70 protein-coding genes and 1 tRNA gene (2 of these 71 running past the window's edge) are annotated in these 56824 nt (G+C 40.8%); 41 read left to right on the forward strand and 30 right to left on the reverse strand.

The window, feature by feature from the left end; all coding sequences use genetic code 11:
• Both NAQ_RS02325 and NAQ_RS02330 read left to right on the forward strand, forming a co-directional pair.
• Nucleotides 1–2034 carry the 3' portion of an FTR1 family iron permease gene (locus tag NAQ_RS02325; RefSeq protein WP_245871676.1) on the forward strand. The gene continues 186 nt to the left of window position 1, outside the view, so only the last 2034 of its 2220 coding nucleotides appear in the window; its start codon lies beyond the left edge, outside the window; its stop codon occupies nt 2032–2034.
• Nucleotides 2021–4135 carry a hydantoinase/oxoprolinase family protein gene (locus tag NAQ_RS02330; RefSeq protein WP_245871678.1) on the forward strand — a complete coding sequence of 705 codons (2115 nt, stop codon included), beginning with the start codon at nt 2021–2023 and terminating at the stop codon, nt 4133–4135. Before NAQ_RS02325 ends, NAQ_RS02330 begins: the two co-directional genes overlap by 14 nt.
• On the opposite strand, the gene NAQ_RS02335 is transcribed toward NAQ_RS02330, so the two are convergent.
• Nucleotides 4132–4329 (reverse strand): hypothetical protein, encoded by a 198-nt coding sequence (locus tag NAQ_RS02335; RefSeq protein WP_100182066.1) that lies wholly within the window; start codon nt 4327–4329, stop codon nt 4132–4134. The genes NAQ_RS02330 and NAQ_RS02335 overlap by 4 nt on opposite strands.
• A 70-nt stretch (nt 4330–4399) precedes the next feature.
• Nucleotides 4400–5530, reverse strand: a complete 1131-nt coding sequence (locus tag NAQ_RS02340; protein WP_100182067.1) for a hypothetical protein — start codon at nt 5528–5530, stop codon at nt 4400–4402.
• 100 nt (nt 5531–5630) lie between these two features.
• Here NAQ_RS02340 and NAQ_RS02345 point away from each other — a divergent pair, with 100 nt between their 5' ends.
• Nucleotides 5631–6101, forward strand: a complete 471-nt coding sequence (locus NAQ_RS02345; RefSeq protein WP_100182068.1) for a hypothetical protein — start codon at nt 5631–5633, stop codon at nt 6099–6101.
• Here NAQ_RS02345 and NAQ_RS02350 read toward each other — a convergent pair.
• Genes NAQ_RS02350 through NAQ_RS02360 form a run of 3 tightly spaced genes read right to left on the reverse strand, consistent with a single transcriptional unit; the run spans nt 6094 to nt 8235 of the window.
• On the reverse strand, nt 6094–7119 hold the full coding sequence (locus tag NAQ_RS02350; RefSeq protein ID WP_100182069.1) for a formate--phosphoribosylaminoimidazolecarboxamide ligase: 1026 nt from the start codon (nt 7117–7119) through the stop codon (nt 6094–6096). The two genes, NAQ_RS02345 and NAQ_RS02350, sit on opposite strands and share 8 nt — an antisense overlap.
• Before the next feature lie 23 nt (nt 7120–7142).
• Entirely contained in the window at nt 7143–7361 is a 219-nt protein-coding gene (locus tag NAQ_RS02355; protein WP_100182070.1) for a hypothetical protein, read from the reverse strand.
• A 7-nt stretch (nt 7362–7368) separates the two neighbouring features.
• Entirely contained in the window at nt 7369–8235 is an 867-nt protein-coding gene (locus NAQ_RS02360) for an ArsR/SmtB family transcription factor (protein WP_100182071.1), read from the reverse strand.
• 92 nt (nt 8236–8327) lie between these two features.
• Here NAQ_RS02360 and NAQ_RS02365 point away from each other — a divergent pair, with 92 nt between their 5' ends.
• Nucleotides 8328–9104, forward strand: coding sequence for an SIMPL domain-containing protein (locus NAQ_RS02365; protein ID WP_100182072.1), 777 nt, complete (start codon nt 8328–8330; stop codon nt 9102–9104).
• Here NAQ_RS02365 and NAQ_RS02370 read toward each other — a convergent pair.
• Complete coding sequence (locus NAQ_RS02370; protein ID WP_100182073.1) at nt 9087–10025, reverse strand: sensor histidine kinase; 939 nt, start codon at nt 10023–10025, stop codon at nt 9087–9089. The genes NAQ_RS02365 and NAQ_RS02370 overlap by 18 nt on opposite strands.
• 90 nt (nt 10026–10115) lie before the next feature.
• Nucleotides 10116–10496 (reverse strand): toprim domain-containing protein, encoded by a 381-nt coding sequence (locus NAQ_RS02375; protein WP_100182074.1) that lies wholly within the window; start codon nt 10494–10496, stop codon nt 10116–10118.
• 294 nt (nt 10497–10790) lie between these two features.
• Here NAQ_RS02375 and NAQ_RS02380 point away from each other — a divergent pair, with 294 nt between their 5' ends.
• The gene (locus NAQ_RS02380; RefSeq protein WP_100182075.1) at nt 10791–11510 is read left to right on the forward strand and encodes a hypothetical protein; all 720 of its coding nucleotides are present in this window, start codon (nt 10791–10793) and stop codon (nt 11508–11510) included.
• Here the strand turns inward: NAQ_RS02380 and NAQ_RS02385 are convergent.
• Nucleotides 11507–11734, reverse strand: coding sequence for a hypothetical protein (locus NAQ_RS02385; RefSeq protein WP_162858583.1), 228 nt, complete (start codon nt 11732–11734; stop codon nt 11507–11509). The two genes, NAQ_RS02380 and NAQ_RS02385, sit on opposite strands and share 4 nt — an antisense overlap.
• A gap of 134 nt (nt 11735–11868) precedes the next feature.
• On the opposite strand from NAQ_RS02385, the gene NAQ_RS02390 reads away from it, so the two are divergent.
• The 8 genes from NAQ_RS02390 (at nt 11869) to NAQ_RS02425 (ending at nt 20078) form a co-directional block, all read left to right on the forward strand.
• Nucleotides 11869–12060 carry a hypothetical protein gene (locus NAQ_RS02390; RefSeq protein ID WP_100182077.1) on the forward strand — a complete coding sequence of 64 codons (192 nt, stop codon included), beginning with the start codon at nt 11869–11871 and terminating at the stop codon, nt 12058–12060.
• A complete protein-coding gene (locus NAQ_RS02395) occupies nt 12047–13399 on the forward strand; it encodes an NAD(P)/FAD-dependent oxidoreductase (RefSeq protein ID WP_100182078.1) in 1353 nt (450 codons plus the stop codon). The genes NAQ_RS02390 and NAQ_RS02395 overlap by 14 nt, the downstream gene beginning before the upstream one ends.
• A 63-nt stretch (nt 13400–13462) precedes the next feature.
• Nucleotides 13463–14773 carry an aspartate--tRNA(Asn) ligase gene (gene aspS / locus NAQ_RS02400; protein WP_100182079.1) on the forward strand — a complete coding sequence of 437 codons (1311 nt, stop codon included), beginning with the start codon at nt 13463–13465 and terminating at the stop codon, nt 14771–14773.
• A gap of 8 nt (nt 14774–14781) precedes the next feature.
• Nucleotides 14782–15048, forward strand: a complete 267-nt coding sequence (locus tag NAQ_RS02405; RefSeq protein ID WP_100182080.1) for an Asp-tRNA(Asn)/Glu-tRNA(Gln) amidotransferase subunit GatC — start codon at nt 14782–14784, stop codon at nt 15046–15048.
• Nucleotides 15049–16497: an Asp-tRNA(Asn)/Glu-tRNA(Gln) amidotransferase subunit GatA gene (gene gatA / locus NAQ_RS02410; RefSeq protein WP_100182081.1), complete on the forward strand. Its 1449-nt coding sequence runs from the start codon at nt 15049–15051 to the stop codon at nt 16495–16497.
• The gene (gatB, locus tag NAQ_RS02415) at nt 16494–17894 is read left to right on the forward strand and encodes an Asp-tRNA(Asn)/Glu-tRNA(Gln) amidotransferase subunit GatB (protein WP_100182082.1); all 1401 of its coding nucleotides are present in this window, start codon (nt 16494–16496) and stop codon (nt 17892–17894) included. The genes gatA and gatB overlap by 4 nt, the downstream gene beginning before the upstream one ends.
• Nucleotides 17884–18153 (forward strand): hypothetical protein, encoded by a 270-nt coding sequence (locus NAQ_RS02420; protein ID WP_100182083.1) that lies wholly within the window; start codon nt 17884–17886, stop codon nt 18151–18153. The genes gatB and NAQ_RS02420 overlap by 11 nt, the downstream gene beginning before the upstream one ends.
• 2 nt (nt 18154–18155) lie before the next feature.
• Nucleotides 18156–20078, forward strand: a complete 1923-nt coding sequence (locus NAQ_RS02425; protein ID WP_245871680.1) for an AMP-binding protein — start codon at nt 18156–18158, stop codon at nt 20076–20078.
• A 223-nt stretch (nt 20079–20301) separates the two neighbouring features.
• Here the strand turns inward: NAQ_RS02425 and NAQ_RS02430 are convergent, their stop codons facing one another.
• Both NAQ_RS02430 and NAQ_RS02435 read right to left on the reverse strand, forming a co-directional pair.
• Entirely contained in the window at nt 20302–21528 is a 1227-nt protein-coding gene (locus NAQ_RS02430; protein WP_100182084.1) for an ornithine cyclodeaminase, nickel-pincer nucleotide-dependent, read from the reverse strand.
• An 82-nt stretch (nt 21529–21610) separates the two neighbouring features.
• Nucleotides 21611–21958, reverse strand: a complete 348-nt coding sequence (locus NAQ_RS02435) for a hypothetical protein (protein WP_100183404.1) — start codon at nt 21956–21958, stop codon at nt 21611–21613.
• Nucleotides 21959–22010: 52 nt separating this feature from the next.
• On the opposite strand from NAQ_RS02435, the gene NAQ_RS02440 reads away from it, so the two are divergent.
• Nucleotides 22011–22313: a hypothetical protein gene (locus tag NAQ_RS02440; RefSeq protein WP_100182085.1), complete on the forward strand. Its 303-nt coding sequence runs from the start codon at nt 22011–22013 to the stop codon at nt 22311–22313.
• On the opposite strand, the gene NAQ_RS02445 is transcribed toward NAQ_RS02440, so the two are convergent.
• Complete coding sequence (locus NAQ_RS02445; protein ID WP_100182086.1) at nt 22310–22540, reverse strand: hydrolase; 231 nt, start codon at nt 22538–22540, stop codon at nt 22310–22312. The two genes, NAQ_RS02440 and NAQ_RS02445, sit on opposite strands and share 4 nt — an antisense overlap.
• 126 nt (nt 22541–22666) lie before the next feature.
• Between NAQ_RS02445 and NAQ_RS02450 the strand changes: the two genes are divergently transcribed.
• The gene (locus NAQ_RS02450; protein WP_162858584.1) at nt 22667–24565 is read left to right on the forward strand and encodes a sensor histidine kinase; all 1899 of its coding nucleotides are present in this window, start codon (nt 22667–22669) and stop codon (nt 24563–24565) included.
• Here the strand turns inward: NAQ_RS02450 and NAQ_RS02455 are convergent.
• Nucleotides 24562–25101, reverse strand: coding sequence for an HD domain-containing protein (locus NAQ_RS02455; protein ID WP_245871682.1), 540 nt, complete (start codon nt 25099–25101; stop codon nt 24562–24564). The genes NAQ_RS02450 and NAQ_RS02455 overlap by 4 nt on opposite strands.
• Nucleotides 25076–25198, reverse strand: coding sequence for a hypothetical protein (locus NAQ_RS10385; RefSeq protein ID WP_256387161.1), 123 nt, complete (start codon nt 25196–25198; stop codon nt 25076–25078). The genes NAQ_RS02455 and NAQ_RS10385 overlap by 26 nt, the downstream gene beginning before the upstream one ends.
• A gap of 80 nt (nt 25199–25278) precedes the next feature.
• On the opposite strand from NAQ_RS10385, the gene NAQ_RS02460 reads away from it, so the two are divergent.
• From NAQ_RS02460 to NAQ_RS02470, 3 genes are all read left to right on the forward strand, one after another.
• Nucleotides 25279–25815, forward strand: a complete 537-nt coding sequence (locus NAQ_RS02460) for a cob(I)yrinic acid a,c-diamide adenosyltransferase (protein WP_100182089.1) — start codon at nt 25279–25281, stop codon at nt 25813–25815.
• A gap of 41 nt (nt 25816–25856) precedes the next feature.
• Nucleotides 25857–25930 (forward strand) — tRNA-Phe (locus NAQ_RS02465).
• Between the two features lie 43 nt (nt 25931–25973).
• A complete protein-coding gene (locus NAQ_RS02470) occupies nt 25974–27302 on the forward strand; it encodes a tyrosine-type recombinase/integrase (RefSeq protein ID WP_100182090.1) in 1329 nt (442 codons plus the stop codon).
• Here NAQ_RS02470 and NAQ_RS02475 read toward each other — a convergent pair.
• A complete protein-coding gene (locus NAQ_RS02475; RefSeq protein WP_100182091.1) occupies nt 27288–28445 on the reverse strand; it encodes a hypothetical protein in 1158 nt (385 codons plus the stop codon). The two genes, NAQ_RS02470 and NAQ_RS02475, sit on opposite strands and share 15 nt — an antisense overlap.
• Nucleotides 28446–28708: 263 nt before the next feature.
• Between NAQ_RS02475 and NAQ_RS02485 the strand changes: the two genes are divergently transcribed.
• From NAQ_RS02485 to NAQ_RS02500, 4 genes are all read left to right on the forward strand, one after another.
• The gene (locus tag NAQ_RS02485; protein WP_100182093.1) at nt 28709–29704 is read left to right on the forward strand and encodes a hypothetical protein; all 996 of its coding nucleotides are present in this window, start codon (nt 28709–28711) and stop codon (nt 29702–29704) included.
• Nucleotides 29705–29882: 178 nt separating this feature from the next.
• A complete protein-coding gene (locus tag NAQ_RS02490; RefSeq protein WP_100182094.1) occupies nt 29883–30242 on the forward strand; it encodes a YnfA family protein in 360 nt (119 codons plus the stop codon).
• Nucleotides 30236–30559, forward strand: a complete 324-nt coding sequence (locus tag NAQ_RS02495) for a YnfA family protein (protein WP_420887496.1) — start codon at nt 30236–30238, stop codon at nt 30557–30559. The genes NAQ_RS02490 and NAQ_RS02495 overlap by 7 nt, the downstream gene beginning before the upstream one ends.
• 64 nt (nt 30560–30623) lie before the next feature.
• Nucleotides 30624–31508, forward strand: a complete 885-nt coding sequence (locus NAQ_RS02500) for a PEFG-CTERM sorting domain-containing protein (RefSeq protein WP_100183405.1) — start codon at nt 30624–30626, stop codon at nt 31506–31508.
• Nucleotides 31509–31569: 61 nt separating this feature from the next.
• Here the strand turns inward: NAQ_RS02500 and NAQ_RS02505 are convergent, their stop codons facing one another.
• The 4 genes from NAQ_RS02505 to NAQ_RS02520 are packed head-to-tail and all read right to left on the reverse strand — an operon-like array spanning nt 31570 to nt 35063.
• Nucleotides 31570–32442 carry a cation diffusion facilitator family transporter gene (locus NAQ_RS02505; protein WP_100182096.1) on the reverse strand — a complete coding sequence of 291 codons (873 nt, stop codon included), beginning with the start codon at nt 32440–32442 and terminating at the stop codon, nt 31570–31572.
• Nucleotides 32435–34156, reverse strand: coding sequence for a peptidase (locus NAQ_RS02510; RefSeq protein ID WP_100182097.1), 1722 nt, complete (start codon nt 34154–34156; stop codon nt 32435–32437). The genes NAQ_RS02505 and NAQ_RS02510 overlap by 8 nt, the downstream gene beginning before the upstream one ends.
• A gap of 4 nt (nt 34157–34160) precedes the next feature.
• Entirely contained in the window at nt 34161–34676 is a 516-nt protein-coding gene (locus NAQ_RS02515; protein ID WP_100182098.1) for a winged helix-turn-helix transcriptional regulator, read from the reverse strand.
• A gap of 3 nt (nt 34677–34679) precedes the next feature.
• Nucleotides 34680–35063: a hypothetical protein gene (locus tag NAQ_RS02520; protein ID WP_100182099.1), complete on the reverse strand. Its 384-nt coding sequence runs from the start codon at nt 35061–35063 to the stop codon at nt 34680–34682.
• Nucleotides 35064–35196: 133 nt separating this feature from the next.
• Between NAQ_RS02520 and NAQ_RS02525 the strand changes: the two genes are divergently transcribed.
• The gene (locus NAQ_RS02525) at nt 35197–36102 is read left to right on the forward strand and encodes a cupredoxin domain-containing protein (RefSeq protein WP_100182100.1); all 906 of its coding nucleotides are present in this window, start codon (nt 35197–35199) and stop codon (nt 36100–36102) included.
• Here the strand turns inward: NAQ_RS02525 and NAQ_RS02530 are convergent.
• Together NAQ_RS02530 and NAQ_RS02535 are read right to left on the reverse strand one after the other, a co-directional pair.
• Nucleotides 36099–36311: a hypothetical protein gene (locus tag NAQ_RS02530; RefSeq protein WP_100182101.1), complete on the reverse strand. Its 213-nt coding sequence runs from the start codon at nt 36309–36311 to the stop codon at nt 36099–36101. The two genes, NAQ_RS02525 and NAQ_RS02530, sit on opposite strands and share 4 nt — an antisense overlap.
• A 6-nt stretch (nt 36312–36317) precedes the next feature.
• A complete protein-coding gene (locus NAQ_RS02535) occupies nt 36318–36599 on the reverse strand; it encodes a hypothetical protein (RefSeq protein ID WP_100182102.1) in 282 nt (93 codons plus the stop codon).
• Nucleotides 36600–36707: 108 nt separating this feature from the next.
• Here NAQ_RS02535 and NAQ_RS02540 point away from each other — a divergent pair, with 108 nt between their 5' ends.
• On the forward strand, nt 36708–37397 hold the full coding sequence (locus NAQ_RS02540) for a glycoside hydrolase family protein (protein ID WP_100182103.1): 690 nt from the start codon (nt 36708–36710) through the stop codon (nt 37395–37397).
• 4 nt (nt 37398–37401) lie between these two features.
• Complete coding sequence (locus tag NAQ_RS02545) at nt 37402–37959, forward strand: stage II sporulation protein M (protein ID WP_100182104.1); 558 nt, start codon at nt 37402–37404, stop codon at nt 37957–37959.
• A gap of 18 nt (nt 37960–37977) precedes the next feature.
• Here NAQ_RS02545 and NAQ_RS02550 read toward each other — a convergent pair whose 3' ends face one another.
• Nucleotides 37978–38535, reverse strand: a complete 558-nt coding sequence (locus tag NAQ_RS02550; RefSeq protein WP_100182105.1) for a hypothetical protein — start codon at nt 38533–38535, stop codon at nt 37978–37980.
• Nucleotides 38536–38686: 151 nt separating this feature from the next.
• On the opposite strand from NAQ_RS02550, the gene NAQ_RS02555 reads away from it, so the two are divergent.
• Nucleotides 38687–39454, forward strand: a complete 768-nt coding sequence (locus NAQ_RS02555) for a CFI-box-CTERM domain-containing protein (protein WP_320410628.1) — start codon at nt 38687–38689, stop codon at nt 39452–39454.
• 21 nt (nt 39455–39475) lie between these two features.
• On the opposite strand, the gene NAQ_RS02560 is transcribed toward NAQ_RS02555, so the two are convergent.
• From NAQ_RS02560 to NAQ_RS02575, 4 genes are all read right to left on the reverse strand, one after another.
• Nucleotides 39476–40411, reverse strand: a complete 936-nt coding sequence (locus tag NAQ_RS02560; RefSeq protein WP_100182107.1) for a F510_1955 family glycosylhydrolase — start codon at nt 40409–40411, stop codon at nt 39476–39478.
• Between the two features lie 109 nt (nt 40412–40520).
• On the reverse strand, nt 40521–42503 hold the full coding sequence (locus NAQ_RS02565) for a heavy metal translocating P-type ATPase (protein ID WP_100182108.1): 1983 nt from the start codon (nt 42501–42503) through the stop codon (nt 40521–40523).
• Nucleotides 42500–42829 carry an ArsR/SmtB family transcription factor gene (locus tag NAQ_RS02570; protein ID WP_100182109.1) on the reverse strand — a complete coding sequence of 110 codons (330 nt, stop codon included), beginning with the start codon at nt 42827–42829 and terminating at the stop codon, nt 42500–42502. Before NAQ_RS02570 ends, NAQ_RS02565 begins: the two co-directional genes overlap by 4 nt.
• Before the next feature lie 60 nt (nt 42830–42889).
• Nucleotides 42890–43720, reverse strand: coding sequence for a hypothetical protein (locus NAQ_RS02575; protein WP_100182110.1), 831 nt, complete (start codon nt 43718–43720; stop codon nt 42890–42892).
• 373 nt (nt 43721–44093) lie between these two features.
• Between NAQ_RS02575 and NAQ_RS02580 the strand changes: the two genes are divergently transcribed.
• From NAQ_RS02580 to NAQ_RS02590, 4 genes are all read left to right on the forward strand, one after another.
• Nucleotides 44094–45113, forward strand: coding sequence for an SDH family Clp fold serine proteinase (locus NAQ_RS02580; protein ID WP_100182111.1), 1020 nt, complete (start codon nt 44094–44096; stop codon nt 45111–45113).
• Between the two features lie 213 nt (nt 45114–45326).
• Nucleotides 45327–45461 (forward strand): hypothetical protein, encoded by a 135-nt coding sequence (locus NAQ_RS10390; RefSeq protein ID WP_256387162.1) that lies wholly within the window; start codon nt 45327–45329, stop codon nt 45459–45461.
• Between the two features lie 25 nt (nt 45462–45486).
• The gene (locus NAQ_RS02585) at nt 45487–45972 is read left to right on the forward strand and encodes an MEDS domain-containing protein (protein ID WP_100182112.1); all 486 of its coding nucleotides are present in this window, start codon (nt 45487–45489) and stop codon (nt 45970–45972) included.
• 72 nt (nt 45973–46044) lie between these two features.
• Nucleotides 46045–46512, forward strand: coding sequence for a VOC family protein (locus NAQ_RS02590; protein ID WP_100182113.1), 468 nt, complete (start codon nt 46045–46047; stop codon nt 46510–46512).
• A 2-nt stretch (nt 46513–46514) separates the two neighbouring features.
• Here NAQ_RS02590 and NAQ_RS02595 read toward each other — a convergent pair whose 3' ends face one another.
• Nucleotides 46515–47051 carry a hypothetical protein gene (locus NAQ_RS02595; RefSeq protein ID WP_162858587.1) on the reverse strand — a complete coding sequence of 179 codons (537 nt, stop codon included), beginning with the start codon at nt 47049–47051 and terminating at the stop codon, nt 46515–46517.
• Between the two features lie 74 nt (nt 47052–47125).
• On the opposite strand from NAQ_RS02595, the gene NAQ_RS02600 reads away from it, so the two are divergent.
• From NAQ_RS02600 to NAQ_RS02615, 4 genes are read left to right on the forward strand one after another with little or no spacing between them, the layout of a single operon-like run.
• On the forward strand, nt 47126–47356 hold the full coding sequence (locus NAQ_RS02600; protein WP_100182115.1) for a hypothetical protein: 231 nt from the start codon (nt 47126–47128) through the stop codon (nt 47354–47356).
• A gap of 33 nt (nt 47357–47389) precedes the next feature.
• On the forward strand, nt 47390–47629 hold the full coding sequence (locus tag NAQ_RS02605; RefSeq protein ID WP_100182116.1) for a hypothetical protein: 240 nt from the start codon (nt 47390–47392) through the stop codon (nt 47627–47629).
• The gene (locus tag NAQ_RS02610) at nt 47623–47841 is read left to right on the forward strand and encodes an Lrp/AsnC ligand binding domain-containing protein (RefSeq protein WP_100182117.1); all 219 of its coding nucleotides are present in this window, start codon (nt 47623–47625) and stop codon (nt 47839–47841) included. The genes NAQ_RS02605 and NAQ_RS02610 overlap by 7 nt, the downstream gene beginning before the upstream one ends.
• 31 nt (nt 47842–47872) lie before the next feature.
• A complete protein-coding gene (locus NAQ_RS02615; protein ID WP_100182118.1) occupies nt 47873–48286 on the forward strand; it encodes a VOC family protein in 414 nt (137 codons plus the stop codon).
• Here the strand turns inward: NAQ_RS02615 and NAQ_RS02620 are convergent.
• Entirely contained in the window at nt 48283–48669 is a 387-nt protein-coding gene (locus NAQ_RS02620) for a hypothetical protein (RefSeq protein ID WP_100182119.1), read from the reverse strand. The genes NAQ_RS02615 and NAQ_RS02620 overlap by 4 nt on opposite strands.
• A gap of 41 nt (nt 48670–48710) precedes the next feature.
• Nucleotides 48711–49076 carry a hypothetical protein gene (locus NAQ_RS02625; RefSeq protein ID WP_162858588.1) on the reverse strand — a complete coding sequence of 122 codons (366 nt, stop codon included), beginning with the start codon at nt 49074–49076 and terminating at the stop codon, nt 48711–48713.
• A 140-nt stretch (nt 49077–49216) separates the two neighbouring features.
• Here NAQ_RS02625 and NAQ_RS10000 point away from each other — a divergent pair, with 140 nt between their 5' ends.
• Nucleotides 49217–49357, forward strand: a complete 141-nt coding sequence (locus NAQ_RS10000; protein ID WP_162858589.1) for a hypothetical protein — start codon at nt 49217–49219, stop codon at nt 49355–49357.
• Here NAQ_RS10000 and NAQ_RS02630 read toward each other — a convergent pair.
• Nucleotides 49354–50163: an adenylate/guanylate cyclase domain-containing protein gene (locus NAQ_RS02630; RefSeq protein ID WP_245871686.1), complete on the reverse strand. Its 810-nt coding sequence runs from the start codon at nt 50161–50163 to the stop codon at nt 49354–49356. The genes NAQ_RS10000 and NAQ_RS02630 overlap by 4 nt on opposite strands.
• Before the next feature lie 230 nt (nt 50164–50393).
• Between NAQ_RS02630 and NAQ_RS02635 the strand changes: the two genes are divergently transcribed.
• Together NAQ_RS02635 and ilvA are read left to right on the forward strand one after the other, a co-directional pair.
• On the forward strand, nt 50394–51233 hold the full coding sequence (locus NAQ_RS02635; protein WP_162858590.1) for a hypothetical protein: 840 nt from the start codon (nt 50394–50396) through the stop codon (nt 51231–51233).
• Nucleotides 51234–51463: 230 nt separating this feature from the next.
• Nucleotides 51464–52672 carry a threonine ammonia-lyase gene (gene ilvA, locus NAQ_RS02640; protein WP_100182122.1) on the forward strand — a complete coding sequence of 403 codons (1209 nt, stop codon included), beginning with the start codon at nt 51464–51466 and terminating at the stop codon, nt 52670–52672.
• Here ilvA and purE read toward each other — a convergent pair.
• A complete protein-coding gene (purE, locus tag NAQ_RS02645; protein ID WP_100182123.1) occupies nt 52665–53237 on the reverse strand; it encodes a 5-(carboxyamino)imidazole ribonucleotide mutase in 573 nt (190 codons plus the stop codon). The two genes, ilvA and purE, sit on opposite strands and share 8 nt — an antisense overlap.
• Before the next feature lie 78 nt (nt 53238–53315).
• On the opposite strand from purE, the gene NAQ_RS02650 reads away from it, so the two are divergent.
• From NAQ_RS02650 to NAQ_RS02665, 4 genes are all read left to right on the forward strand, one after another.
• Nucleotides 53316–54461, forward strand: coding sequence for a 5-(carboxyamino)imidazole ribonucleotide synthase (locus NAQ_RS02650; RefSeq protein WP_177585581.1), 1146 nt, complete (start codon nt 53316–53318; stop codon nt 54459–54461).
• Nucleotides 54462–54571: 110 nt separating this feature from the next.
• Nucleotides 54572–55360: a TrmB family transcriptional regulator gene (locus NAQ_RS02655; RefSeq protein WP_245871687.1), complete on the forward strand. Its 789-nt coding sequence runs from the start codon at nt 54572–54574 to the stop codon at nt 55358–55360.
• Between the two features lie 80 nt (nt 55361–55440).
• Entirely contained in the window at nt 55441–56139 is a 699-nt protein-coding gene (locus NAQ_RS02660) for an A24 family peptidase C-terminal domain-containing protein (RefSeq protein ID WP_245871689.1), read from the forward strand.
• 72 nt (nt 56140–56211) lie between these two features.
• Nucleotides 56212–56824: the 5' portion of a sensor histidine kinase gene (locus NAQ_RS02665; RefSeq protein ID WP_100182126.1), read on the forward strand. It continues 437 nt past the right edge of the window; only the first 613 of its 1050 coding nucleotides appear in the window; its start codon is at nt 56212–56214; the stop codon falls past the right edge of the window.

A 56824-nucleotide genomic window follows, 5' to 3' on the forward strand; every position in this document is an offset into this window, starting at 1 on the left:
TTTACTGCTGATTTTTATGCGCACCAAATCAACATTTTGCGTTCTGCAAACGTGGAATCTGCAGACGACCTGCATCTTTTGCTAATTGATATTCACTCCAAGACCGTCAGTGGAAGTTTTGATGCGGCAGATGACTTTAACATGCTTCCCAATTATTTGGATAATTTTGCAAAATCCGGTCAGGCATCACTTGTTGCCTCAAATATTTTATCTGTTGCAGACCAGACGTATCAGACCGCATCAGCTCAGAATATTCCACAATACTATACAGTATCCGACAGCCTAGTAAAGCGCGCAGAGGAGATTTTTGAGTCAGATGGTACCATGGATGCAAGACAAAAGGGCGAGATACAGTCATTTTTTGTCGATTTAAAATCCCAAATTGCCAACAAAAAGGAGTTTGTCACAGTCGGCAAGCTGATCACCACAATACAACGCGACCTGACTGGAGCAGACACCATAATTACAGACTCGGCAAATTTGTATGATGTTATACGACAACTATACCAGCAGACGAACTCTGCACTACAGGCAGGCGACTACAATAAAGCAGAAGAGCTGGCGATTGCGGCATATTTGGATAATTTCGAGTATCTAGAAGCAGACATTGAGATCGTAGACGTTGATTTGCTCCATACAATGGAAATAAACATGAGAGAGGAACTGCGTGCAATGATACAAGAAAGAAAAACACCAGAGGAAATTGCCGCATTCATAAAAAACCCAATACTTGTAGACTTGGACAGGGCAGAAGGCCTAGTTGCAAACCTAAAGCGTGATACAACCCAATCTGAAAATCCCCCGCCCGTCCAGCCAAAACTGCTCAACCCAATGGGCTCTGCAACAGAAGATCAAAAGTCCGGCGTGCGGGGAGAAATTGACTTTATTCGAGCCACGCTAGAGACAATGCTGGTACAATACCAAAATGGCGACTATTCCGCGGCATTTACTTCGGCTAGGACTGCATATTTGGATAGCTATGAGCATGTAGAGATCCCACTTCGAAGCATAGACCCAGACTTTACACTAGAAGTAGAATTACAATTTGCGCAGCTGCGACAATTAATCAACGAAAAGGCCGAGTTCTCCAAAGTGCAGGAGGCAGCAATCCAGGTCCGACGAAGCCTTGATGAATCAGAAAGACTAGTCACGGGAACCGGACAGCTTGCACCGGCAATTGCATTTACATCATCATTTGCGGTTATCTTCAGGGAGGGACTTGAATCTGTCTTGATCTTGGGTGCAATTCTGACGTATCTAGAGGCATCAAGAAACACGAAATACAAAAAATACGTATACCATGGGATAATACTTGCAATAGCTGCAACGGCGATTACTTGGGTTATTGCGTCATATATTATCAAAATCTCTGGTGCAAACCGGGAGCTAATCGAGGCAGTGGCTGCTCTGTCTGCTACCGCAGTCTTGTTTTATGTCAGCTTTTGGATCCTAAACAAAATAGAGCACAAAAAATGGATGGAGTTTGTCAAGGCAAAGGTCTGGCAGGCATCCACCACCGGCGGCGTCATGGTCTTTGTGTTGTTGTCGTTCTTTACTGTGTATAGAGAGGGATTTGAAACCGTATTGTTCTATGAAGCAATGTTTGGATTTGCAAAATACATGGAGCTCTATGTTGGTTTAGGATTTGTCTTGGGAATCGGAGTATTGCTTGCGGTGTATTACACCACAAGGAAGCTTGGAAAAAGACTGCCGCTCAAGATGCTCTTTGGCCTTACAATGGGTGTTGGCGCATACCTATCCATAGCATTTTTGGGAAATGCAATACGGGAACTACAAACACTGGACATCTTGCCGTTTACATCCATGATAGGCACAATCCCAAGACTGGACATCAACCTTGCAAAGATGACCGGAATCTACCCTACACTAGAGACAGTAATAGGCCAAATCATACTGCTTGCCGTGTATCTGATAGCCTCCACATATGTCCTAGTGATTAGGCCAAAGCGAGAGGAAAAAATAGCATCTCTGCGCAAGTCCAGAAAAGAGATTGACGAGTTTGAGGCGCATTAGAGTAGGAATCGATGTTGGTGGCACCTTTACCAAGGCCGTTGCAATCGACATCAAAACCGGGCAAATCATAGGCAAGTCGACTGTTCCCACTACTCACAAGGCGCAAAAAGGAGTGTCGGAAGGAATTGTATCCGCACTATCCAAGATGTTATTGGAGTCAAAAATCGACATTTCAGAAATTGAGCTAATCGCGCACTCTACAACACAAGCAATCAACGCATTACTAGAATCAGATACAGCAAAGGTTGGAATAATAGCAATGGGTGTCACTCCAGAAAAAAGCAACATTATCAAGAGGACCAGTCTGTCTGATGCAAAATTCAATTCAGATCAAGCGCTAAAGACAGAGCACGCTTTTTTGGACACGGCGCATTTGATTTCAGAATCCGAAGTATCCAATACAATATCGCACCTAAAGGAAAAGGGGGCTCAGGTCATAGTGGCCACAGAGGCATTTGGTGTTGACGACCCGTCAAATGAAATGTTTGTAATGAAAAACGCCATTTTGCACAATATTCCAGCTACTGCATCGCATGAAATCTCTGGAATTTACGGCCTAGAAATCAGAACGCTGACTGCAGCAATCAATGCAAGTGTTCTGCCAAAGACATTTGAGGTGGCAAACTTTGTCGAAGATGCAATCAAGGGGGCCGGAGTGTCGGCACCAGTCATGATAATGAAAGGAGACGGTGGCGTTACCAGCATGGACACATTTAGGACAAAGCCGATTCTGACAATATTGTCTGGTCCTGCTGCCAGTGTTGCAGGTGCCTTACTATATCTCAAAGTGTCAAATGGAATATTTGTCGAAGTTGGCGGCACCAGCACCAACATTTGTATCATAAAAAATGGCAGGCCTGAAATCCGCTATGTTACAATAAAGGACCATCCCACATGCATCAGATCGATGGATGTGAGAATTCTTGGAGTGGCAGGCGGCTCTATGATAAAGCTCAAAGACAGGCGAGTCTGGAAGGTGGGGCCTCGAAGTGCACACATTGCAGGCATGCGCTATTCCTGCTTTGCCGCACCCGAAGTCCTCAAAAAAGGCAAAATAATAGAAGTAAAGCCAAAGCAAAGCGATATCGAACCTTACATTGCAATACAATGCGAGGGTGAGACATTTGCAATCACCAACACCTGTGCCGCAAACGCGCTAGGCCTAATAGACAAGGACGACTATTCCTATGCAGACCAGACATCTGCCAAAATTGCAATGGAGTTGCTTGGCAGGGAAATTGGAGTCACGGGACCAGAAGTGGCAATGTCCGTAATCCAGACAGCATCATTTGAGATAACAAAGACAGTATCCAAGATTCTAAAAGAGTTCAAAATGGACAAGACAAAAACCCAGATAATTGGAGGTGGTGGGGGGGCATCTGTACTGGTACCGTTTGTTGCAAAGCAGCTAGGAATCCAGTACAAAAAGGCAGAGCATGCCGAGGTCATATCTTCAATTGGCGTTGCGTCATCTATGATCCAAGAGGAAATTGAACACACCATAACAAACCCAACACCAGAGCAGATATCAGATTTGCACAAAAAAATCCATCAATTGATGATAGACAGGGGTGCAGTGCCTGAATCCATTACAATAAACTCGGAATATATTTCTGAGAAATCACTGCTTCGGGTATCTGCCACTGGAAACGTGGAAATGGACAGTGCGGATAATGCCAAAAACGTATTTACGCTAGAAGAGGCAAAAAACAGAGCAAGCGAAATCCTGAATGTCGGAACTGACCTAGTGGACCTGTCATTTGAGACTGATCATTATTTTGTGTTTACTGGACACATATCAGAAAAAAAACTGTTCAGCAAGAAAAACAGGCATCCTGTTTTGGTGTTGGATCGGTTTGGGCGCCAAAAGCTGGCATTAAACAATGCAAAACTGTTCTTGGGAGGCAAAATATCCATACTAGAAGAGCTGGATGACTTTTTGGAATCGCGAAACAGCGAGATTGCGCCTCAGGTCTATCTGCTGAATAATCTAAAGCTAATTGACTTTTCCAGCCTCACCTCAGTGTCTCACATCCTAAATGCCGTGCATGAGGAGCTGGACTCGTCTGATAAGGCAGCCGTAATAGTGGAATTGGCCTAGTCTTGCTGCTTTATCTTTGATTTAAACTCGAGAATTTCCAGTTCTTTTCCGTCCTGTATTATTTTAGTTATCTTTGGTTTGAAGTTTGGCTCATCAAGCGGCGAGAGCTTTCCTTCTGCACTAGCCTGATTCAGCTCAAAGATAACAAATGCAGAGGCCGCTACAAGCAATACAAGCGCAAGTGCTGTCATCATGGGCGCTCTGCTGTACGGTATGATTAAAGAAAGCTGGAACTATAGCGTGATTTTTGGTTCCAAAAAGGAACTAGTTTGGAGCCTTTAAAACAAACTGGTTGTTCATCTCGTCCCATTCCCCATCAATTACAGCAGAGATCACAGCCCCTTCAGAGATTATTATCTCCATTATGTGTGGCGTTAGGACCTGTGTTACTACTTGGTCCGTTCTGTCTCCATATCCTCCATGTGATGATGTAAATGTCGCATCAATCACATGTTGCTCTGGAAACGATTCAAGTATAGTAATTGAGCCAAATTCAAGTGTTTCTTCCATTCCATCAAATGCAAATGTTGGTGATGACACAACAAACTCTCTTGCAATTTCCGTAATTGTCTCTTCATCATATATTGGAATGTCTACTGGCATTGGGATGTTTTCTTCGCCTATAACCCAGATGGTGTTTTGTAATTCCCTTAGAATTTCTGGTGCGCCGTCAGATGCATCAGTCCAGGTGAATTGTTTTTGAAATATTCCTTGGTCGAGAGTTAAACTATATGCAAAATAATCCGCAGAGCCTTCATTTGCAGGATAATCCCCGGAATCCATGTTGAGAAGCTTGCTTTTCTGAAAAATTTGATCAATTTCTTGGATGGTGTCTTCATCCAGTGGCACGTTTGTCTCTGATTCTCCTTCTGTGATAATTATCATGCCTGCTTCTGAATCAAATGTCATTGTCTTTTGGGCAAATCCAGCAAATCCTCCCTCCCTTGATACTGAAATGGAATATGGTTCAAGGGATTTGATGTTCATTCTGTCAATGTTCATCGTTACAGTCATGCCAGTCATCGGCCCTGATTTTGCAGTGCCGATTTGCTTTTTGTTTGTAAAGTCTATGATAAATGATATCAGGTCACCTACCTGGTGAATTTGTGGATTTTTCACCTCAGTGACCCCACCATCAAAGCACAAAGTAGATTCCGTCTGGATACACATCTCGCTTGGAGCAATATCCATTCGAACTATTTCCAGGCCTGATGCGCCCGCCGATACTACGGTTGCCTTGTCACCATTAATGATAAAGTGAAATGCAGAGCCTGCAAATTCCGGCGGGGATTCAATTACGTTTTTGCCATGATACACTAGGTCTTCTGCAAATGCCGAACCAGTCTGAACTAGTATTGTTAGTGCGACTAATCCTAGTGTAATGGCTAATTTCATGATTATTTCAGAAAAGATTTTGATATAACCTTTGATTAAATCTGGTTTTAATCATATGGAATTAGAAAAGACCTATAATGGAAAATTACACCAAAAAATCATGAAATCATTGCTAATTTTGGCAATAGTTGCGGCAATCTCGACAATTCCCATGTCCTTTGCGGATGAGGGAGTCCAGACAATAGATGCTGAAGGAGAGTCATTTGATGTCTCTTATAGCGTTGATGGAGAATTGCTTGCAATAGCTATTGACCAGGAATCAACATCACTACTTGTTGGATTGGATGGCGTACGTGAATCTGAATTTACAATATCATTCCCATCGGAATTACTTGCAGCAGAAAATGCAAGTTTTGTGGTTCTGGTGGATGGATTGGAAACAGATTACACCATATCATACAATGATAACAATCCTACCATATCAGTGCAAATCCCAGAGGCAACCGAAGAAATTGAAATAATCGGAACAAGCGTTGTGCCGGAATTCCCGCTAGGTGTACTGGCAACAATGGGAGTGCTGTCTGCAGTTGTACTGGTCTTTTCAAAGTCAAGACTTGCTATCTTCAAGTAGTGATTTTATCTAATTTTTTTATTTTTGCAGCCTGCTTTATCTCTCGAGCAATTCGCCTTCCCATGCTCATTGGGATGTCATATAGCAAGGTAGAGTATGGCGAGCCGTCCATGTAGATGTTGGTTCCAGCAACTATTCTTGCAGAAAATTCAAAGCTCCAGAATTTTCCGTCTTGATCATATACTCCCTCTATACAGAATGGGCCGTTCATGCCTGGCTTTACCAGCCTTCTTGATGCGGACACAAATCTCTCACCCATCTGGTATACTTCATCTAGTAGCGATTCTCGCAACACCATCGGGCTATTGCCTATGACATTAAACGAGGAAATGTAATCCATTCCAAGTTGTTGTTGTGATGGGATTCTTGCTAGACCCTCAATGTCTGATTCATGTCTTTTGTCAACACCAAAGAATTCCAGCTCGTTTTTGAGTGGAGAATAGAAAAACTGCAGATACGCCAACACTCCCATGACATATTCTTGTATGTATAGGTCAGAGTCGCCCTTGATTAGGCCTTGTTTTACCAAGATGTTGCGCTTTTTGATGTAATCCTTCTCAGAGCTTGCTAAAAAGTAGCCCTTGCCGCCAGCTGCGCCGTGCCTTTTTGCTATTACTAGGCGCTTGATTTTCTTTGGGCTCGATACTGCCTGCGGGACATTAAGCTTGGATTCTATCATGAGTTGCTCCTTTAGCTTTCTGTCAGATTCCCATCTCAGAATCCACTTGTTGCCAAACACCGGAGTCGTGATGGACTCGATTTGTTTTGTCGACATTTGCGCAATCAGAGTACCGTGTGGAATCAATACTGCGTTGTTCTTGTTCAGTATGGTAGTGCATTTTTTGTCCAGTATTTCTTCAAAGGAATCAACCAAAATCATTTCATCAATAAAATCAAATCTTTTGTATAGTCGCTCTCTCTTTTTTTCCGACACTAGAATGGTCTTGAGGCCCTCATCCTTTGCTCCTTTGAGAACCTGTAGTGCACAGTGTGAGCCCAGGGTTGCTACAGAGACCATAATATTTTGGATAAATTCAGCCTTTATGAAAGTTCAGCTTGGGTCTTGGAGACAAAGGCAAAGACTTCGTCTATCAAATCCATGGTGAGGTCTTTTTTGAGATCCTCGGGGGTTGCCTTGAGAATAAAGTCAATCATGGTGGTATTTTTTGGCATTGTATCTGGGTTTTTTGTATACATGGAATAAACCGAAATTGCATTAGATATTACAACTAGGAGTTTTTCTCTGTCAGATAAGACCATGATGATATTATTGGGCCTGGTAATTTCTAGTCTTTTTCCGCCTAGAGGAGAGGATTCTCTCTATTATGAGGCCGATTATTCCCACAGACAGGGCAATTATTATTGATAGATACAGGTCAGATATCGGCTCGCCAAGAATTGGAGTGTCTGGAGTCATGTAAGAAAATGTATCTCCATCCATCGGCATTGCCGGCGGTTCCGGGGAGGGAGATGTCTCCTGTGCAAAGTTCGCATACTCATCAGCTGTGTCTTGCGCCGGTACAGATTCAACACTCTCAAGTGATTCTGCACCAGTAGGTTCTGCCTGTTCTTGTACGGGGGCTGATTTCATTGCCATTTCCGGACTGGATGCAGTGAATGCCGATTCTGGCTGAGCATCCATTGCCAAATTACCCGAATTTGCACGCGCATTACTAATTGCGATTCGATTGTTTTGCTGGATGAACTGCGATGAAAACCATGCTGCAAGAGATACACCTCCGATTGTTGCGAATCGGTATATTCGATTAAACGAGTTGAACAACGACTTGGATGTCTTTGCCTTTTCTGTCATGCCAGACGGCAGTATTACTATGGCGAACTTATCGACGGTATAGTATTTCATGTCGTGCGATTTTGTGTTTTTTCCAGTCTGTGATATTTTGACTACGTTTGCATCCTGCATTTTTTTTAGATGGTACATCACAAGTGGAAGTGAAATCTCTGTTTTTTGCGCAATTTGGTTTGCAGTCATTTCCTCGTTGAACAATAATTTTAGAATGGCACGCGACGAGTCGGAGCTGAGCAATTCCCCTACCGCTTTGATACGATCATCATCAGTAGATAGAATCTCTATTTTGTCGTTAATTCCCATTGGATCTTCCGAGTCGCCCATGATTCAATGACGCTTGCTCAAATAGATATTAAAATTTTCGATTCAATTCTATTTTAATCAAAGGTAATAAGCAAACCATCCTACTATACTCCATGAACAAAGCAATCACAGTCGCAGCCGCGATAGGAGTTGTTCTTGCATTAGGATTCTCGCTAGGAGCAATCCCAACAGGTCTTGATGCACAGGCACAAACAGAGCCAACTCCGTTTCCTTCACGGGAAAAAACAATCTCAGTGACGGGACAAGCAAACACCTTTGTTGAACCAGACAGACTCAACATCCGCTTTGGAGTAGAGGTACAAAAGCCAACTGCCAAAGAAGCACTGGATGAAAACAGTGAGCAGATGAACAAGGTAATTGAGGCAATCAAAGCAGCTGGAATAAACGATGACGAAATAACCACATCCCAGTTCTCAATTTACCCAGTCTACGAGTCATATCAGGAAAAAGAGACAGGCATCTACAAGCAAAGACTCACAGGCTACAGCGTATCTAACATCATCCAGGTCAAGACCCCAAAACTGGACTTGGTCTCTGAAATAATTGATGCTGCAGTAGATTCTGGAGTAAACCGAGTAGATAGTGTCTGGTTCTCTTTGTCTGAGAAGAAGCAACAGCAAGTCAGCGATGATCTGCTAGCAGAGGCAATCACAAACGCAAGATCCAAGGCAGAAAAGGCACTTGTTCCACTGGACTACCAAATAGTCGGAGTCAAGTATGTCAGCCTAGATGGGGGATACTATCCACCACCGATGCCATACTATGGAGCAATGGACTTTGCAATGGAAAAATCTGCAACTCCAATCTTCTCGTCTGACCAACAGGTAACAGCATCCGCAACCGTCGTCTTCCTAATTGGAAGCAACTAATTTTTCTATTTTTTTAGATACAAACTGTTTTGGCAAAATTATTGTGAACGTGGTTCCTTGGTTTTCTCTGCTTGTGGCGGAAATTAGGCCCCCGTGTTGTTCTATGATTTTTTTGCAGCTGGCAAGGCCTAGACCTGTCCCTGTCTGTTTTGTGGTAAATAGCGGCTCAAAGATTTTTGGCAAAATGTTTTCTGGAATGCCGCATCCAGTATCCGATACTTGAATCACCACGTCATTTGGTGTATCAGACAATACTATTTTGATCGTGCCTGTACCAGACATTGCCTGAATTGAATTCATAATCAGATTTGCCAAAACTATCTCTATTTTTGTCTGATCACAAATACAATAAACAAATGTTGTTGGCAGAATTACCTCAACGTCATCCGGCCTGACAATTTTTTCTAATGCTGAATTTATTATATCGTTGAGCAGATATTTTTGGAATTTCATTTGAGTCGGCCTAACAAAATCCAGAACATCTTCTATTTGGTGCGATATTCTATCTATTGCGCGCCTGAGTCTTCCATAATAGATAATTTTTTCTTCAATGTGTAAAACCTGTTTTGATTCCATGATTTCTACGGTGTTTTTGATTACTGATAGTGGGTTTCTCAGATCATGTGCAAGTCTTGCAGCTAATTCTCCTATTGCTCGCAGTCGCTCTGATTTTTCACCAATTTTAGTGTCGATTCTCTCAATTGGTGCGATGTATCCACAGACTAGGCCTGCATTGGTGTAATGATTTTTGATTGCCTCTTGACTTGGTGCCTCCAAAATGCAACACATCTCCTCGGTTTTATGAACATAGAACATCTCTATTGTGCTGACACCGAATTCGTCGATTTCATTATTTACAGTGTCAATTATTCTATCTAGGCCTATCTCTACGACTCTATGTCGTGCAATAAATTCTGGCACGCCTAGACTTGAATATTATATGATATGAAAACTATGATATCTGATTCAAACATACAAGTAGGAATCCGGGATGATATTCATACAGGAATACTAATCATTGAAGAGTTTTTCATATTGCGACAGCTCCTCGATTGCGCTAATCTTCCCTCTTGTAATGTGCATTAGGCGTTTTTTGTAGGATAGATCAATTCGGGTTCGTCGTTCTAGTTGCTCTATTATTTTTTTTGTCATATATCTTCCCTTTCTATCAGAATCAAACAGCAAAATCAAGTTTTTGTGTGATGAAACAGAATCTGCAAATTTTGTCAGACCGCCAAATCTATGAAATTCCAATATTTTTTGCTGGTAACCTAGGTTTTTTAGTGCTGCCGAGTCGCGTTTTCCCTCCACCACTATGACACTTTCAGAAGCCAAATTCAGGGACACAATAAAGTCACGCAGTTCAGAAATCTCATCATATGAAATCTCCACAATTCTGCAAATATCTCATCGGCTAATTTGCCTTTGAGCAAATGATCATGACAAAAAGATGGATAAATTCTCTGCATGCACGCGTAAAATCTGGATCTTTTGTACGCAAGTGTTTTAATAATTTCTGAGTATTCTCCATTAAGAATCCCCCAAAGGTGAACAATCAGGTTCACTGTGCCAGCAAAGGACTTGTGGAGTGTTTTTTTTTTTGCTCCACAGGTCACTTTTTGCTGAAATTGTTTGTTCGTTTTGATTTTGCACACAGATTAATCATTATTTTGTATTGGAAAAATTATGGCAAAGACCCAGCAGTATTTGGATTATTTTGTGGATTTGGCGCATCTGGCGTCTAAAATCCAGTCATATCTAATAGAGAGGCATTTTGAGGTGGGGTTTTCTTCTGAGAAAGGCTATTTCATCCAGGCATCAAAGCGAGGGGCACTACGAACTACAACAGGAACTAGGAGAAGTATTGACATTACCATAAAAGGAGTCCCAGATGATTTTGAGATAAAAATCTCCAGCGGTGAGTGGGGAAATAATCTGCTAGTGTCTGCACCATTATTTGTCGTTCCTGTGGTCGGAATTGCTGCAACTGCCGCACGAGTATATACTGCTAAAAAGCTAGAATCAGACTTGTGGAAATACATCAAATCCGAGGTGGAATCATTACGAAACACAATGCAGTCCCAAAAGAAAAGTGTGCAGACCCAGTACGACTGTGATTATATTGAAGGCTATCCAGGATGGCAGAGCGTCGTTGGCGGCAAGCTAATCATTGAACAAAGCAATGGCAGGGAAAGACTGGTCTTTGAGGCACCAGACGGCGAGCAAATAACAATCCCATCTACAAAAATCCTCAAGGCATCCGTCGTATTAGGCAGAAAAGGACTGGGGCAAAACGACCAACTGCTAGAAATCACATGTACCGACAGGGATGGAAGCCAGATTCACCCTATCTTTAATCTGCAAAACGGTTCAATACTGAAAATTCTAGTCCAGATGAATCGCTAGAATGGATCTCGCTTTATGTAATCGTCTTGAGCGGATTTTATTTTCTGTTCGTATGCAATGTCGTATGTGATGTCGACTAGCTCGGCCTTGCTTGTAATAGGAGTTATGGTTTCGTCTTGCTCTAGTGTTATGTCTGCTTGCAGATTCAGCAATGTGTCTATGCTGTCGGCTAGAATCATGCGCACTTCTTTGATATAGTCAACAATGTCCTCATTTGCGCTCATAGTAATACTGTCCAAGATTTGTCTAATTAATTTTTCAAGTGTTCGCTCCAAACACTCAGGCTCAAATTCATGGATTTTGTTTGGTTTTTGCAAACAGACTAGGGCTTTAGCCCATCCTGATAATAACAGCAAGCATGCACTATACCAGAGCAAGCCCTAGTGGAATCTGCTCATTTTATGTAATAACAGTAAAAAACACGACTAGAATTTTTGGGATTTTACTTACTAGAAAAAACAAGGTCCTGTTCTCGCACCAGGTGTTTGACGACACATATCGTACAACCTACATCATACAAAAAAGAGATAGAAAAATTGCAATCTGCTAAAAAAATTCTGATTTTGGGTGGCGGATTTGCAGGAATCTCAGTGTTACAGGAATTAGAGTCTAGCTTCAAGCACAATGACAATGTCCAAATCACTCTGGTAAATGAAGACAATTTCTTTTTGTTCACGCCAATGCTGCCGGAGTTGGCATCTGGCATGATTAGGCCTAGCGCAATCTCAATTCCATTGCGAATGGTCTGCAAGAAAACCGAATTCATCCAGGCCAAAGTATCATCAATTGATCTGAAGAGTAAGCTTGTGGCCATCACTAGGCCGTTTGATGGGATGGTCAAGGTGCTATCTTATGATTATTTGGTGATTGCTATGGGGGGCACAACCAACTTCTTTGGCAACAAAAAAATCGAAAAGCATGCATTCACAATCAAAACAATACAGGATGCAATAGGAATCAAAACTCATTTGATCCACATGCTGGAAATTGCAGACACTGAAAAAAATCCAGCACTACAGGAAAAATTGCTGACAGTGGTGGTGGTGGGTGCAGGCTTTGCAGGAGTTGAAACGATTGGGGAGCTAAACGACTTTGTGCGCGATTCCGTCAAATCATACTATCACAATATCAATCCAGAAAACATCAGGATGATTTTGGTTTCTGCCAAGGATACCATACTGCCGGAGCTTGGAGAGGAATTGGGCAAAAAGGCATACGAGTCACTGCAAAAGGCAGGAATTAGAATCATACCAAATACAAAAGCGGTGGATGCAGGCGAGGATTTTGTATTTTTGGGAAATGGTGAGACCATACCATGCGATACTATGATCTGGACTGCCGGCGTCACAATAGACTCCGTCATAACAGATTTGGACTGCGAGCACAAGTCAGGCAGAATTGCAGTGGACCAGTACCTCAAGCTTGCTAACGACGATACCGTGTTTGCCCTAGGAGACTGTGCAGCAATTACTGATACAAAGACCGGAGGGTTGTATCCACCCACTGCCCAGCATGCACTAAGGCAAAGCAAAATAGTGTCACACAATCTAAAATCAACGATTCTTGGCAAGGTAGACCTCAAGCCGTTTAACTTTGAAAGCAAGGGCATGATGGCAATAATAGGAAAACGGGATGGAATTGCAAAGATCTCAGGTTATTCCCTGACCGGACTGCCTGCATGGTTGATTTGGAAAACATACTATCTAATGATGCTCCCGACATTTGAGAAAAAGCTCAAAGTTGCAATGGATTGGACTGTAAATTCGCTGTTTACGCGAGACATAACACTGGTCCGCAAAATAAAGAGAAAGAGCGTAAACCACCTAGACGGAATAGAAAGCCTTGATCAAGTATTGTTTAGATCAGAGGCGCAGGCCAAGACAAATTGAGCATATTGGACGCAAAAGCGAATTTTTCATTAAAATAAATACCGAATCCCAAGCAAACATACCATGATAGGAACAGACCTAGAGAAATGGCGCAGAACTCATTATTCTAACCAATTATCTGCCAAGCTTGAAAACACTGATGTTACAGTAATGGGCTGGGTCTTATCAGTTCGAGGTCACGGCAATATTTCATTTATGGCACTAAAAGACAAAGAGGGCGAAATCCAGATAGTTGCAAAGGCCGGAAGCTGTCCTGATGATGTGCGAGAAAAAATCTCACATCTTAAGGCTCACTCGTCAGTTGGAGTACTAGGTACGATAAAGCCGTCTGAAAAGGCGCCAAACGGAGTAGAGATAATACCCAAAGAACTCAAGGTATTTTCCGAAGTGGAAAAGATTCCACCATTTGAGCCATACGCAAAAACTGTCAAAAACATCGACACCAGGCTGGAAATTCGACCAATTGATCTGAAAAGAAAGCCACTGCAACATGTATTCAAGGCGCGAAGCCTGGTTCTCAAATCAATTAGGGATTATTTTTATGAGAAAGGATTTTTGGAAATCAACACGCCAAAAATGATTGCAACTGCAACAGAGGGCGGAGCTGCACTGTTTCCGATATTTTACTATAACAAAGAGGCGTTTTTGGCCCAGTCCCCCCAGTTGTACAAAGAGCAGCTAACTATGAGCTTTGAAAAAGTGTTTGAGATTGCACCGATATTTAGGGCGGAGCCGTCCAGAACTAATCGACATCTCTCAGAGGCAATCTCAATAGACCTAGAAGAGGCATATGTAGACTATAACGACATAATGCAGAGAATAGAGGATTTGATTAAAGCCTCAATTAGAACAGTATCTGAATATGCCAAGAACAACCCTGAATCCGAATTTGTCGTGCCGGAATTGCCAGACAAAATCCCGCAATACACATACGCAGAACTAGTCGATAAAATGCAAAAAGTAGGCGCAAAGACAGAATGGGGCGATGACTTGTACCCATCAAATCTTAAAAAAATCGGCCTGGGTGGATTTTACTTTATCAAGGATTGGCCTACTGGACCCAAGCCATTCTATGTCAAGATAAACAAATTAGACCCGAAAATATCTGAATCCTTTGACCTGATGTTTGGCGATTTGGAATTATCCTCTGGCAGCACTAGGGTTGAGAAAAAGGCAGAGCTTGAAGAGCGAATGAAGAACAAAGGACTCAAAGTGGATGCCTTTGAGTATCACCTTCGGGCGTTTGATTATGGAGTTCCGCCACACGCAGGCTGTGGAATAGGCCTAGAAAGACTAATCATGGCTCTGACTGGAACTGAAAACATAAGAGACACCACACTATACCCAAGAGACGTAGACAGGCTAACGCCTTAGGTGAAACCTTGGTAACAAAAGAAGACATTGAGCACATTGCAAAGCTAATGAGAATAGATATTGAGAGTTCTGACGAGTATTTTGAGCGGGTAAAAAAAATCCTTGGCTATTTTGACATTTTAGACAAGGCAGACATTGAGGGTGAAGAAGTACCGGTACAACAAGTAACAATCGATGATCTTAGAGAAGACAAGTATGTCGCGTTTGATGATCCTCTAATACAACAACTCAAAAACTACAAGGGCAGATACGTCCGCGCACCCAAGATGAATTAGATGGACCTTGGAATCTCTGCCATAGAATACATCAATGGCATCAAAAACGGCACAATCACTGTAGAGGAATTTGTAGCAAAAACTCTGGAGCATATCAAAAAAGTAGAGCCAAAACTGCACGCCTTTATCTCATTAAATGATGATGCTCTAGAGCAGGCACAAGCAATAGACAAAAAGGTAAAGGCAGGCCAAAACGTCGGTGCATTTTATGGAATTCCAATATCAATCAAGGACAATATCTGCATCAAGGGCGGCAAGACAACATGTGCATCAAAGATGCTTGCAAATTACACGTCCCCATATGATGCAACCGTAGTATCCAAGCTAAAATCCCAAGATGCAGTAATAATTGGCAAGACAAACCTAGATGAATTTGCAATGGGCGTTGCAACGGAATTTTCCGCATTTGGTCCAAGCAAAAACCCATGGAACATAGATTATGTTCCAGGAGGATCGTCTGGCGGAAGCGCAGTATCTGTTGCAGGCCTAGAATCGATACTATCGCTGGGATCTGATACCGGAGGCTCTGTTAGAAATCCCGCCAGCTTTTGTAGTATCGTTGGACTAAAGCCGACATATGGTTTGGTATCTAGGTATGGCCTAGTGTCATATGCAAACAGCATTGAACAAATCGGTCCGATGGGGAGGCGAGTGGAAGATGTTGCGTTATTGCTAAACCACATTGCAGGAAAAGATCCGCATGATCCTACAACAATAGACAACAAAAACCAGGACTATCTTTCTGGAATTGATGCTGGAATCTCTGGCAAAAAAATCGGAATCATAAAAGAGATGAGTTCCGGTGCCGGATTAGATGATACAGTAGCATCCGTATTCAAAAATGCAGTGTCTGCATTTGAGAAATTGGGCACCAAAATAGAAGAAGTGTCACTAGACATGGTGGAATATACCGTTGCGACGTACTATGTGCTTACTACTGCAGAGGCTGGAAGCAACCTGTCCAGGTATGACAACTTGCGATATGGGTACGATTTGGATTCCGAGGGATATGAATTCAAATCGTACATTTCAAAGGCAAGACGCAATTTTGGACCAGAGGTAACGCGAAGAATGATTCTTGGTGGATTTGTGCCGTCTGCGGGATTTGCAGGAAAATACCTACTCAAGGCGCTAAAAGTAAAAAGCAAGCTCAAAAAACAAATCCAATCGGCATTTTCAAAATGCGACTTTTTAATATCCCCCACAGTACCCGTACTGCCTTTCAAGTTTGGAGAAAAAATAGACGATCCGCTTGCAATGTATATGGCTGACATCAACACAGTTACTGCCAATTTGACTGGAGTGCCAGCCATTTCAGTACCATATGAAGTCAAAAATGGATTGCCAGTAGGAATACAAATTCATGCCAATATCCTACAGGAAAAACAATTGTTACAGGCCGCATATGCTCTACAAAGCACAACCAAGCTACCGGAGATTCCGCTATGATAGGCCTAGAAATTCACTGTCAGCTGACCAAGCTAGAAAGCAAGCTGTTCTGTACTTGCAAGGCAAACTATCGCGGATTTGAGCCAAACACAAACATCTGTCCCGTATGCATGGGAATGCCAGGTACTTTGCCAAGGCTGAACAAAAAGGCAGTAGAAAAGGCAACAATGATTGCAATGGCACTCAACTGCAAGACGCCGCAAAGCCTTGGCTTTTTTAGAAAAAATTACTTTTATCCAGACCTGCCAAAAAACTTCCAAATAACCCAGCTAAACTTGTATGGACCTACCAGCATTGGCGAGCAAGGCAAAGTTTCCATAGAAGGAAAAGAGATTCGAATCAGGCGGATCCAAATAGAAGAAGACCCAGGCAGGCTAATCTATGAGGGAGCATCGGAGAGAACAGCAATCACCCTGGTGGACTATAACCGTGCAGGCACACCTCTAGTGGAAATAGTGACAGAGCCTGATTTTGACAACCCGCGACAGGTGCGAATCTTTCTTAATGTGTTGTCGGACTTGCTTGAAAACCTTGGCGTATCAGACCCAACACTGGAAGGCGCCATGCGTGCAGACGCAAACGTCTCCATCGAGGGCGGAAACAGAGTAGAGGTCAAAAACATTGGCTCTTTTCATGATTTAGAAAAGGCAATCCACTTTGAGCTCACACGCCAGACAAGCCTCAAAGAAAGAGGAATTGAAATTGCACAGGAGACTCGTCACTGGGACGATAAGCGAAAGATAACAATATCATCCAGATCCAAAGAAGAGGATGAGGACTACCGGTATATCCTCGAAGGTGATATACCGTGGGTGATAATGGATGAGGCATCACTGCAATCATGGAAGAAAAACATGCCAGAGAGTATCAGCTCCAAAAAGGAAAGATACGTCACAAAATACGGCATCCCAGCACAGGTAGCAGAGGTGTTATCATCTGACAAGTATTATTCGGATTTGTTTGAGCAGGCCCATGATGAATCAAATGCCAAAGAAGTTGCAAATATGATCACAACTGATCTGATGGGCCTAGTTGACACCAGAGAAAAACGAGAGCAATCTAAACTAGTACCAAAACACCTCTCTGATCTAGTATCAATGATAAGTTCCGGCAAAGTAACTCGAAGCTCGGCAAAAAATGCACTTCAGGAAATTGTCAAGACCGGAAAATCCGTATCAGATATCATATCCAGTACTGGTTTGGCAAAAATCTCTGACGAATCAGAGTTGGGTAAAATAATCGATGAGATAATATCGCAAGAAGGCACAGCTGTTCAGCAGGCACGGGAGAATCCTCAAACCATAAACTATCTTGTTGGAAAGGTAATGCAGAAAACCAAAGGAAAAGCAGACCCAACAATAACGCTAAATCTATTCAAGAAAAAAATTGGAATCTGAGATTAACGCCGACGAGGCAGAGATTATACGAATAATATCCAGTCTTCCGGAATTTTCATGGCTGATCACTGCAGAATTGGCCAAAATTAGGCACGAAATCAGGGGTAAAATAGCAAAAACCCTGCACGAATACTATCTAGAAAACACAAGAAATGAAAAAGGAGTCTGGACTGCCAAATTTGCATCTGTTGGCATAAGCGAGGACGATGGAAAGACGATGATCTCATGTGCAAGGCGCCTTGGAATGGAGATGTTCTGACCATGTCTTTTGTGTTTATTCCAACAAAAGAACAAACGGAAAACTCTAACATTTTTCGATTCATGCAAAAACACAACATTTCGTCTTTGCAGGAATTGCACAAAAAATCCGTATCCGATGTAAATTGGTACTGGAATGCAGTAAACGATGACATCGGCATAGTCTGGGACAAAAAATATACAGTTGTTTCTGATTTTTCTGCAGGAAAACCATGGGCAAAGTGGTTTACTAATGGCAAGCTAAACATCATAAATTCCACACTGTCAAAATTTGCCAAAAAAATACCAGACAAGATTGCATATTATTTTGTATCAGAAAATAATATTGAACAAAAAATCACCTACCTACAATTAGAAAATCATGTAAACAAACTTGCAAATGCGTTGATATCATTAGGTGTACAAAAAGGAGATGTTGTCGCAATCTATATGCCGATGATCCTAGAATCAATCATCACAATATTGGCATGTGCAAAAATAGGTGCAATCCAGACAACAATATTTTCCGGATATAGTTCAGACGCACTAAACGTCAGATTGCAAGATTCAAATGCAAAAATCTTGTTTGTATCTGACGGATTTAATCGTAGGGGAAAATCAGTGTCACAAATAGATGCAGCACAAAATGCACTAGAGCAAACCAGTATTGAAAAAATAGTCATAGTACCATATCGCGATACAGACAAGTACGAGTTTTCTGACAAAATTCTAGACTATGTAAAACTAGTATCCAATCAATCAGAGACATGCCAGACAAGAACACTAGATTCAGAAGATCCATTGTTCATACTATACACCTCTGGCACGACTGGCAAGCCAAAAGGAGTCATTCACACGCATGGCGGATTTACAGTTTTTGCGGGCCATCAAGCATCATACTTGATTGATTTGACGCCGGATGATGTTTTGTTTTGGCCTGCTGATATTGGTTGGATTACTGGCCAAGTGTGGAATGTATACGGATTGCTCGAAATTGGTGCAACAGCAGTAATCTATGATGGTGCAATTGATTATCCAAATCAAGGCAGAGTCTGGGAATTGCTCTCAAAATATGGAGTGACAATTTTTGGAATTTCTCCTACTGCTACTAGGATGTTTAGAAAATCCGGAATTAATCCAAGGGAAAAATACAATCTGAATAAAATTAGAATTATTCCAACCACAGGCGAGCCAATTGATGAGGAGTCATGGTGGTGGTTATATGAAAAAATTGGTAACAAAAAAATCCCAATCATGAATTTGGCTGGAGGAACTGAGATAGGCGGTGCAATGCTATCAGTATTTCCAGGAATGAAATTAAAACCAACCACAGTCGGTATGCCATGCCCCGGTTTTGATCTTGATGTCATAGACGAAAACCAAAACTCACTGACAGACCAAAAAGGCTTTCTTGTAATAAGGACGCCATGGCCTAGCATGACACGCGGCTTACTTGGTGATAACACCAGATACATTCAGACCTATTGGAGTCAATACAAAGACCTCTGGTTTCATGGAGATTACGTTATTTGTGACTCTAATGGATTGTGGTACATGCATGGCCGAGTAGATGATGTGATCAATGTATCAGGACACAGATTAAGTACAGTGGAAATTGAGCGAGTTGTTTCCACACATCCACAAATCGCAGACTCTGCCGCAATATCAATCCCAGACGACATCACAGGTGAGGCAATCGTAGTATTTGTCGTACTCAAGGATAAGTCATCCCAAGACATTCAAAAACAAATTCAGGACCATGTCTCTGATAAAATAGGCAAGCTTGCACGTCCAAAACTGATATACGCAATATCAGAAATGCCTAAAACACGCACCGGTAAAGTAATGAGAAGACTGCTAAAAGCAAAATTACTTGTGGAGTCACTAGGGGATTTGTCGGGATTGGAAAATCCTCACGTCCTAGATGAGATTATCGGACCCAAATAACATCCAAAATGCTTTTTGATTGGAAAATTCTAATTCGCAAACGCCATCGTATGCAAATTACAGAATCACTTGATTGTGTCGAATCTATCCCGGTATTATCTGGATTAAACAAAATCCACAACATTGTTCGACATTATTGTGTGATTCCCTTTGACATAAACAAGACATTCGTAGCTTAAACTAGTCTGGATGAAAAAACAAAAGAAGAGTTGGAAAAATAGGATTATTTTCGTATTTTTTTTATCTCTTGAGCAACCAGAGGCAAAAATGCACCAACATCAGTGACTATTCCCAGCGCCTGCCATGTACCTCTGTCCATCAGCTTTGTAACGGTTGGCTGGTTGATGTCCACCACAATTACCTTGACGTGTGCTGGAAGCATGTTGCCAGTAGCAATAGAATGAAGCATCGTAGAGACCATGATTACCATTTTTGCGTCCTTGAGCACCTTTTTGTATTCACGCTGGGCAATTGCTGTATCCGTAATTACGTCCGGCAATGGCCCGTCATCCCTAATAGATCCTGCCAAAACGAATGGAATTTTATTTTTGATGCACTCGTACATTATTCCGCGCCTGAGTATTCCTTTCTTTACCATCTCGGAAATAGAGCCTGCCCGAAACACCGCGTTTATTGTGTCCATATGGTTTCTATGTCCCTTTATTGCAAGTGAGCCATCATGTACATTCATGCCAAGCGATGTTCCAAGTGTTGCATATTCTATGTCGTGTACCGCCAAAGCATTTCCAGCAAGCACGCCATCAAGGTATCCAAGTTTGATCAGCTCTGCAATTGAATCAGCCGCGCCGGTATGAACAATGGCAGGACCGCCAACTAGAATAATTTTGCCACCAGATTTTTTTGTCTTGAAAATGTCTTCTGCTACCTTTTTTGCTATATGCTGAGTTGGACGCTCTGATGAACTACTACTTCCCATAAACGCAAATACGTTAGAGCCCTCTCGCGGTCGCTCCGGCGGAGTGATCTTGACTCCTGTTTCCCCAACTACAATTAGGTCGCCTTTTCGAACATCGCGGATTGGCGTGCAGCTTGCCCTGTTTCCTTTTACTACAATGCACTTGTCCATCATCATGTTATCTACTGTGATCCACTTGCCTGAAAGCAAAATCTCCGTAGTGTTATTGGTAGTGGAGTAGAAATCCTCTGGCATCACCATGTCCTTTGGCGCTGCCTTGAGCACTACATTTTTGCCAACGGTTGGAGTTGCGCCTTCGCGATAGACCTGTTCCAGTATCTTGTCCAGGTGTTCTTGATTTTTGCCCTGGATTTGCAGCTTGGCATAGCTTGGCTCTTTTTTCTTTTTGCCAACGGTCATCTGCAGGACCTCAAACTCGCCTCCCAGGTCCATTATCACATCAAAAATCTTGGTCAGTATCATGGAATCAATTAGGTGTCCGCGTACCTCTACTTCAGATGAAAATTTTGCCATGTCCTTGCTGTCTCCTTAGTATTTAGTACCAACTCCGTACGAATTTAAAATATATTCCATGCACAAAATTTGACAAACCCCGCTATACAGGCAGGATTACCTTGCCCACGAATTTGGGAATGCCGTCCTTTTCAAACTGGGCCACTAGTTGCTCGCATTGCTCCTTTTGGACTCCCTGCACTATGGCCTTGGAAAATCCACCCTTGTCGCAAATTGCAACAATATACCCAGATGTGTCAGTTAGGACAAATCCGCTGGACTCATCCACTACAGCATAGAGGTTTTCCTCACCTACAGGTTCCCAGACATCGGATTTTGAGTTTTGTAGTGCAAGTGCTGGCATTGCCCTGTTGTTTGTCAGCTTGTTGAGATATTCTCGCGACGCCGCGACTCGCTTCTGTCCCAATTTTAGTGCAACAAAATACTGCAACAATACCAATCAATGCGATAATTATTAAAATGTAAAGAATTCACCACAATTCATGCCGCTGACAAACCAGGTAATCATTTTGCTAAACGAGATTACCGCAAATGTGCAAAACAAAAAGACGCTAAGCCCACAGGATGAAATCTTCATCAAGGACACATTTAACAAGATTCTAAATTCAGGCCAACGATACGACGTAGACGAGATAGAGTCATGGTTTGACAATGAGGGAAGCTGGACTCACAAACCCACGATAGTTCGCATAACAAACATGTCGCATTACGTCCAGTCACGATTTGAGCAGGCGCCAAAAAAGCTCAAAATGATATCAGGCCACGACAGCTGCGGGTACGACTAGGACTCGATTTTCTCCAACAGTTTTGATATTGTCCTGCTGTTTTCCTCTCTTTCCGATAAAATCTCATCCAGTCTTTTTTTTCCAGATTCTCCCGGGTTGCCAGAGATTATCTGGAAATATTCATCATCCAGTGTGTGGTTTGCCTGGAATCTCTTGATTATCTCAAATAATATGCCGATTAGTTCGTTTTGCGCCCGGATGAGCTCGTCTTTTTCTTGTGATGACATATAGGCGGATCCGCATATTCCACTATAAAACCATCCAATGTTTGTTCGATTATCTCAGACTAGAGATTAACTTGCAAAATTTGACAGTTCCAGACATTGCACAGGTTAGGAATTGCATTCGCTAGTGTGACGTGGCTAGTAATTGCTGTATTTTTGTTTGGGGCATACAGCAACGAAGAGACTGCGCTTTGGACAATAGGTGCGCAAAACATTGTTTTGCCCGGCATCCTAGTTGGCGCCATAATTGCAAAGACTAGAACCGAGGATCCCAAATCAAGAAAACTCTTGCTGTGGTTGGGAATATTTGCGGTGTTTTCTGTTGTTGCAGAATCGTATGCGTTTTTGGACGAAGCATATTTTGGAATAGGTGCATTTCCAAGCATTGCAGATGTGTTTTGGCTTGCAGGCTATGGAGGATTATTTGTATTCTTTTGGAAAAACTTTAGACAGTTTCAGAAAATCATCAACAAAAGCATTTCATTATTGTCAATCGGAATTGCGGCAATATTTCTGATTCCAGCTGTGCTTGTAGCATTTCAGCTTGGTGCAGAAGAAAACATGCTAGGCCTTGCGACCACGTTGAGTTATCCAGTGTCTGATGCCATAATCATGATACCATTATCACTAGGACTGATGATATTCATCAAAGGAATCAGAAACAACTCCTGGGTATTTTTGTTCATGGCAACATCTGCGTTTATGGTTGGTGACTTTGTCTATCCATATTATGAGTTGGATGGGACATACCATACTGGCCATCCAATAGACATAACGTGGGTTTTAGGATACTTGTTTTTTGCATTTGCCGCAATAACATTTGATGGTAAAAAACTACAGCACATATCAAAACTAAAACAAGATGTCGAGTTTTTCAAATTCGAGAACATCCACAGAATAATTGTGCCACTAATGCTTGGTGCCATATTTGCGGTAACGTTGACTACAATTTACCAAACCCAGACATTATCAGAGACTGGCAGCGATGACCATTCCATAACATATTGGTTGATTGGCATAATGGCTGCATTCACAGGCGCTATTTTGACAATAAATCACAATCTATCAAAAATAGTCAAGACCAGAACGGTGGAGCTTAGGAGTCAAACAGAAAAACTAGAGAATGAGATAAGACGCAAAAACAACCTAATCCAATTACAAAAACAACTAGAAACCGAAATTGCGCACAAAAGCCGAGAGCTAGCTCAAAAATCAGCAATATTAGAAAAGCAAAACGATGCATTGATGGCCCAGAGCGTGGAACTTGAAGCGCAGCGGGAGGAATTGCGAATGCAGAATCAGCAACTGCTCGAAGTAGACAAGCAAAAGGCAGAGTTTGCATCGATGGTCACTCACGAGCTCAAGACACCGCTTACGCCAATTATGAGTTGGTGTGAAGTTCTATTAGATCACAGTGTTCTAGGCCAGCTAAACGAAGGTCAAAAAAACGCAGTCCTCAAAATCAGACACAATGCGACAAAAGAGCTTAATCTGATATCCGATATTTTAGATGCAGAAAAACTAGGCCTAAACCAAATGAAGTTCAACTTTAGAAATGTAGATGTGACATCTTTTGTAAAGGAATTATCAGAAAACTATTCCCCAGTTCTGGCAGAAAAACAAATTCTCTATATGATATCTTGCCCCAAGAATCTAACCATACATGTGGATGAGGCAAGGCTTGCCCAGGTTCTCAAGAACTTTATCAACAATTCAATGGACTTTGTTCCAAAGCAAAACGGCACAATAACACTTAGAATAGAACAGGAAGAAAATCACGCCAAGTTTTCAGTAACTGACAACGGTGTCGGAATACCAAAGGAAAAGCAACAAAACTTGTTCAAAAAATTCTACCAAATAGACACATCACCCACAAGAAAGCACGGTGGAAGCGGCCTCGGTCTTGCAATCTGCAAGGGAATAATCGAGTCCTTTGGTGGATCAATAGGCGTGGAAAGCGAGCCTGGAATAGGCTCTACATTTTATTTTAGAATACCATTAAAATCAGATGCTGTCGCAGTTGCCTAGGGTTTTTTTTCTAATAGTTTTTTGACATCAGAATCCACAATGTACATTTTTGCAGAATCAAAAAACTGCTCCAGTTTCTTCTTTGGGTGTGATTTAGAGTAGACTTTAGCTTGTAGTGCCATTTCAAGCTTGTCCACATCATGGAGCAGTCTTGCTTCGCGCGTGGTGTTTTTTTGGTATTGCATCCAAATAGACCAGTACTGTTTTTGCGTTTTTGCATCCAAATGAGATATGATTTTTTTCATCGCAGAGTTTTCTAGTCGGATTTTTTTGGATTTTGGGCCGTCTTCCGGCGTCAAATCACCAGTTATGGACTCTGCTAGGTCGTGCAGTATTGCCATTTTGAGGATTTTGCCGGTATCGAGTTTTTTGGCATCAGAGATAATCATTGCAATTGCCGCAACAGAATAAGTATGATCGGCTACCGATTCGGGCCGAGCAATTCCTACCTTTTTTTGCCAGCCAGTCCTGGGAATTGTCTTTAGTCTTAAAATAAATTCAAAGAGGGATTCAGAATTTTCGAGTGTCGCCTTCAAGCAGGCCTGATCCATGATGAACCCTGTCTATATGCTTTGAGAGCTCATCCTTTGTACCAAATTCGGATTGGCAGTACGGACATGAAACTTTGCTCATATTTTCCTACATTCGATGCTTCTTTTAAATTATTAGCGATAATCAAAAGATAATAATTCCACGTGTGATTACCACACAAGTTGAAAATCTACACCAAGACAGGCGATGATGGAACAACTGGCCTGCAGGGAGGCATCAGGATTTCAAAATCGGATCTTCGAATCCAGGCATATGGCGCAGTAGACGAAATCAACTCGGTTTTAGGCATAATTCTCACACAAGACCTTGACTCTGATGTAAAATCATTGCTGGTGCAAATCCAAAACGATCTTTTTGTGGCAGGCTCGGATCTGTCCAACCCGGATCTATCAGACCAAAAAACTCGAATCACGGAATCCATGATACTAAACCTTGAATCACATATAGACAGATTTGAATCAGAATTAGCGCCGCTTGCGAATTTTATTCTGCCCGGTGGAAATACGGTTGCGGCATTTTTGCATCTGGCTCGAACCACGACAAGGCGGGCAGAGACAATTCTGGTGGAATTATCAAAAAAAGAAGCAATAAACATTTCATGCCAAAAATACCTAAACCGATTATCAGATCTTTTCTTTGTCATGGCTCGCTTGGCAAACAAGCGCACTAACACGCCAGACGTTATTTGGAAGCCGTAATCAAAAGACACTTTAATTCCTGAATTTGGAGCAAGTTTGACGCCAAGGTAGCTCAGCCTGGGAGAGCACTCCGCTGAAGACGGAGCCGTCGTGGATTCAAGTCCCACCCTTGGCACATTTCATTTTATTTAATACCCCGCCCAACGTAGTTATTTGCTATGGTAAAGGCAAGGGCCGAAAACAAGCCCAGATTAACCACAGAGAGAAGATATGATGTTTACAATTATGAAAAAAGAATAGAATACGTTTTCAAACAAACCCAGAAAGAGTTTTCGCCTGAAAATCTATCATTAGTTCAAAAATATGATAAACTAATGGTTTCACTCTCTATGGCCAAGGCTACCAGAGAAAAACACCTAAAGACAATATTGAACCTAAATCGATTCTATGAAAACAAGAATTGGGAAAAAATCACCAAGGATGATGTTATGGATTTAGTCTACAAAATAATGAAGACTTATTCCATAGATGGTCAGGAAACCAACACTACTTGGGACCATAAGAAGATCCTCAAAATTTTTGTTAGATGGATAAAGCTAGGCTCTAGAGAATTCAGTGAAGTCGGAGACCCCGAAGAGACCAAGCTTGTCAAACTCAAGAAGGTTAGAGATACCATATCTAGAGAAAATCTCCTAACTGAAAGCGATAGAACTAGACTACTCCATGTTGCAACACATCCAAGAGATAAAGCATTGATTGATGTGCAATTTGAGGCTGGTACAAGACCTGGAGAACTATTAAGTCTAAAGGTAAAACACGTCAAATTCGACAAATATGGAGCCATAATCAAAGTTGATGGAAAGACAGGGTCTAGAACAGTCAGACTAGTCAGATCTGCAGTGACGCTCAATGCTTGGCTAAATGTGCATCCTTTCAAAGATGATCCAGAAGCTCCATTTTGGCCAATACTTACAAAACAAAAATATGGTCAGGCATTATCATATTACTCAGCTAGACAGTTAGTTGCAAAAATATGTGAAAGGGCCTATTTAGAAAAACGAGTTTATCTCAATTTATTCAGACATTCTGAAGCAACAGAAACAGCCAATTTTATGACTGAAGCTCAGATGAAGTTACGACATGGATGGACAAATGCATCAAAAATGCCAGCCAGATATGTTCACCTAGTTCAATCTGATGTTGACAAGGTCATCTTGGAGAGATACGGACTAAAAAATAATGAAAAACCAGATCTAAAGGTACCAAAGAAATGCCCATTTTGTGATCAAATGAACAGTCCAGATGTAGACAGATGTGAAAAGTGCCTCAAACCACTTGACCTACAGGCAGCAATGGAAAAAGACGAAGAACAGGAATTACAAAAGGACGAACTGACTAGACTAGGTCAAATAGTAGATAATCTGACTCATCAGAAAGAAGCCGAAGTACAGTTACAAAACGACCAGATTGCAAGACAGAATCAGATAATTGAAAACATGTTAAATGAAATCAAAGAGATGAAAAAGGCACTATCAGAATCGCTTTAGGTTTCCACTATAAGATTCGCCTTCAATCTTTTTCTGTACAGTAGCCCTGAAAAATATTATTCTCATAATATCCAGCTCAGTTACTGAGAATATCTTTAATGAAATTAGCCAATTCAGATAATATTCCACAATCCCAGTGGGATCATTATAATCATCATCATAAAATCCAGCCATGAATTTTTGACCCAAAGATGCCCTTACTTCTTCAACAACCCCAGGCACATTTAGTGGTGGTGGAGGTATATTTGCACTATTTAATTGACGCATAGAAAGATAATCGTAATCATAAAGACCCTCACGTTGAATTTGGAGTCTTTTTCTAGGATAAAAGATCCTGACAAAATCCGAGATTATACGTTGTTGTGGTGATGAGTCAGGCTTGAATTTAGGTGCAAATTCAGCACTCACTAAGAAATAATATCTACAGATAGTTTTCAAAAAATCTGCCTCTATTCCAGGAATTTTCTGGCCGCAAGAATACCATACATGGAGATTTGATTCAACATTATCATTAAATTCATTAGAGAAGAATGGAGATTCAGAATAACTTTTTTGCAACATACTTACGCTTCTAGCTATTGCATCATTACATAGACTTAGACACTCAGCTTTAACTGAATCCAACTCGGTTCTTGGATCACTTATGTAATCATGAAGAAAAGCAGGTATTTTTTCTAGAATGTCATGCCTTGCTTCTAATGTGTAGACATCCGAATACTGCTCTGATTCAAAAAATATTCGAATCACTTCTGCTTCTCTGTGAAAATATGGTACAAATCTATTTGAAAAATGAGTCGGGCAGTTCTTAATCTCAGTATAACAATCTCCGATCAGGGGATATTCTTCGATTAAATCCAGCAAGTTATTTACTGTCAAAATTTTTCTCTTAAAATCAGCTAGTTTTTTAGCAGAGTCTGTAGGAAACAGCGTTTCTTGTTGTTTATTTGGTGGAATTATTCTTGCTTCAATTTTGTTTCCCCCCTCACTACTTAGAAGATAATCAAAGCTTTTCCAATACGTGCTTCTTGAACCACCGAATTTATTCATCAGTATTCTACAGGCTTCACTCTTTGTTATGCCACCTTTACCCTCATACTCTTTCACAATATCGATAATCTTTTGATTTGTCTCTTCTAGCCTCAAAAGTAGTACACTAGTCTGTACACTTGTTCAATATATAATAAAAATTTCTACCATTAGTCAAATGTCAAAAATTACAGAAAAAATTCTCTCTTGTTGTGGCAATACGCCATCTTTTCTGATCACATATAAGATTGGGACTAAATTCTACGTATGCGATTCTTGTATTAACATAGACTACTGGTCAAGAGGCATCAAAGAGAAGGCAATAATCAAAACGGACAGCGTGAATCCAGAGACAGCTCTGAAACAGATTCAATTTTAAATTGACCCATAAAGATGTACAAGCACATAAGAAAAATCACACGTTACTTGAATTTCTCCGTCCCGCCTCTAAGCGAACTAATTCCATTCTGCCCAACACGGCAGATTTTGTAGATGAATACAAGGTTCTTACCAACTGGGAAACTGTAGAATATCAGGGTTGGAAATTACCATCTACATCTGATCCTCACTACTGGTGTGGGTTCTTCACAACTCGTGGTTGCTTGAATGTAGAGGCACATAAGAAGCTAGGAAAAGAAAATTTCATCTATATCAAGAGATTTCAACGTTCATGTTACAGAGCAGTGTGCAAAACGTGTTATCTGAAATGGATTGCAAGACAATCAAATAATGCCACTAGGAGAATTGAGACTTACGCCAATAAATCTAGAAGAAAACCAATTCATCTAATCTTGATTGTTAATCCTAATCAGCAGGATACACCAGTAAAGATACTACGGCAACGAATGAGCCATATTTTGCGGATTGCAAAGATTACAGGAGCAGCTGCTGTTTTTCATCCATTTAGATTCAATCGTGAGAAAAGGCTGTTTTATCCAGCACCTCATTTTCATCTGGTCGGATTTGGATCGGAGGCACAAATCAAGCAGGCTTTTGGTAAGTATGGTTGGTATGTAAAGAATGAAAATGAGCGAGAATCAGTATTCCAGACCTTCTGCTATATTTTATCTCATTGTGGGATAAAAAAAGGTCATCAAGCGCTTACCTGGTTTGGGGATTTGTCATATAGCAAATTGCATGTCGAAAAAGAATCTAAAATAACGAAATGTCCCGTCTGTGGAGGAGATTTTGAGGAGGTTGAGTACGAAGATCTGTTTCATCCAGTGATTCCGCCTGACAAACCCTATGAAGGATTAGTATTAGCTGATGGATGGCATACAGTGAAAACTGAAGTATTGGAAAACAACTATCAGTTTACTTATGCATCCTCTCGATTTTTAAATGAAATTATTAAAGGAATCACAATCATAAATTAACAAATATTAGAACAAATTGTTTGTTGAGTGGATAATCAAACGAGAATAGCGGTGAGCCAATAACATTGATTCAGAGTATAAGCAGATAGTAAAGAAATTCAACAAACTGAGTTTCAAGATAACCTTGATTGTTATTTGATTATTTGATTTAAAATAACGGTTTGATCCTCAAAACTCATTGAACTTTAGACAGGTATCAGTATCTGCATTTCTCTTCTTTTTGGCAGGACTATGTGAGATAGGAGGGGGCTACTTGGTCTGGTTATGGTTGCGAGATAGTTTTGCATGGTGGGTTGGCGCTGTTGGCGGCTTTGTCTTGTTTTTGTACGGAATTGTCCCGACATTTCAGAAGGCCAATTTTCATAGAATCTATGCAGCATATGGTGGAGTCTTTGTAGTCATGTCAATTTTATGGGGATGGTTAATCGACGATGTACCACCTGATAATTATGATGTAATTGGAACGCTGATTGCTGTTGTTGGTGTTTTGATCATATACTATTATCCAAGAAAGAAGGAAAGGATTTGGAAATCATAGTCACCACACTGACAGCTTTCTTTTTAGCCGCATTGTTGGAGATTGGGGGTGGATATCTGGTTTGGAAGTGGTTGCGAGAACACAAAGGAAAGATATTTGGTTTGATTGGAGGTCTAGTTCTATTTGTATATGGAATAATTCCAACACTGCAACCAGCCGAATTTGGACGTGTGTATGCAACGTATGGCGGAATATTTGTCGTTTCATCGGTATTGTGGGGTTATTGGGTTGACAAGAAAAAACCAGACAGGTTTGAGATCATAGGCTCTATCATAGTTCTGATTGGTGTTACAATAATCTTCTATTTTCCACGCTGATTTACTTTGATGATTTTACCAGTTTGTTGTGGATTTTTATTCATCAAAGATCAAAATCACAACAATGAAAACAATAGTACTAGGCTCCATTTTAGCAGTTTTTGCTTTCATGGTAGCTGTTCCAGCATTTGCAGATCACCCAACCACCGAAATAAGCGTACCAGTCGGCTCCTCAACACCAGGATGTGAGGAAACCAATGAATGCTATATCCCATCCGAAGTAACAGTTGACGTCGGCGGTGAAGTGATGTGGTCAAATGATGACAGTGCTTCACACACTGTAACAAGCGGAACTCCAAAGGATGGTCCAGATGGAACCTTTGACAGCGGATTATTCCTCTCAGGTCAGACATTTTCCCATAAATTTGAGGAATCTGGTGAATTTCCCTACTTTTGCCTAGTGCATCCATGGATGCAAGGCACGGTAATTGCTCAAGCATCAGAAGAAGAGCATGATGAAACGGCCGAGGAAGATCATGACGAATCAAATGATGATACATTTGATGAAGGTACTGGCGCAACAGTAATGTCTCAGGATGGTTCCATTATGATTCGAATCAATTCTGACGTACCAACACGGGGGGAAGAAGCTGCAGTATCAGTAGAATTCACTGATGCTGAGAAAAATCCAGTCGAACACGTAAACTTTGAGATCACAGCAATGCAGAACGAAGAACAAGTTCTTGCAGAAACAAAACAACACGCAATGTCGGGAATCATGGAATTCACAACAGCTGCTCTAGGATCAGATAGTCCACTAGATGTCCAAGTCACAATTCTAGGAATAGGATTGCCAGATGATGAGGCAAACTGGACAGGTCCAAAGGGAGAAGCAGTATCTGCTTCAGTGGTTCCAGAATTTGGCCCACTTGCAATGATCATCTTGGCATCTGCCATAGTAAGCATTGTTGCCATAACAGCACGATCTAAAGTAATTCCAAGACTTTAGAGTTTCTTTTCTTTTTTATTTTGACATGTTGACATTCTAACTAATACGCATTCTGAAATAATCAGGTCTTTTTCTTATCTGGACTGATAAGATCATGCTCGATCTGAACAGTGCAGTGATTGATGCCAAATTTTTCTTTCATGGTTTCGTTTATTCTTCGTAATAGACTGTTGGTTTGTGCAATAAATTCGGGCTGGATTTTGACATGTGCAGACATTGCAAATACGTTTGATGTTAGAGTCCAAATATGCAGATCGTGAACCTCGGAGACACCTTCAAATGCCTCGATTTCATCTGAGACTGACTCTAGTTTAATCTCCCTTGGCGTTCCTTCCATGAATATGTGCATACATTCCTTACACAACAATATGCCAGACCGTATTATCAGTATGCCAATTCCTACACTTACTATTGGATCAATTATTGGATAATCAGTAAGGCTGATGAGTATTCCACCCACGATCACACCGATGGAGGACAACATATCACCAATTACGTGGGTGTAGGATCCTTTGATGTTAAGATTCGAATGACTTTCTTTTTTGAGTACGAACATCATTATCAAATTTGCTACAAATCCAGCTATTGCAAATCCAAGCAGTGTGTTTGTTTCTATTTCTTGAGGATCTAAGAATCGTTTGTATGACTCATAGAAGATAAAACCAGAAACAAGAATGAGTGTAATTCCGTTTATCAGTGCGGCCACTATTTCTACTCGGTGAAACCCAAATGAGAGCTTGGCAGAGTGCGGTCTTTTTGCAATCCTAAATGCAATCAGAGACACTCCAATTGCAGAAAAATCCAACATTACATGAAACGAGTCAGAAATTAAAGCAAGGCTGTTGCTCAGGATTCCCCCTACAACTTCCATCACAAAAACGGATATTGAAATTACAAAGACAAGCCAAAGTTTGTGTTCCGTGTGATTATGCAATTAGTCGATTCCTCACAAAAGAGAATAAAGGAATCAGAGAAAAAACAGCTGCAAGCACAATCAAAGATAGTGGAAATTCAGGGGTGACAGAAATTGGAATCTCAACGTATTCGGAGCTTTTATCAATATTTTCTATTCGCAGTGTGGCCTGGCCAACATTTGGCTCTGAAAACCTGAAATTGACAAAATCTCCCCCAGCCTGTGCAATTCCCGAGTGTCGAAATATTTCGTTGTTATTTTGAAGTACAACAAAATCATATTCTGCCTTTGGAATGGGCAACAGAGTTTCCTGGTCATATATCGTGATGATAAATTCAGATTCCTCCTGCGTGGTGAGATCTAACGGAATCCAAGTAAGATCAACAAAATACCGTCCATCTTCTGCAGTTCCAGGCTCATTTGTGGTACTAGACAATCGGATTGGGAATGTCTGTGGGGGTTTTTCTATTGGTTTTACAACTGCAACAAAATCAGCATTTGCATATTGGTTGTCACCTATTTGTTTGATTGAAACTATGATTGGCCCAAGATCATCGGATGAGAATGTATAGCTTTCAGTATTTGTTTTTGTAGGTGAATTTGTAAGTCCAGTTGACTTTTTTCTGAATATTTCGTTTCCGTGTTGAGACAGTACAAAATCATATGTTGTACTTTTTGGCTTTTTGTCAGTAAACAATTCATTAAAATCTACATAAAAATCCACATTTTGGCCTGGATAAATCACTGGAGGATCCCACGAGAGTCCAACCTGAAACTGTGCATTGCCAGTGGTCGCTTGCAATGGAAACTGGACATTCTTTGATGGCATGACTGTAAAACGCATTTGATGCTCGTTTGTCTTGTCAGTCATTTCCAAGAGATCCTTTTGATTTATCACCAAATGCACTATTCGTGCCTCCTCTGAATAATCATCTATGGTTACAGAGGATTCCTTTAAGGGAATGTCATTAAGTGTGGCGTCATATTTGGTCACAAGCATTTCTGCGAACGTTTTTGGTATGTGGATTTCTTGATGCACTACACTGGTTTGATTGATGTTCTGGTAGCTCCAATCAAACGGCATATCAAAACTTACCATGCTGTTTTTTGTATCAAATGCAAAATTATTGATTCGGTCATAGTATGATGTGACGCCTACAGCATACTTTTTCTGATCAATTCCAGTCACGGAATGACTTGTCTTTTCGGCTATGCTTATTGCCCCATTAAGATTAGGTGGTTCAGCAAGGAAGTTCTGATCAGAGTCTATTCCAATGATCTCTATGTGAAACTTGTACAATCCGCCTGAAGTAAATATTGGACCTTCCATTGCCAAGGATGAAAACATCTTTCTAGTCCAGCCCCCACTAGCAGATTCCTTATCGCCGTCAATTTTGAGTTGCCCAGAGTCTTTTGAGATTACTTTAATGTTGACATTCCCCAGATCATCGTGAAATGTTTCCTTAAAGATTTGCTTTCCGTCCTTTGTTAATTCCATCACAAACGTAACATGTTCTATTACAGCTTCCGTCTTTCCATCGGTTAGCTTGACTGTCAGATAACTTTCATTGTTTGTAGGATCAAAGACAGACGGCTGCACACCAACAAACAGAGTTGCATTTCTACCACCTACAGATACAGGCAGATTCTCACCGCCTATACCGTGCCCAAATGCAGAATCTGCCACAGTCATAGAAACGACCAGCATGAGTACAATTCCTAGAATTATTTTCAAGTTGTTAAAAATATGAAAACGAATCTGCAAATCTGTCTTGAATAGTGTCAGATACATTCAGGGTCATCTGCTCTAACGCTTTAGTAGTGGACTCCCTATCTACTATACGGTATTTTTTCATCACGCCAGGTTCTGCAATCACAAGATTAACCTTGGAAAGATTAGATAATGTAATTGAGATAGTTGATGGGCTCTTTTTTATGTGATCCAGGATTTCCGCAAATGTCGCATCACCATTCAAAAGAAAGGATAGGATTTTCTTGCTTGTCTCTTTACGCAAATGGATGAAAAGAAAATCCTTGGACTCATCAGACGTAGACGCAAAATACCAATCCTGATTCTTTATTTTTCTTGATCTAATGATCCCCATCTTTTCCATCATTTTCAAATAATGACTTACGACGCCGTTTTTTAGACCCGAGCCATTCATTAGATCCGTAAACCTAGAAGCTGGTTTTTCCTCCAATATTGTGAGAAGATGATTCACCCTAGGATTATACTTGTAATTTGGATATCTCATGACTTAATCAGACCTGAATATCCCAATGACAAAAAACGTCAACATTAGCAGTATTAGTGTATGGGATATTAATCCATCAAGACCAACATTGGATGGAACAAACGGAAAGACCATGTTCAAAAAAGAAAATGTCTCCGCTGCAGTCACGGCATAAAATGCGCACATCATCAAAAACAGCCTTGTGGTCTTGAATGATTTGTAAGTATACAGACCAATCACTGAGAGAAAGGTTCCAAGAGCTATGCTGATTATGTGAATTGCGGCATGGAGTCCATGACCTACTAAAATATGAGGAATTGCAAAGGGTAGCGTCGCACCACAAATGCTAATTGACAGGATCACAAGCAGTCTAGATTTAGAGCGGGTTGTGGAGAACGTCCTTTGCAATTTGTGATCAATGAACTTGGCCCTGTAATTAAAGAAGTTGGTAAAATTGCAAAACTGGGCAAAACCACAACTGAAAGTCAATTAGTCATTAAAATACGAGAATGACCTAACAAATTTTGTGCGTCTATTATTATTGATTTTCTTAATATCCACATCATTTGGGTATGCATTTGCAGAATCAAACTATGATGTTATAATTCCAAAAGGTGCTGGGAATCCGTCATATGATCCACAGTTCAAAAAAGACCTGTTTGCTGAAGAATGGTACATACCAACAAAGATTACAGTACTAGTCAACGATACCATTACTTGGACAAATCAAGATACAGACAGACACACAGTTACCAGCGGACAGTCAAGCGGCAGGGCAGGTGGTGTGACTGGAACACCGGGGATTTTCTTTGGAATATTCGACAGTGGTCTTTTTGGACAAGGCGAGGTCTGGTCTTACAAGTTCATCAGGCCAGGAACATTTCCATATTTTTGCACAATTCATCCTTGGATGTATGGGGTGGTTGTAGTAGATGGCCCAATTCCACCATATTCACATAATGCTGCAGGATACGAGCTAAAACTTCCTGCAATGACGGTAAGTACAGACAAGAAATACCATAACGGCTTGTATTGGGATCCAGTTGTGATAAAAACTGGGGAGCAGATACTCTTTACGCTTGATTTTTTCAAAATTGATGGTGCTACAAAACTACATGCTTTTGAATATGACTTTGTTCTAGTTCAAAACGGAAAAGAAATTCACCGCTCAAATGGGTTTTCTGAGGGCGGTAGCGATACAAAATATTTTGTGTTTACAGAACCAGGCCCACTAAAAATACGACTGGAGAACATGGGTAAAGACAAGTTCAGTGTATCTGAGTTCGATACTGTTGTTTATGGAAACAGTACAAAACTGAGTGCCGATGCCATAATATCCCAAAACAAGGGTGAGCCAATCATTTATCAGGTGAGTCTTTGGGTAATCTTGGCAGCACCTGCGATTTTAATAATAGGCATAATTTGGACAGTGAAGAAGAAGCACTAGATTATCTTCTCTGATTCTGTTCTTAGTTTTTGCTTGTAAAATGAATTTCGTGGTACCTTTCTAAGCTTCATACCACAACATGGACAATACGTCCCATCCCAGTTTACAAACATCTCACATACTTGGCATCTTTTTTGTCCTGCGGCATATCTTCCAATACCTTTTGGCTTTATTGCTCGATAACTCTTGCAGATCTCCTTGCAGCTCATCTTCGCTTATTTCACAATCTCTGCAGTAGGCAATGCCTTTTGATAGAGAACTGTGACTTTGGTTCCAACCATTAGATCACAATTTTCAATTTTTTTCGAAGACATTACGGAATCATTTGTTTCGACGACACAAGAATTGTCTATTTTGCCATTGATGGTGACTTCTTCGGTTATTTGTTCTCGTATCAGCGGTGCATCTTTGAACATGGAAAACGCAATGAATGCAACGACTGCAATTCCTGCAACAATAAACAGAACAGTTAGATTTCGTTTTCCTTCAAAAGACAATATTGGACAGCAAGATGAACTGTTATTATGTCTTATAGATAACTGGTAAAATCATAAAACAACAGATAACTAAATTACAGAAATATTTTGAATGTATCTTGAATTATTGTGGAATCAGAATGTGAAGTCAGAATTGTAAAATTTGCCCTAATCGGATTGTTTGTTGCATCAATTATCGGATTAGCCGTCTGGGAGATCAAATTCAACCCATACTCGGACATTAAAACAAGCGCTTCGGATTGGGCGGAAGTCAAATCTGGATTCGGTACGATTCGGCTGTATGAACAAAAACAGATTGGGGGTTTTTCAAGCATTAAAAATGATCTCACGTATGTAGATGGTTCTCTTGGCTTTCAAATATCAAAACCAAACCAACGGTGGGAATTTGATTCTAACATAGATGATGTGTTGGGCTCACAAACAGTCTCAAGTAAAAAATTTCTTGGCGGAATGTATGTGAAAAAAGTTGATGAAAAGGCCATATTCATCGCAGTCTTTGATTTGACACAATTTGACAACTTTGATCTAGATGCTTACGTACAATCACAGAAAGATGCGATAGCCAAATTTGATTCAAATATCATAATAGATGAAATATCACCGCAAAATAACTGGTCGATATTTGGCGCAGAAATCACACTCCAGAACAAAACAAGAACCTATGGTGAGCAGATCTTGGAAATACATAACAACAAACTATACATGCTTCAATATAGCGGTGATCCGCCATATCTCATGCTATCGCAAACAAGAGATGAGATCAGAGACATAATGGATTCATTCAGGCCACTAGGCTGATAGTATGCTAAAACGAAGAATAATTCTGTTTTTTGTCTTTTTGGTAGTATTTTCTGCAACATTTTCCATTGGGGCTACCGTTGATGTCCCAGAAGACGAGGCAAAGGCATTCTTGGAAGAATTTGAGAAAATGATTGCCGAAATACAAAACGAGAATTTTGGAGTGCAGATCTTTTTGCACAATGTTCAGCTAGCATTACCCATGTTCATTCCAGGGTTTGGCGTTGCATGGGGAATTTTTTCAGCATATTCGACAGGCTTTGCTTTTTCCGCATTATCCACCACAATAGATTCGCTTTTTGTAAAAATCCCACCGATTGCTATGATTTTCTCTACGCCATTTGGAATAATGGAGCTTGGCGCATATGCACTTGCCATGTCACGTAGTTGCATTTTGATTGTACACATAATCAAAAAAATACCAATCAGACCTCAATGGAAGGTCATTCTCTACGAGATGGGAATTTTGATTGGATTATTGCTCGCAGGTGGGATCATTGAGGCATACATGATTGAAACATTTTCCGAATCAACACCAAAAATAAAGTGGGTGAGAGAATAACTACAACAAAAGTGCAGGTTATTTTTTAGGCTCTACCTTTTCTGGATGGAATGTGGCTTCAATATCAACACCTTTTATCTTTCCTGCAATGTGCACTGTAGGGTGACCAGATTCACTTGGTGTGTATTCACCATGATACGCTCCCTTGTTTTTTGGGTCTTCTACCAAAGTAAGAAAGGTTTTTTGACCATTCAGCGTCACATCTACTTCGACATTCTTACTTAAACCAGATATTCCGTTTGTAATTTTTTTTGGTTTAGAGTTTTTCTTTGAATCATAATGATGATTTTTCTTTGATTTTTCATCATGTGTTGATTTTTTGGCATTGGTCTTTTTATGATCGTCTTTGTGGCCGTCATCTTTGTGTTCTCCTTTACTGACGATTTTCTTTTCAGACATTGATGCTTTAGTAATTATTACTTCAATAGCATTGGATTTACCAGCTATTGGTGGCTCGTTTTTCCAACCCGCATCGATTTTGTAATCACCTACAATTTGTCCTTTGTGCGCATAAGCACTACCTAGCAGGCTGACAGATAGTATTGCCATTGTCAGTAATCCGAGTTTTTTATTCATTGTGAAAAGAATTCCAGCTGTTCTTAAAATATTTCTGGTAGAGAGACCAAACCACTTTATTGATTTTACCAGTATTGAATCTAAGTATTAATACATTACAAATACTTCTCATTCTATGAAATTTTTATTATTACTATTTTCAGTTTGTTTGTTGCCAGTTTTTGCACAAGAGATTCAGCAATTACCAACAGACAAAGGCACGTTACTTGTGGATATATCCACAGAACCTGCAAACCCAATAACTGATCAACAATCTAAATTAAAAATTGATTTCATAAATCCAGTAACAAAGAAAATACAGGAACATGTTGACTACAAGGTCACTGTTGTTAAAGACGAAAGCACAATTTTTGGACCTATTCCTTTAACCCACACGTCCACAGGCTCAGTTACTCTACCCGTGGTGTTCAGGGAAAACGGAGAACACAAAATCACCATAGAAATTGAGGGCATTCTGTTTAAACCACTTCCTACAGAGACAGTCACATTTACCAAGACGATTGGAATGGCTACTGCTCAAACCACAAACGGGGCTAAAGATGGCGGCGGATGTTTGATTGCAACCGCTACTTTTGGAACAGAAATAGCACCACAAGTACAGCAGCTACGAGAACTTAGAGATGGTGTTTTGTATAACACAAGTATAGGAACTACATTTATGTCAGGATTCAATGAATTTTACTATTCATTCAGTCCCAGTGTAGCAGATTTAGAAAGACAAAACCCATTATTTCGAGAAATAGTAAAGACTACAATAACACCAATGCTTTCCACGTTATCTATTCTGAACTATGTTGATATTGACTCTGAGCAGGAAATGCTAGGATATGGAATCGGAATTCTATTATTCAATGTAGGAATTTACTTTGTTGCGCCAGCCATTGCAATTCTAAAAATAAGGCAAAAAATACAAAATTAGAGCAAATTTCAGTTGTGACACTTACAATTCTTTGTTGGTTGCAATCAAATTCCAGTTATTGCCATCATCTAAGCTTCTATAGGCCTCTTGAAATCCATCGGAAGAATAGCCTGCAACGTAGATTATCTTGTTATACGGATCTGCAGCTATACTCATAATAGTTAAATCAGGTTTGTTGATTTTCTGCCAAGATTGTCCCATATCAATAGATTTTGCAAGACCTGATTCAGACGTATGAGTGTACAAGATACCGTTATCATCGAAATACAACGTGAAAATTGTTAGTCCATTGTAGCCATCAAGCATCATCCAACTTGTTCCACCATCCGTTGATTTTGCTATTCCTTTTTGAGTACCAGCAAATCCTGCAAATACCACATTAACATCATTAGGATCAATGGCAAGAGTGGTGATGTAATCTGGTATGGGTAGTGATTCCCAAGTCCTACCAGCATCATTAGTCTTGAACAGTCCTCTACCAGCGCTATCATAACCAATTATCACATTGGAATCGGATTTACTTACTGACATTGCATGAAAATCAACTGGTGGTTCTAGTATTGTAGCAACTTGTTGCCAAGTTTTACCACCATCCGTGCTTTTGATTAGCCCAGTATTTCCGCCAGTTGCAGGATGTCCACTTGCGTATAGAGGTGTTCCTCGTGAGTATGGTGCATTAAATGCCATGTAATCGGCTCGCTGTTCATCCACCTTTATTGGTGCGCCACCGTTTACGCTCTGGTAAAAATCACCATGGGTCGCAATGTACAAAACAGTCCTATCTACAGGATCAATTCCCAATCCATGGATGTGTCGCCAGAATATTGTTCTAGGATTTTGTGTTGAGACATCCGAATCGGGAGCTCTGAGATCAGTCAAAAAAGATGCACCAATCCCTATTGCCACTGCAATGACTGATACTATGACGATCTTCTTCATTCTGCCTATTTGATTCAACTACGCCTTGTCCTCTCTGTATGAATAAAACAATTTGTCCAGATCAATTAATTTGAAAATCTGATATTTGAATTCCATACTTTACAACTGTAAACTGTTCTTAACATATCTAGTGTTTGAATTTGAATTTTTTAACAAGTAAGGAATTTCCAAACACAGATGAATCACTTACTATCCACCCAAGTGCTGCAAGCGCTGGCGTCAGAACCAGTGATTGGGTCATCCAATATAGAATTCCTGCGGCTATTGGAATGGTTATGGAATTGTAGGCAAATGAAATAGCTAAATTCTGCTTTATTTTTAGCAGTGAATATCTGCCTATTTTCAGAGCATAAAGAACATCATGCAAATCGTTCTTCATCAGTACGACGTGTCCTGCAGCCATCGCAACATCTGTTCCAGATCCCATTGCGATTCCAATGTTGGCTTGTGTTAATGCTGGCGCATCATTGATTCCGTCACCAACCATGACAACTTTATTCCCTTGTTCCTGAAGGGCTCTTATTTGTCCTGATTTTTCAGCAGGGAGAACGTTTGCCAGAACTGTTGATATGCCAAGCTTTTGGGCAACGAATTTTGCCGTTCTTTGGTTATCACCGCTTAAGAGTATCACATTTAATCCGAGATGTTTAATTTCATCTATTACATGCTTTGCGTTTTCTCTCACACTATCAGATACAGCTATTATGCCAGCTACATCATTCTCGATACATACCAAGACTACGGTTTTTCCCTCTGATTCAAGACTTTGTATTTTCTTTTGAAATGATTCTGAAATTATGTTGTTTGCGTTTGGTTTTCCAACAAAGATTTTTCTTTGCTGATAGACACCAGTTATGCCATAACCTGACAATGCAGAAAATTCAGAAACATCAAGATTTTGGGATTTCTGTTCTAAAGATTTTGATACTATGGCGTGCGCTATTGGATGTTCTGATTTTGACTCTATGGAAGATGCAATCTGTAGAACGGTTTTTTCATCATACGTATTGTTTGGAATAATGTCAGTAACTGTTGGTTTTCCTGTAGTAAGCGTGCCAGTTTTGTCAAAAACTACTGTGTCTATTGTAGCAAGTTTCTCTAGATATTCCCCGCCTTTTAGCAAAACCCCTTGTCTTGCTGCCTTGTCTATTCCCAAAGATACCACCATAGGTGTAGCAATCCCCAATGCGCACGGACACGACACTACAAGAATAGTTGCAAACACAGTCAGAGAAAACGCATGATCCTGTCCTAGGGCAAGCCACAATAACGCCGAGCCAGTCGCAATAACAAGCACGATTGGAATAAAATAGTGTGCAGCTCTGTCGGCTGTTCTCTGAATTGGTGCTCTTGAGCTTCTTGCCTTTTCTACCATTTCTATAATGCTGGAAAGGACAGTATCGGTACCAACACTTGTTGCCCTGAATTTCAAATATCCATTTCTGTTAATTGTTGCGCCAATTACTTGATCATCAATTTTCTTATCCACGGGTATTGATTCGCCAGTGATCATGGATTCGTCAATTGAGGATTCACCCTCAATTATTATTCCATCTGTTGCTATTTTTTCCCCAGATTTTACGACAACAATATCGCCCACCACAATGGCATCAGCGTTGATTTCCAACTCTTTGTTGTTTCTTATCACTGTGGCAATCTTTGGCTTTAACTCTAGTAGATTCTTTATTGATTCTGAAGTGGTCTTTCTGACTCTTTTTTCAAGACATTCGCCTATTGTAAAGATGGTCAAAACTGAAGACGATGCCTCAAAAAATGGTGCATGAGATACAGTAAAAACAGCCACAACACTATACACGTATGCAACACTGGTACTCAAAACTACCAGCGTATCTGTTGTAAACGGTGTTTTCTGTTTGATCTTTCGGACAAAATTCCTGTAAAAAGACCATCCAAGCAAAAATTGGATTGGAGTTGCCAGAATCATACTAACATAATCTGGGATAGAATGCTGAGGCAGGCTTTCCAAAATCACTATTGGTATTGTCAGAGCAATTCCAAGAATTATGAGGATTTTGGTTTTATCAGAGCCATCGTCATGCTCATCGCCACAGCTACATGCTACACATGAAGTTTCTTTTTGCATCATCATGGTTCGTCATAGTTTACACAAGAATAGATTCTCTTTGCTACTTCTGATAGGATCTTTTCACCATCCTCTAGGATTTCCTCGATTTTTTTATCTGCCAAACTGTAAAGAATATTCTTTCCATCTCTTCTATTTTTGACAAGGCCGCATTCCAAAAGACAGGCAAGATGATTAGAGACATTTGATTGACTTTGGGCAACCTTTTTTGTTATTTCTGATGCAGATTTTTCACCATTTCTAAGAGATTCTAGTATGGCAAGTCTTGTAGAATCCCCCAGACCTCGGAAAAGCTTTGCCTTCAGTTTGAGTTTTTCCTGTTGTATTGTCATATTATTATATAATGATATGATGGATTAAAAGCTTTGATACAAAGAAAAAAGAGGAAAAGATTAGGAGAATAGTTCTTTTACTTTTGCAAGCTCGGCCTTGATAGAGTCAATCTTTGCGTCAATGTCCTCTGCGGGCTCACCATTTTGTATCATGTTGCGCAAGTCTACTCTCATCATTAACTCGATTTCTTGCATTAGTTGCAGGTTCTTTGAGGCGATGTTTCCTTCAATGTACTCGTAGTTTTCCAAGTATGCGGTAGTCGCAAGCGAAAACGCAGTGTCTTGGTTTCCGTCATTGTATTCTGAGGATGTTTGGTCAAGCAGATCTTCTATGTTGTTTATTGTTGAAAGGACATCACTGTTCCTAGTTATTGGCTGACCCATCATCATATTGCCCATCATCATGTTTCCACCCATCATACCAGAGCCCATCATGTTGTTTCCCATCATGCCTTGATTCATACCAGATCCCATCATCATGTTCATCATCGGCTGATTTTGCATCATTGCATCCATCATACCTTGATTGCCCATCATCATGTTCATCATTTGTTGTTGCATTACAGGATCGCCCATCATGGTATTCATCATTGGGCCCATCATGGTTTGCATGTGTTGAGGGTTGCTTGCCATCATGTTATGCATTTGTTGCATTGCTTGTGGATCTGACATCATAGTATTCATCCACGTGTTCATGGCCTGAGGATTGCTCATCATGGTTTGATGCCACTGGGTCATCATTTGTGGATTGTTCATCATTTGCTGCATTTGCTGAGGGTTCATATGCATAAAATTGGCTGGCTGATTTGCTGAAAATGTAGCATAGCCTATTCCAAGTCCTGCAAAAAAGACGCCCACTGCAATTCCAATCCAAACGTATTGGCTTGTCATATGGCGTTATGGTATGCTAGAGATAATAATGTTGCATATTGATTTTCAGGCTTGATTCTCAGGTATGAACTTGATAATTTTACTCTGTCAAGTATCAGCCAAAAAAAATGAACAGATCGGGTGGATAAAATGTACGTACACTTATTTAGGCTGTAAACGTAACTAAGCGAGAGCTGAGAGTATTTTGAGCAAACACATCGATCCACAAAAAAAGTATGATTCACTCATGAAACAAGCTGCAAGACAACCAGGCATAACAGAATTGATGGAGGTCTATGGACAATACGATCAGTTAGTCAAACAATCAAACGAATACTTGACAAATACAAGACCACGAAGTATAATTTCTACTACCAATTCTTCTTGTTAAGACATGCCATCGTGGGGAGAAATACTAACAGAATTACAAGAGACAGGCAAACAGATCAAAGCTCCTCCGTTTGATGTGATAAGAAGAAAATATCTTCAATTATTGTATCAAAAAACAGGCAGAAATACGATTCTTTATGCGACAGCATGGACAAAAACTGGTCTAAGTGCACATCCAGACTTGCTAAGCATTACTGAAGAAGACATTCAGGGGTTGATGGAAGTGGTACATGGTTTGCAGGGAAAAGAGCTTGATCTCATACTTCATAGTCCTGGCGGCTCACCTGAGGCTGCAGAAGCATTTGTTTCATACCTTAGAAAGAAATTTGACGATGTACGAGTGATAATTCCTTATGCTGCAATGTCCGCTGCAACTATGATTTCATGTTCATCCAATAGAATTTTGATGGGCAATCATTCCTATCTCGGACCAATAGATCCACAGATGATCATACCAACACAGTTTGGCTTAAGGGCAATTCCCGCATTGGCCATACTACAACAATTCGATTATGCCACAACAGATGCGAAAAAGGATCCAAAAAAACTGGCATCTTGGATGCCCCTACTCAGCCAGTATCCACCAGGAATTCTGATCCAATGCATGAATGCTATTGATTTGTCAAAAGAGCTTGTTTCAAAATGGTTGAAGAACTATATGTTTGGAGACAAAAAAGGTGCAGATAAAGTAGTTAAGAAAATTGCAAATTATCTATCAGATCACGATGCATTCAAAACACACAGCAGGCACATCGATAAAGAACAGGCTCGAAATATAGGACTCCTAATAGAAGATCTTGAAAAAGACCAAGAATTACAAGATCTAGTTCTATCGGTATATCATGCAACTACACATACGTTTGGAGGTACAAATGCAGTCAAGATTATTGAAAATCACCTTGGTAAGGCATACGTGAACCAAACCCAACAAATACCAATACAGATACCTCTCATGCCCCCACAAATTGTGCCACCAATAAAACCTGCTCCATTGCCTGAAGACCAAGCCCCACCAGGATCTTGAAAAACGACGTTACCGCACATGTGATAGATTAGGGTAACAAACTGATCATCAATACAATGGCGAGGGTGTTGAATAATTTTAGCTAAGCCCACCCTTGGCACATCTTTTTTCATGTGCGATCATACAGTATGTAAAATATTTTAACAGCAAAAAATCCACATCGGCATAGGTAAGCGAACCACCATAATACTAAACGACAAGCTATTCACAAAATTGCTCAAGATTCAAACAGAGAAAATATTGGAGAGAAACGCCTCGGTGAGCATATCGTCGCTCATCAACGACATGGTTGGGGAAAAGATTCAGGAAATCAACACAAAAAAGGCAAAGACCAATAGACAGGCATAGTGCTGTTTTAGAAAAAATCTCAGATATGGAAAACTATGATCATCTGGCATTTACTATTCACAGTGACGAGGATTTTGGAGGACAACTCACAGAATTTGTATTGCAAGGCTTGAAGATGAATTTTCTAAATGTGTTGATTCTCTCAGAGCGTGATGCTCAAAAATATGCCCAGATTTTGCAAGAAAACGGGATCAATGCATTTGATCTTATCAACTCAGAAGATCTTGTAATACTATCACATGAAGAGATTTTTGACAAGGCTAATTTCGGTGAAATAAAGCCAATATTGAAGAAAATGAGCAAAGTGACTAGCCTTGCAAAATCAAAGAAAAAATCCGGCATAAATGTACTGGGAACAATTGCAGGCGCATTGGCAATAACAGGAAAACACAATGAATGCATCAGTCTTGAGAAAGTCTGGCACGAGTCAATCCCAAAGTTTGAGATCCCAATCAGAGTCGTCTGCCCATACTATCCCCAGGTTGCTCCAGAACTAGTCGACTCGTCCTAAATCATACCGATGATTTTATTCGATAAAATAATTTAGAAAAATCCTTAATAGCTAGAATTAGAAATTCACACCATGACAAATCCACCACATGGGATGCACACCGCAACAATGTGTCTTACTGTAAAAAATTCAGATGCCGCAATAGATTTTTACAAAAAAGTCTTTGACGCCCAAGAATTGTTCAAAATGGCAGGCCCTGACGGCAAGTCAGTAATGCATGCAGAAGTAAAGATTGGGGACTCTATCATAATGCTCAACGACGAAATGCCACAAATGGGCTGCATGTCTCCGCAATCAGTCGGTGGCACAAGCAGTGGAATTTATCTCTACGTGAATAATGTGGATGCCACACTCAAAAAGGCATCAGAAAACGGCGCCAAAATAAAAATGCCTGCAACGGACGCGTTTTGGGGAGACAGGATGGGAAACATTGAAGATCCTTTTGGTCACAACTGGACCGTTGCAACTCACATCAAGGACATGACTCCTGATGAAATTGTAAAGGCAGGCCAAGAATGGATGAAAACCGTTTGCAAGTAATTCTAGAGCGGCCTAAACGAGTTTAGTGTCTTGAGCAGTTCCGCCTTTGTGGTAGAGTTAGACGAGTATCCATGTATTTGGAATAATTTTTCCTCATCATCCACATAATGATAGTCCTTGCGTATTGTCATAATGGAGCCATCATCTTTTTTGAGCTTGATCTCGATTACTGACTTGTATCCATAATCAGTAGAAATCGTCGTGATGCTTTTTGCCAGGCCAAATCCAGATTTCATATATTCAGATTTCATAAATCCGTGAAAATCATCGCGCGCCCCAAAGTCTTTTGGCGAGTCGTTGCTACTCACAAGGATATAGTTGCCCTGCACTTCTTGGTTTGCATATGCATATGGTATTCCTGGCCTTTGAATCCAGTTTTGTGGCAATGTGATAGAAAATCCAGATTCTGCAAATCCGCTCTCAATTAGAGGGATCAGAACTAGTGCGAAAATCACAATCAGGTATGATCTCAATTCGCAATAACATACGCAGATCAAGTCTTTAAAGATCATCTCGATTACATCAAAACCGCGCCACACAATTGTCCAGTGATGGAAATCGAAAAAGTAAGTAATGTTTTAATACACGGCGATGACCTCTTCAGAAAGTTAACTTGGCAAAAAAAGCAGCTAAAAGACCAGCAAAAGAAGAAAAGAAAAAGGCAAAGACCACGCCTGCAAAAAAAGAAAAGCCGGCAAAAAAGGCAAAATCAAAAAAGCCAGCACCATTAGCAGATGACGGCCTAGTCATAATAGACGAAAAGTTTGAAGAGGACAAGGAGGCTGAGCTAGAAGCACGCAAGGCATACCTCGAAGAAGCGCGATCCCAAGAAGTAGAAGACTAAAACTTTATTCGCAAATCATTCCAGTATAATACAATGAGAGCAGTCTGCCTAATTACCATCAAGCCTGGCAAAACAGACAAGGTCATGGAGGCGCTGCACAAAAAACGCAAGCTGCTCAAAGAGATACTGCCAGTAACAGGCAGGGCAGACATTTGTGTATTATTGCAAGGCACAATAGATGAAATCAACAACATGGTAATTGACTTTAAGAAAATCAAAGAAATCGTCACAACTGAGACTCTAATTGAAGTGGAGGTAAACATGGGATGGTAAAGGCAGTCATACTTGTAAAGTCGCCAAAGAAACTAATTGCCGCAAAGCTAGGCAAGCTAGAATACATCTACAATTCATTTCCTATTTCAGGCCAGTTCGACGCAGTGGCATTTGTCAAAGTCGATGATCTGGCGCAGATTCGCGAGATCACCACAAAAATCCAGATGATCCCCGGTGTTGAGCGAACCGAAACCATGATGGAAATACAATAAAGCATAAAACACTGTGCCGCATAACAGTTCTGTGAACATAAAGCGCGTAGGAAACGTAATTCTGGCAGTCAAGGATTTGGACAAATCAACTGCTTTCTACCACGAGTTGCTTGGGCTGCCGATAAAAAACCAGAGACGTACTTGGGTGGACCTAGGACAAACAGGTGCACTGCTTAGCTTGCATCCAGCCGCAATTACATCAGACCATTCATCTAACAGCCTTGAAGGCGGAATGGTGGTCGGATTTTTGGTCGGAGACCTCAAATCAGCACTAGACGAGCTAAAGTCACGCGGGGTTCGAGTTCACCGCGATATTATGGACAGGGACGCAGGCAAAAACGCAATAGTGCTTGACCCAGACGGATACATGATATCTCTGTTTGAGCCAAAGTTCGCAGACTCGCAACAACAATCAAAGGGCTACCACGGATTCGCTCCGGCCTAAACAATACTTTTTACTTTTCTTGCGATATCAAACACAGACTTTTCGTTTGGATTAATGGAAATATAGTACACTACTTTGCCGCTTGGAATGCAGATTATGGTTGCATTTTTGTGGCGAATAGTTGCGACATCCAAAGGCCCAAATGCCTTTGACTGGCTGTTGCGCAGTGTCATCAGATTTGATATAATGAAAAACTCGTTTTTTGCAGCTTCCGGATTGAGTAGGGGCTTGAGGCCAGGTTTTATTATTCCAGTTAGCGTCCTGCCAAATTCATTTATGACACCGGCATATCGGATGGATTTTGACAGATCAATTATCTTTTGACAGTTTTTTCTGTACTGAATAATAGATTCTTTCCATTTTTGCTCGGGAGTCTTGCTCATTACACCATATTGACATAATCAATGTTAAAAAGAGTTTGTCTCTAGACTTTTTTGTTCTTAAACGACTCTATTCTTTTTTTGAGTTCTGCGTTTTCCAGTCGGAGCTTTGCCAGCTCGTCTTTTTCTGCATAGTCCGATGCCAGCTTGTGGGCCATCGGGTGTCCCGGCGCAAACATGGATGCACTCATGTCAAGCAATCCAGATGCGTGCTTTAGATACATTCGATTAAACTCGTTTATTTTGCCAGTGAATGTAGAGTTTTCCGCAATCATTTTTTCCTTGAGCCTAGTCGTGCTGGCAGGTCCTGCAAGTCCAGGCGGATAGCGAAGCTGTGCAAACGGGCTGAGGCTGAACCCAAACGGATAGCCGTGCATCTCCATAAAGGCTCGCATCTCGGTTATATCCATGGTTTTGCTATTCCAGAAACAGTATTTTTGCTTTGGCATTACGCATGAAATAAGGGGACTAGTCAAGCCCAAGTCATTTTTTATCAAATTGAGCTGATCGCAGATCCTTATAGCGATCAGAGATCGCAGCCCCATTACATATGAACCTCAAGCACTGCATCAAGTGCAAAAAAAACATCAGCATTGGAGAGCTACACAAAATTGTAATGTATGTAGTTCAGGAAAAATTCACGGACCACCACTACGAGCACATCGAGTGCCCCGACAAGTTCACAGTCTAATCAGTGTGAATCCAGACTTGGTACAGGTTGCCATCATCCCTATGATACTTCCACTCGTTGTTCTTCCAGACCGCCTTTTCAAATCCGTTTTGGATTGAGGGGTGTATTCTAGCATAGACGTCATCTCCGATTAGGATTTGGTTTGGCTTTGCCATGGACTGGATTTTTGCTGCAATGTTCATTACAGGCCCCAAAATGTCGACGTGTGATTTTTTGGCATCAGAACCATATCGCACTATCATGTTTTCGCCATAGTCTATTCCTATTTTGATTGCCAAGTCAGGATAGTCATATTGGTTTAGGATTGGGTTGATTCCCTTTTGGATCACAGAGAGCATTGATTTTGCACACATGACGGCATTGTCTGCCGGCTGGAGCTGGTTTTCCTCTGCCGGAAAGTATCCAATTACAGCATCGCCTACGAATTTGAGGACAAATCCACCATGGTGTCGGATCGTCTGCGCCATTTCCTGGGCAAAGCACGTGATAATTATGGCAACTTTGTCTTCTGGCAGATCCAGTGTGATTTGAGTAGAGCCGACCAAATCCACATACAGGACTACCATTTTCATTCTGGAAAAGACATGTTTTCTCAAAAATTCGTCAGATTCATCTCGATGTGGAGAATACTCATATCCGCTTTTTAGTGCGCGCCAGACCCGGTTTTGTGTCTCTTTGATTAATGTCTCAGAGTCCACCACGCGCTCCGAAGATTTTGATAGCATCATGTCAATTACACTATAGTCTTTTTTGGCCTTTTTTGGTGCCGGCTTGTCAACTTGGGGGTTTTTTTCTGTGCTGCTCAATTTTTCACCCTATTCCAATGGAAAGCTAACCGAGCAAATCGGGCATTTTGCCCTCCTTCCCTTATAAGCATCATCATAGTACTGGACAACCTCAACGTTGCAGATTGTACATAAAATCTTGCTTAGTGCCAACTTCAAGGAAAATTAAGGCGATTTTGTATTTAAGAGATTGGTACAAATCAGTGCTACAGAACATTAGGATTTTTAGGCTCAAGCCATCCCCTGTTTTTGTGCGCCTAGGCAGCAAGAGTACCGACGAGTTTTTCGGAGTTTTGGCTCAAAAATCACAGCAGATAAGCCAGATATACCAAAAAAACATCGACGGCCTAGTCAAGCCGACTCCAATCAAGGTAATGCTTGGAGACACCACGATAACAGATCAGAACACGTTTGACCCAGAGGCCGTAGACAAGTTTTACAATTCCATACTAGCCAAATCCCCAAAGTGGAAAAGCCAGGGAATCACTACTACATCAGATGAGGACCTAAGAAGGATTTTTGTAAAGATGGAATGCCAAATCAAAAACTATACCATGTTATGGCACATGGCGCTGCAATACCGCGCATTACTGTACTACAAGCCCGACATCAGGGTCCAAAATATCCAAAAAGAGCTTGCTGAGATCATGGACAATACCATAAACAAGGAAAAAGAGCTTGCTGAGCTCACCGACTCTATGATCAAAGAAAGACTAGCGGCAATGGGCTACAAGGACCTAGACGAGCAAACGTTGTTTGAGGTATTGTTTGAAAACGACCATCTGCGGGACGAAATATCATCTGAAACCGCCAAAAAAACAGACTATGACTTTAAGGCAAAGGACCAAAGAAAAAAAGAACTCTTCAAGGAGCTAGACAATTTGCTGCTTGAGGCATACACCACAACATCTGTACTAATAGATGAGAACAGGTTAGTCACAGGAGAAGAAGGATGTGTTTGCACGTTTGATCTTGACTTTGTAAAAAACAAGAAAAAAGAGGCCATCTTTGATCCGAAAAGAATAGCACCGGATACAAAACAGGAGATAATCCAAGCCCTAGATGACATCATCAGATCATTGCAAAATTAAGAAATTTTATATCGTCAATAGTGTTTGTAATAACAAATAGCCAAAGGAACAATGAACTAGAACATAGTTCAAGGGGAGAACGTTCCTTTGACTAACTATGTACGATCATCATATGCGTATTTAAGATCTATGGGCGTTTTTGTGCGTAGACTCAGCCCAGATGATTTTTGCATCTTGTCAAGAATTTGTACGCGAAATTAAATATACCAAGGAGCAGTCGAGCTATTCTATTGAACCCAAAATACGAAGACATTGTAAAGATTAGAAATTCCTACAACAACATCATTCGCAAAACTCCGCTGTATTATTCAGAGACATTTAGCAAAATGTCAGGCTCTAAGATTTACATCAAGGCGGAATTTACACAAAAGACAGGATCATTTAAGCTGAGAGGCGCATATGCAAAGATACGCTCGCTAACACCTGACGAAAAAAAACATGGAGTGATTGCGGCCTCTGCAGGAAATCATGCACAAGGCGTCGCATATGCATCCAAGCTTGAAAAAATTCCATGCACGATTGTAATGCCACTTACTGCATCGCCTGCCAAGGTTGCGGCAACCCGCGGTTATGGGGCCAAGGTAATCCTAGATGGGATCAACTATGACGAATCCTGGGCAAAGGCACAGCAGATATCAAAAAAGACAGGCGCAAAAATAATTCATGCATTTGACGATCCGCAAATCATAGCGGCAAACGGGGCAATCGGCCTTGAAATACTAGAAGACCTGCCAGATGTTGACGAAATCTATGTCCCAATTGGTGGTGGAGGCCTAGCTGCCGGAGTCCTAGTTGCAGTAAAAAGCAAAAAACCAAACATCAAGGTAATAGGAGTAGAATCAAAGGCATTTCCCGCAATGAAAAATTCCGTCAAGGCGGACAGACTGCAGGCAGTAAAAGGAGCAAGGACAATAGCTGATGGAATCGCCGTTAAAATGCCTGGCAAAAACACATTTAGAATAATCAACGAGCTAATTGACGATATTGTAACCGTAGACGATACCCAAATAGTAAAGACAATGTTTCTGCTAATGGAGAGAGCAAAAACAGTTGTAGAGCCGGCAGGCGCAGTTGCACTGGCATACCTCATTCACGCAAAACCTGCACCAAACAAAAAAGTTGTGCCAATCATGGGCGGGGGAAACGTAGACATGTACTTGCTAGGACAAATTGTGTCCAAGGGCCTTGCAGCCATGAGCAGGCTAGTCAAGATATTCATTTTGCTCAAGGACAAGCCGGGCGCTCTAAAGGAAGTGGTAGACGAGATTGCATCGCTTTCAGTAAATATTGTAGAGGTGACACATGACAGGCTCAGCTCCGAAATCGATGCTGGAACTGCAGGTGTGACGCTAAGCCTAGAAACAGAAGGAAGAGAACATGCTCAAAAGCTAATTGCGCACCTAAAATCAAAGAACATCCAATTCAAGCTTCTTACTTGAATTTTTTTGCCACAAACTTTGCCAGTCCGGATTTTTTGAGCTCGTCCGATTCTGCCAGAACAGAGTTGTGCTGTTTTTCTTTGAATTTTTTGAGTTTTGGTCTGAGCTCAGAGAATTCTGTTGCCAAGATTTTAACCGCATATAGTCCGGCATTTGCAGCCTTGTTGACCCCAACTGTGGCAACAGGCGAGCCATTTGGCATCTCCACTATAGAAAGCAGCGAGTCCATTCCGCCAAATGCCGAAAATTTGAATTCCGATTTTTTTTCCGACTTGTCATTGTACACCATTATTGGAACTCCAATTACAGGTATTATCGTGTGTGATGCAATCATTCCTGGCAAGTGAGCAGAGCCTCCGGCGCCAGCTATGATTACACGGAATTGGTTTTTTTCCGCGTATTTTGCGTATTCTTCCAGCCTTGTCGGAGTGCGGTGCGCAGACACAATTTGATCCTCGTGCGGTATTCCAAATTCATCCAGTGTTTTTGCCGCATTATGCATGATTTTGCTATCAGAGCTAGAACCCATGATTATTCCAACTAATGGCTTTTTTGGCAGCATCAAATCTGAAGGTAACTATGATGCTTTTAACAATATCTGATTTTGACGTAACTATTTTTAGTGCAAGCATCATGCCAACAAATAATGAAGGTCTTGGGACTAATTGGCGGCGGTCAGCTAGGAATGATGATAACCGAGGCTGCAAAAAAGATGCAGGATCACATCTCAGAGGTAATCGTACTCGATCCTACCCCAAATTGCCCTGCTGCAAAGGTCGGAGCAAAGCAAATTGTGGCTGATTTTAAAGATGAGAAAGCGATTTTTGAGTTAGCAGACAAAGTAGACATTCTCACGTATGAAATAGAATCAGGCAACAGTGAGGTTCTCAAGCAAGCAGAGTCAAAGACTATGATAAACCCATCCCCAGAGACTTTGCGGATAATTCAGGACAAGTTTTTGCAAAAATCATTTCTTGCACAAAACAAAATACCAGTAACAGATTTCGTGGAAATAAAATCACTTGACGATCTAAAAGAAAAGATAAAACAATTTGGCTATCCTGCACTTCTCAAGGCAAGGCGTGATGCTTATGACGGCAGAGGGAATTACAAAATAAAATCCCACGATGATCTAGAACCAGCATACAGTAGTTTTCCTGGAAAATCACTAATGCTTGAAAAATTCGTAGACTTTAAAATGGAAGTGTCTGTGATTGCGGCACGAAACACCAAAGGGCAAATTGCCACATATCCCGTTGTGGAGAACATTCATGAGAACAACATTCTGAAAATAACAATCGCTCCCGCCCGCGTGTCAGAAAACATTGCCAAGCAGGCAGAAAAAATAGCACATGATACAATGGACGTTCTTCACGGAGCAGGTGTCTTTGGGATAGAGATGTTTGTCACAAGAGAGGATCAAGTCATGATAAACGAGATTGCGCCTCGAGTCCACAATTCTGGCCACCATACGCTACAGTCAAGCAAGACATCCCAGTTCGAACAGCACCTCAGGGCAATACTTGGCCTAGAGCTTGGCGACACCACTCTGGTACACCCGACAATCATGTACAATATTTTGGGAACGGACGAGTTTTCAGGTAGGTACAAGATATCAGATTTTGGCGCAGAGAATCTCTACCTCAAGATGTATGGAAAAGAAGAATCAAAACCGCAAAGAAAGCTAGGCCACTTTAATCTTGTAGACTCTACCAATACTCTCGGTGTTGAAGGGCTTCTCAAGTCGCTTGAAGCAATAAAGGAACAAATCAAATTCATTAAAACATAAAGTACGATATGCAAAATTTGACCAGTGCCTCTAAACAATACGGCTCAAACTAATATACCAGATTCACAATAGACCCCTATCGAATGCATCCACGTGACGAGTTAATTACAATGTTGAAGCATTTTGATTTAGATGACATAGATGCGCATCTATACATAGGACTGCTTCAGATTGGACCACTCTCAGTTGGAAATTTGGCCGCAAAACTAGACATCGAGCGCGGAAAGGCGTATCGTTCGTTAGAAAAATTGCGCAGTTTAGGGCTGATTACAACTACAATGACAAACCCAATCATCTGCAAGCCGGTCGAACCGCAAGAAGGACTCACAAATATCATTCAGCGAAAAGAAAATGAATTCATCACAATGCAAAAGCTAGCAAACAAGCTTGCAGACGATCTCAAGGACATTACACGAAAACAACAGCCAGTAGAGTCCGCAACGGTATCAATAGTTCAGGGAAGGCACAACATTTACTCTAGAATTGGCAAGTTGTTTTCTGAATCAAAGTCCATAGTTTATGTGGTGACCACCGGAAAAGACCTAGTTCGAATGTATCACACGTCAATTCCAGAAAAAATCAAAGTGTGCAAGACAAATGGTGGTCAAATAAGAATAGTGACAGACGTCGAAGACCCAAGTGTGGTATCAATAGTTGGCAAGCTTGGCGCATCCGAAATAAGAATAGGAAAGCTACCATCAAAATCAAGGATGATAGTCGAAGAAGGAAGACACCTCATCATGTCTGGCGGAATAAATGAGTCCATGGACATGAATGACGACGGCGATTCCGTCCTAGATAGCAACTCTATAGAAATGGTAGAAAATATGTACAGTCTTTGCGAGCACCTCTGGAAAAAATCAAAAAGCCTAGAACCGATAAAAAAGGCAGCAAAATAATTTTTACAAGATTCAATGTTTAGGCAAAAAACGCAAGCTTGCCATTAAATAAATTCAAAAGCAAATGACCCGTAAAGGACATGTTGGAGATAGCTTCACTTGACGGATTAAGAATAGCGCTTGCGCTAGGAATGCTCGGAATAGCGTGCGCATCAGACATCAAAAAACGCGAAATCAATGACATTATTTGGATTGTCTTTGGCGCAATAGCGGCAATTTTGATCCCATTTAGCGCCAATATCTATGACGAATTGTACGAAATAGGAATTGCCATGATCATAGCGCCAATTGCCATAATAATTTGGAGATTCGGGCTCTTTGGAGGAGCAGACGCCTTTGCCCTAATTGTTCTGGCAGGACTGGTGCCTAACGTGTCACTTGCCCATGGAACCATAACGCCATTTACCACACTTACAAATGCCGTCTTGCTCTCAATTGTCCCAATGCTAGTCAATGTGATTAGAAACGTAGTCTTGCTTGCAAGTCATCACGACATCTTTGAGGGGTTCAATGAGAGTAAAAAGAAAAAAGCGCTCGCAATGTTTGTAGGGTATAGAGCTGCAAACCCAAAGTTCGGATTTTCTATTGAGCAAAAGCAAGGAAAATACAAAAAACTCAATCTGTCACTACAACATGCAGAATATGCAGAGTTTTGCACCAAAAAAGACACATGGATAACACCAGGCATACCATACATGATATTTATCGCAGCCGGTTTTGCAATACAGCTAGTCTATGGCGACATCATATTTGGTGCCTTTAGTGTTTTTATGAATTAAGCCCACAAAAATTTTGTTTGTTTGATCATAACAGACACAAGATAATACCGATTACAGGAAAAGAAAATACTATTGGCCCAGGCTACGAATTATGAAAAATTTGGAGGGTTGGCCGAAAAGGCACTAGATGATCTAGGCAATGCAAAACACGAGTTGGAAGAGCGAGAGCTGCAAATTCGAGACCTTGCAATGCAGTCAAGCGCTAGGTTTTCTGAACTGATGCGCGTAAACTCTGAATTGAAGGAGAAAATCGATTTTTTACAAGATCTGGCTACAAATCTCAGCCTAAGAAACGAAGAATTGGAAAAGAAAAACCACGATTTGGAAATTCAAAAGGCTGAAAACACAAAACTAGAGTCAGACTTGAGAAAAAATTTGGAAAAAGTGGTCCTAAAAGAAAAAGAGTTGGAACTTCAGCGTGATCAACTAGAGCGCCAAGTAAATGAGAAAACAGATGAGCTCATCAAATCACAAAAACTTGCAATAATTGGTGAGCTTGCATCAAGAATGGCTCATGATCTTAGAAATCCCCTATCCACAATCAAAAATGTTGTAGAGTTGATGGAAAACAAGCAGAAATTACGAATCGAGGAAAAGATCATCTATTATGGAAAATTACATCGTGCAATAGATAGAATATCACATCAAGTAGATGATGTCTTAGAATATGGCAAGGCAAGCCAAT

Origin of the sequence: Candidatus Nitrosotenuis aquarius (genome assembly GCF_002787055.1) — an archaeon.
Lineage (GTDB): Archaea > Thermoproteota > Nitrososphaeria > Nitrososphaerales > Nitrosopumilaceae > Nitrosotenuis > Nitrosotenuis aquarius.

Excerpts from the sequence above, each read along its gene's own strand:
- NAQ_RS02385 (WP_162858583.1), bottom strand. The coding sequence starts at position 11,734 with ATGAGCGCAAATGAGGACATTGTTGACTATATCAAAGAAGTGCGCATG.
- NAQ_RS02605 (WP_100182116.1), top strand. The coding sequence starts at position 47,390 with ATGAGAGCAGTCTGCCTAATTACCATCAAGCCTGGCAAAACAGACAAG.
- NAQ_RS02575 (WP_100182110.1), bottom strand. The coding sequence starts at position 43,720 with ATGACAAGCCAATACGTTTGGATTGGAATTGCAGTGGGCGTCTTTTTT.
- NAQ_RS02355 (WP_100182070.1), bottom strand. The coding sequence starts at position 7,361 with ATGGTCTTATCTGACAGAGAAAAACTCCTAGTTGTAATATCTAATGCA.
- NAQ_RS02470 (WP_100182090.1), top strand. The coding sequence starts at position 25,974 with ATGGTAAAGGCAAGGGCCGAAAACAAGCCCAGATTAACCACAGAGAGA.
- NAQ_RS02365 (WP_100182072.1), top strand. The coding sequence starts at position 8,328 with ATGAACAAAGCAATCACAGTCGCAGCCGCGATAGGAGTTGTTCTTGCA.
- NAQ_RS02335 (WP_100182066.1), bottom strand. The coding sequence starts at position 4,329 with ATGATGACAGCACTTGCGCTTGTATTGCTTGTAGCGGCCTCTGCATTT.
- NAQ_RS02565 (WP_100182108.1), bottom strand. The coding sequence starts at position 42,503 with ATGATGATGCAAAAAGAAACTTCATGTGTAGCATGTAGCTGTGGCGAT.
- gatA (WP_100182081.1), top strand. The coding sequence starts at position 15,049 with ATGGACCTTGGAATCTCTGCCATAGAATACATCAATGGCATCAAAAAC.
- NAQ_RS02425 (WP_245871680.1), top strand. The coding sequence starts at position 18,156 with ATGTCTTTTGTGTTTATTCCAACAAAAGAACAAACGGAAAACTCTAAC.
- NAQ_RS02570 (WP_100182109.1), bottom strand. The coding sequence starts at position 42,829 with ATGACAATACAACAGGAAAAACTCAAACTGAAGGCAAAGCTTTTCCGA.
- NAQ_RS02610 (WP_100182117.1), top strand. The coding sequence starts at position 47,623 with ATGGTAAAGGCAGTCATACTTGTAAAGTCGCCAAAGAAACTAATTGCC.
- NAQ_RS02350 (WP_100182069.1), bottom strand. The coding sequence starts at position 7,119 with ATGGTCTCTGTAGCAACCCTGGGCTCACACTGTGCACTACAGGTTCTC.
- NAQ_RS02585 (WP_100182112.1), top strand. The coding sequence starts at position 45,487 with ATGGAAAACTATGATCATCTGGCATTTACTATTCACAGTGACGAGGAT.
- NAQ_RS02625 (WP_162858588.1), bottom strand. The coding sequence starts at position 49,076 with ATGGATATAACCGAGATGCGAGCCTTTATGGAGATGCACGGCTATCCG.
- NAQ_RS02340 (WP_100182067.1), bottom strand. The coding sequence starts at position 5,530 with ATGAAATTAGCCATTACACTAGGATTAGTCGCACTAACAATACTAGTT.
- NAQ_RS02660 (WP_245871689.1), top strand. The coding sequence starts at position 55,441 with ATGTTGGAGATAGCTTCACTTGACGGATTAAGAATAGCGCTTGCGCTA.
- NAQ_RS02545 (WP_100182104.1), top strand. The coding sequence starts at position 37,402 with ATGCTAAAACGAAGAATAATTCTGTTTTTTGTCTTTTTGGTAGTATTT.
- NAQ_RS02440 (WP_100182085.1), top strand. The coding sequence starts at position 22,011 with ATGCCGCTGACAAACCAGGTAATCATTTTGCTAAACGAGATTACCGCA.
- NAQ_RS02380 (WP_100182075.1), top strand. The coding sequence starts at position 10,791 with ATGGCAAAGACCCAGCAGTATTTGGATTATTTTGTGGATTTGGCGCAT.
- NAQ_RS02445 (WP_100182086.1), bottom strand. The coding sequence starts at position 22,540 with ATGTCATCACAAGAAAAAGACGAGCTCATCCGGGCGCAAAACGAACTA.
- NAQ_RS02515 (WP_100182098.1), bottom strand. The coding sequence starts at position 34,676 with ATGAGATATCCAAATTACAAGTATAATCCTAGGGTGAATCATCTTCTC.
- NAQ_RS02590 (WP_100182113.1), top strand. The coding sequence starts at position 46,045 with ATGACAAATCCACCACATGGGATGCACACCGCAACAATGTGTCTTACT.
- NAQ_RS02655 (WP_245871687.1), top strand. The coding sequence starts at position 54,572 with ATGTTGAAGCATTTTGATTTAGATGACATAGATGCGCATCTATACATA.
- NAQ_RS02430 (WP_100182084.1), bottom strand. The coding sequence starts at position 21,528 with ATGGCAAAATTTTCATCTGAAGTAGAGGTACGCGGACACCTAATTGAT.
- NAQ_RS02530 (WP_100182101.1), bottom strand. The coding sequence starts at position 36,311 with ATGAGCTGCAAGGAGATCTGCAAGAGTTATCGAGCAATAAAGCCAAAA.
- NAQ_RS02390 (WP_100182077.1), top strand. The coding sequence starts at position 11,869 with ATGCACTATACCAGAGCAAGCCCTAGTGGAATCTGCTCATTTTATGTA.
- NAQ_RS02580 (WP_100182111.1), top strand. The coding sequence starts at position 44,094 with ATGCCATCGTGGGGAGAAATACTAACAGAATTACAAGAGACAGGCAAA.
- NAQ_RS02345 (WP_100182068.1), top strand. The coding sequence starts at position 5,631 with ATGAAATCATTGCTAATTTTGGCAATAGTTGCGGCAATCTCGACAATT.
- NAQ_RS10385 (WP_256387161.1), bottom strand. The coding sequence starts at position 25,198 with ATGAGCAAAGTTTCATGTCCGTACTGCCAATCCGAATTTGGTACAAAG.
- NAQ_RS02500 (WP_100183405.1), top strand. The coding sequence starts at position 30,624 with ATGAAAACAATAGTACTAGGCTCCATTTTAGCAGTTTTTGCTTTCATG.
- gatB (WP_100182082.1), top strand. The coding sequence starts at position 16,494 with ATGATAGGCCTAGAAATTCACTGTCAGCTGACCAAGCTAGAAAGCAAG.
- aspS (WP_100182079.1), top strand. The coding sequence starts at position 13,463 with ATGATAGGAACAGACCTAGAGAAATGGCGCAGAACTCATTATTCTAAC.
- NAQ_RS02360 (WP_100182071.1), bottom strand. The coding sequence starts at position 8,235 with ATGGGCGACTCGGAAGATCCAATGGGAATTAACGACAAAATAGAGATT.
- NAQ_RS02550 (WP_100182105.1), bottom strand. The coding sequence starts at position 38,535 with ATGAATAAAAAACTCGGATTACTGACAATGGCAATACTATCTGTCAGC.
- NAQ_RS02620 (WP_100182119.1), bottom strand. The coding sequence starts at position 48,669 with ATGAGCAAGACTCCCGAGCAAAAATGGAAAGAATCTATTATTCAGTAC.
- NAQ_RS10000 (WP_162858589.1), top strand. The coding sequence starts at position 49,217 with ATGAACCTCAAGCACTGCATCAAGTGCAAAAAAAACATCAGCATTGGA.